52 protein-coding genes and 2 pseudogenes (1 of these 54 only partly in view) are annotated in these 55,536 nt (G+C 70.6%); 22 read left to right on the forward strand and 32 right to left on the reverse strand.

What is annotated here, in order from left to right; translation table 11 throughout:
- Window positions 1-115: 115 nt before the first annotated feature.
- From FHX80_RS00005 to mug, 4 genes are all read left to right on the forward strand, one after another.
- Window positions 116-958, forward strand: coding sequence for an SGNH/GDSL hydrolase family protein (locus FHX80_RS00005; RefSeq protein WP_145762190.1), 843 nt, complete (start codon window positions 116-118; stop codon window positions 956-958).
- Between the two features lie 187 nt (window positions 959-1,145).
- Window positions 1,146-1,946: an SAM-dependent methyltransferase gene (locus tag FHX80_RS00010; protein ID WP_145762191.1), complete on the forward strand. Its 801-nt coding sequence runs from the start codon at window positions 1,146-1,148 to the stop codon at window positions 1,944-1,946.
- Between the two features lie 292 nt (window positions 1,947-2,238).
- Window positions 2,239-3,681, forward strand: coding sequence for an adenylosuccinate lyase (gene purB / locus FHX80_RS00015; RefSeq protein WP_208764549.1), 1,443 nt, complete (start codon window positions 2,239-2,241; stop codon window positions 3,679-3,681).
- 19 nt (window positions 3,682-3,700) lie between these two features.
- Complete coding sequence (mug, locus tag FHX80_RS00020) at window positions 3,701-4,264, forward strand: G/U mismatch-specific DNA glycosylase (RefSeq protein ID WP_145762192.1); 564 nt, start codon at window positions 3,701-3,703, stop codon at window positions 4,262-4,264.
- Window positions 4,265-4,452: 188 nt separating this feature from the next.
- Here the strand turns inward: mug and FHX80_RS00025 are convergent, their stop codons facing one another.
- The 3 genes from FHX80_RS00025 to FHX80_RS00035 all read right to left on the reverse strand — a co-directional run bounded on the left by FHX80_RS00025 (window position 4,453) and on the right by FHX80_RS00035 (window position 6,776).
- Window positions 4,453-4,890 (reverse strand): hypothetical protein, encoded by a 438-nt coding sequence (locus tag FHX80_RS00025; protein WP_145762193.1) that lies wholly within the window; start codon window positions 4,888-4,890, stop codon window positions 4,453-4,455.
- A 207-nt stretch (window positions 4,891-5,097) separates the two neighbouring features.
- Window positions 5,098-5,835, reverse strand: a complete 738-nt coding sequence (locus FHX80_RS00030) for an ABC transporter permease (RefSeq protein WP_145762194.1) — start codon at window positions 5,833-5,835, stop codon at window positions 5,098-5,100.
- Between the two features lie 2 nt (window positions 5,836-5,837).
- Window positions 5,838-6,776 carry an ABC transporter ATP-binding protein gene (locus FHX80_RS00035; protein WP_145762195.1) on the reverse strand — a complete coding sequence of 313 codons (939 nt, stop codon included), beginning with the start codon at window positions 6,774-6,776 and terminating at the stop codon, window positions 5,838-5,840.
- 108 nt (window positions 6,777-6,884) lie between these two features.
- On the opposite strand from FHX80_RS00035, the gene FHX80_RS00040 reads away from it, so the two are divergent.
- The 3 genes from FHX80_RS00040 to FHX80_RS00050 all read left to right on the forward strand — a co-directional run bounded on the left by FHX80_RS00040 (window position 6,885) and on the right by FHX80_RS00050 (window position 9,992).
- A complete protein-coding gene (locus FHX80_RS00040; RefSeq protein WP_145766997.1) occupies window positions 6,885-8,057 on the forward strand; it encodes a sensor histidine kinase in 1,173 nt (390 codons plus the stop codon).
- A gap of 4 nt (window positions 8,058-8,061) precedes the next feature.
- Window positions 8,062-8,712: a response regulator gene (locus FHX80_RS00045; protein ID WP_145762196.1), complete on the forward strand. Its 651-nt coding sequence runs from the start codon at window positions 8,062-8,064 to the stop codon at window positions 8,710-8,712.
- Window positions 8,713-8,834: 122 nt separating this feature from the next.
- Complete coding sequence (locus FHX80_RS00050) at window positions 8,835-9,992, forward strand: ROK family transcriptional regulator (RefSeq protein ID WP_145762197.1); 1,158 nt, start codon at window positions 8,835-8,837, stop codon at window positions 9,990-9,992.
- Between the two features lie 54 nt (window positions 9,993-10,046).
- Here FHX80_RS00050 and FHX80_RS00055 read toward each other — a convergent pair whose 3' ends face one another.
- The 3 genes from FHX80_RS00055 to FHX80_RS00065 all read right to left on the reverse strand — a co-directional run bounded on the left by FHX80_RS00055 (window position 10,047) and on the right by FHX80_RS00065 (window position 13,816).
- Window positions 10,047-10,814 (reverse strand): GntR family transcriptional regulator, encoded by a 768-nt coding sequence (locus FHX80_RS00055; protein ID WP_145762198.1) that lies wholly within the window; start codon window positions 10,812-10,814, stop codon window positions 10,047-10,049.
- A 302-nt stretch (window positions 10,815-11,116) separates the two neighbouring features.
- Window positions 11,117-12,001 carry an RNA polymerase sigma-70 factor gene (locus FHX80_RS00060; protein WP_145766998.1) on the reverse strand — a complete coding sequence of 295 codons (885 nt, stop codon included), beginning with the start codon at window positions 11,999-12,001 and terminating at the stop codon, window positions 11,117-11,119.
- Window positions 12,002-12,685: 684 nt separating this feature from the next.
- Window positions 12,686-13,816 (reverse strand): DMT family transporter, encoded by a 1,131-nt coding sequence (locus tag FHX80_RS00065; RefSeq protein ID WP_145762199.1) that lies wholly within the window; start codon window positions 13,814-13,816, stop codon window positions 12,686-12,688.
- 47 nt (window positions 13,817-13,863) lie between these two features.
- Between FHX80_RS00065 and pdxR the strand changes: the two genes are divergently transcribed.
- Together pdxR and FHX80_RS00075 are read left to right on the forward strand one after the other, a co-directional pair.
- On the forward strand, window positions 13,864-15,321 hold the full coding sequence (gene pdxR, locus FHX80_RS00070; protein WP_145762200.1) for a MocR-like pyridoxine biosynthesis transcription factor PdxR: 1,458 nt from the start codon (window positions 13,864-13,866) through the stop codon (window positions 15,319-15,321).
- Between the two features lie 199 nt (window positions 15,322-15,520).
- Window positions 15,521-16,930: a GNAT family N-acetyltransferase gene (locus FHX80_RS00075; protein ID WP_145762201.1), complete on the forward strand. Its 1,410-nt coding sequence runs from the start codon at window positions 15,521-15,523 to the stop codon at window positions 16,928-16,930.
- Here the strand turns inward: FHX80_RS00075 and FHX80_RS00080 are convergent.
- Entirely contained in the window at window positions 16,866-18,107 is a 1,242-nt protein-coding gene (locus tag FHX80_RS00080; protein WP_145762202.1) for a trans-sulfuration enzyme family protein, read from the reverse strand. The two genes, FHX80_RS00075 and FHX80_RS00080, sit on opposite strands and share 65 nt — an antisense overlap.
- A 59-nt stretch (window positions 18,108-18,166) precedes the next feature.
- On the opposite strand from FHX80_RS00080, the gene FHX80_RS00085 reads away from it, so the two are divergent.
- Together FHX80_RS00085 and FHX80_RS00090 are read left to right on the forward strand one after the other, a co-directional pair.
- The gene (locus FHX80_RS00085) at window positions 18,167-18,685 is read left to right on the forward strand and encodes an Lrp/AsnC family transcriptional regulator (RefSeq protein WP_145762203.1); all 519 of its coding nucleotides are present in this window, start codon (window positions 18,167-18,169) and stop codon (window positions 18,683-18,685) included.
- Between the two features lie 38 nt (window positions 18,686-18,723).
- Window positions 18,724-20,409: a DUF885 domain-containing protein gene (locus FHX80_RS00090; protein ID WP_145762204.1), complete on the forward strand. Its 1,686-nt coding sequence runs from the start codon at window positions 18,724-18,726 to the stop codon at window positions 20,407-20,409.
- 46 nt (window positions 20,410-20,455) lie between these two features.
- Here the strand turns inward: FHX80_RS00090 and FHX80_RS35335 are convergent.
- From FHX80_RS35335 to FHX80_RS00120, 6 genes and pseudogenes are all read right to left on the reverse strand, one after another.
- Window positions 20,456-20,620 (reverse strand): annotated as a pseudogene (locus FHX80_RS35335) (rhodanese-like domain-containing protein); the annotation flags it as partial.
- Window positions 20,621-21,040: 420 nt separating this feature from the next.
- A complete protein-coding gene (gene sbnA / locus FHX80_RS00100; RefSeq protein ID WP_145762205.1) occupies window positions 21,041-22,114 on the reverse strand; it encodes a 2,3-diaminopropionate biosynthesis protein SbnA in 1,074 nt (357 codons plus the stop codon).
- 213 nt (window positions 22,115-22,327) lie between these two features.
- The gene (gene sbnB / locus FHX80_RS00105) at window positions 22,328-23,398 is read right to left on the reverse strand and encodes a 2,3-diaminopropionate biosynthesis protein SbnB (RefSeq protein ID WP_145762206.1); all 1,071 of its coding nucleotides are present in this window, start codon (window positions 23,396-23,398) and stop codon (window positions 22,328-22,330) included.
- Window positions 23,395-24,399 (reverse strand): TauD/TfdA family dioxygenase, encoded by a 1,005-nt coding sequence (locus tag FHX80_RS00110; protein WP_145762207.1) that lies wholly within the window; start codon window positions 24,397-24,399, stop codon window positions 23,395-23,397. The genes sbnB and FHX80_RS00110 overlap by 4 nt, the downstream gene beginning before the upstream one ends.
- Before the next feature lie 23 nt (window positions 24,400-24,422).
- Window positions 24,423-27,677, reverse strand: coding sequence for a non-ribosomal peptide synthetase (locus FHX80_RS00115; protein WP_145762208.1), 3,255 nt, complete (start codon window positions 27,675-27,677; stop codon window positions 24,423-24,425).
- Between the two features lie 62 nt (window positions 27,678-27,739).
- Window positions 27,740-30,268 (reverse strand): Pls/PosA family non-ribosomal peptide synthetase, encoded by a 2,529-nt coding sequence (locus tag FHX80_RS00120; protein WP_145762209.1) that lies wholly within the window; start codon window positions 30,266-30,268, stop codon window positions 27,740-27,742.
- Between the two features lie 518 nt (window positions 30,269-30,786).
- On the opposite strand from FHX80_RS00120, the gene FHX80_RS00130 reads away from it, so the two are divergent.
- On the forward strand, window positions 30,787-31,218 hold the full coding sequence (locus FHX80_RS00130; RefSeq protein ID WP_145762210.1) for an Lrp/AsnC family transcriptional regulator: 432 nt from the start codon (window positions 30,787-30,789) through the stop codon (window positions 31,216-31,218).
- Here the strand turns inward: FHX80_RS00130 and FHX80_RS00135 are convergent.
- From FHX80_RS00135 to FHX80_RS00145, 3 genes are all read right to left on the reverse strand, one after another.
- A complete protein-coding gene (locus FHX80_RS00135) occupies window positions 31,208-34,288 on the reverse strand; it encodes an AAA family ATPase (RefSeq protein WP_145762211.1) in 3,081 nt (1,026 codons plus the stop codon). The two genes, FHX80_RS00130 and FHX80_RS00135, sit on opposite strands and share 11 nt — an antisense overlap.
- Window positions 34,285-35,451, reverse strand: coding sequence for an exonuclease SbcCD subunit D (locus FHX80_RS00140; protein WP_145762212.1), 1,167 nt, complete (start codon window positions 35,449-35,451; stop codon window positions 34,285-34,287). Before FHX80_RS00140 ends, FHX80_RS00135 begins: the two co-directional genes overlap by 4 nt.
- A gap of 139 nt (window positions 35,452-35,590) precedes the next feature.
- Window positions 35,591-36,217 (reverse strand): YigZ family protein, encoded by a 627-nt coding sequence (locus FHX80_RS00145; RefSeq protein ID WP_145762213.1) that lies wholly within the window; start codon window positions 36,215-36,217, stop codon window positions 35,591-35,593.
- A 59-nt stretch (window positions 36,218-36,276) separates the two neighbouring features.
- Here FHX80_RS00145 and FHX80_RS00150 point away from each other — a divergent pair, with 59 nt between their 5' ends.
- Both FHX80_RS00150 and FHX80_RS00155 read left to right on the forward strand, forming a co-directional pair.
- Window positions 36,277-36,687, forward strand: a complete 411-nt coding sequence (locus FHX80_RS00150) for a CoA-binding protein (protein WP_145762214.1) — start codon at window positions 36,277-36,279, stop codon at window positions 36,685-36,687.
- A gap of 117 nt (window positions 36,688-36,804) precedes the next feature.
- Window positions 36,805-37,656, forward strand: a complete 852-nt coding sequence (locus tag FHX80_RS00155; RefSeq protein WP_425281669.1) for an AAC(3) family N-acetyltransferase — start codon at window positions 36,805-36,807, stop codon at window positions 37,654-37,656.
- On the opposite strand, the gene FHX80_RS00160 is transcribed toward FHX80_RS00155, so the two are convergent.
- Complete coding sequence (locus FHX80_RS00160; RefSeq protein ID WP_145762215.1) at window positions 37,646-38,206, reverse strand: YbaK/EbsC family protein; 561 nt, start codon at window positions 38,204-38,206, stop codon at window positions 37,646-37,648. The two genes, FHX80_RS00155 and FHX80_RS00160, sit on opposite strands and share 11 nt — an antisense overlap.
- Before the next feature lie 44 nt (window positions 38,207-38,250).
- Window positions 38,251-38,823, reverse strand: a complete 573-nt coding sequence (locus FHX80_RS00165; protein WP_145762216.1) for a helix-turn-helix domain-containing protein — start codon at window positions 38,821-38,823, stop codon at window positions 38,251-38,253.
- 94 nt (window positions 38,824-38,917) lie between these two features.
- Between FHX80_RS00165 and FHX80_RS00170 the strand changes: the two genes are divergently transcribed.
- Window positions 38,918-39,784, forward strand: coding sequence for a DMT family transporter (locus FHX80_RS00170; RefSeq protein ID WP_145762217.1), 867 nt, complete (start codon window positions 38,918-38,920; stop codon window positions 39,782-39,784).
- 29 nt (window positions 39,785-39,813) lie between these two features.
- Here FHX80_RS00170 and FHX80_RS00175 read toward each other — a convergent pair whose 3' ends face one another.
- Window positions 39,814-40,551 (reverse strand): acyltransferase, encoded by a 738-nt coding sequence (locus tag FHX80_RS00175; RefSeq protein ID WP_145762218.1) that lies wholly within the window; start codon window positions 40,549-40,551, stop codon window positions 39,814-39,816.
- 168 nt (window positions 40,552-40,719) lie between these two features.
- On the opposite strand from FHX80_RS00175, the gene FHX80_RS00180 reads away from it, so the two are divergent.
- Complete coding sequence (locus FHX80_RS00180) at window positions 40,720-41,250, forward strand: gamma carbonic anhydrase family protein (RefSeq protein ID WP_145762219.1); 531 nt, start codon at window positions 40,720-40,722, stop codon at window positions 41,248-41,250.
- 40 nt (window positions 41,251-41,290) lie between these two features.
- Here FHX80_RS00180 and FHX80_RS00185 read toward each other — a convergent pair whose 3' ends face one another.
- The gene (locus FHX80_RS00185; RefSeq protein ID WP_145762220.1) at window positions 41,291-41,950 is read right to left on the reverse strand and encodes a DedA family protein; all 660 of its coding nucleotides are present in this window, start codon (window positions 41,948-41,950) and stop codon (window positions 41,291-41,293) included.
- A gap of 163 nt (window positions 41,951-42,113) precedes the next feature.
- Window positions 42,114-42,551: a DUF4442 domain-containing protein gene (locus FHX80_RS00190; RefSeq protein WP_145767000.1), complete on the reverse strand. Its 438-nt coding sequence runs from the start codon at window positions 42,549-42,551 to the stop codon at window positions 42,114-42,116.
- 154 nt (window positions 42,552-42,705) lie between these two features.
- Between FHX80_RS00190 and FHX80_RS00195 the strand changes: the two genes are divergently transcribed.
- The gene (locus tag FHX80_RS00195) at window positions 42,706-43,803 is read left to right on the forward strand and encodes a DUF8017 domain-containing protein (RefSeq protein WP_145762221.1); all 1,098 of its coding nucleotides are present in this window, start codon (window positions 42,706-42,708) and stop codon (window positions 43,801-43,803) included.
- Between the two features lie 212 nt (window positions 43,804-44,015).
- Here the strand turns inward: FHX80_RS00195 and FHX80_RS00200 are convergent, their stop codons facing one another.
- The 3 genes from FHX80_RS00200 to FHX80_RS00210 form a co-directional block, all read right to left on the reverse strand.
- Window positions 44,016-44,861, reverse strand: a complete 846-nt coding sequence (locus FHX80_RS00200; protein WP_145762222.1) for a spermidine synthase — start codon at window positions 44,859-44,861, stop codon at window positions 44,016-44,018.
- 113 nt (window positions 44,862-44,974) lie between these two features.
- Window positions 44,975-46,144: an elongation factor Tu gene (tuf, locus tag FHX80_RS00205; RefSeq protein ID WP_145762223.1), complete on the reverse strand. Its 1,170-nt coding sequence runs from the start codon at window positions 46,142-46,144 to the stop codon at window positions 44,975-44,977.
- Window positions 46,145-46,470: 326 nt separating this feature from the next.
- Complete coding sequence (locus FHX80_RS00210; protein ID WP_145762224.1) at window positions 46,471-47,208, reverse strand: DNA alkylation repair protein; 738 nt, start codon at window positions 47,206-47,208, stop codon at window positions 46,471-46,473.
- Window positions 47,209-47,256: 48 nt separating this feature from the next.
- Here FHX80_RS00210 and FHX80_RS00215 point away from each other — a divergent pair, with 48 nt between their 5' ends.
- On the forward strand, window positions 47,257-47,970 hold the full coding sequence (locus FHX80_RS00215) for a TVP38/TMEM64 family protein (protein WP_145762225.1): 714 nt from the start codon (window positions 47,257-47,259) through the stop codon (window positions 47,968-47,970).
- Window positions 47,971-48,153: 183 nt separating this feature from the next.
- Complete coding sequence (locus FHX80_RS00220; protein ID WP_145762226.1) at window positions 48,154-49,026, forward strand: undecaprenyl-diphosphate phosphatase; 873 nt, start codon at window positions 48,154-48,156, stop codon at window positions 49,024-49,026.
- Between the two features lie 181 nt (window positions 49,027-49,207).
- Here the strand turns inward: FHX80_RS00220 and FHX80_RS00225 are convergent, their stop codons facing one another.
- The 3 genes from FHX80_RS00225 to FHX80_RS00235 form a co-directional block, all read right to left on the reverse strand.
- Entirely contained in the window at window positions 49,208-49,471 is a 264-nt protein-coding gene (locus tag FHX80_RS00225; protein ID WP_145762227.1) for a DUF7848 domain-containing protein, read from the reverse strand.
- Window positions 49,468-49,647, reverse strand: a complete 180-nt coding sequence (locus FHX80_RS00230) for a hypothetical protein (protein ID WP_244318101.1) — start codon at window positions 49,645-49,647, stop codon at window positions 49,468-49,470. The genes FHX80_RS00225 and FHX80_RS00230 overlap by 4 nt, the downstream gene beginning before the upstream one ends.
- Window positions 49,648-49,768: 121 nt before the next feature.
- Window positions 49,769-50,947 carry a helix-turn-helix domain-containing protein gene (locus tag FHX80_RS00235; protein ID WP_145762229.1) on the reverse strand — a complete coding sequence of 393 codons (1,179 nt, stop codon included), beginning with the start codon at window positions 50,945-50,947 and terminating at the stop codon, window positions 49,769-49,771.
- Between the two features lie 132 nt (window positions 50,948-51,079).
- On the opposite strand from FHX80_RS00235, the gene FHX80_RS00240 reads away from it, so the two are divergent.
- Both FHX80_RS00240 and FHX80_RS34555 read left to right on the forward strand, forming a co-directional pair.
- Window positions 51,080-51,628, forward strand: coding sequence for a flavoprotein (locus FHX80_RS00240; protein ID WP_145767001.1), 549 nt, complete (start codon window positions 51,080-51,082; stop codon window positions 51,626-51,628).
- A 9-nt stretch (window positions 51,629-51,637) separates the two neighbouring features.
- A complete protein-coding gene (locus FHX80_RS34555; RefSeq protein ID WP_167523340.1) occupies window positions 51,638-51,814 on the forward strand; it encodes a hypothetical protein in 177 nt (58 codons plus the stop codon).
- Window positions 51,815-51,896: 82 nt separating this feature from the next.
- Here the strand turns inward: FHX80_RS34555 and FHX80_RS00245 are convergent, their stop codons facing one another.
- The 5 genes and pseudogenes from FHX80_RS00245 to FHX80_RS00260 form a co-directional block, all read right to left on the reverse strand.
- Window positions 51,897-52,043 carry an alpha/beta fold hydrolase gene (locus FHX80_RS00245; protein WP_375884718.1) on the reverse strand — a complete coding sequence of 49 codons (147 nt, stop codon included), beginning with the start codon at window positions 52,041-52,043 and terminating at the stop codon, window positions 51,897-51,899.
- 119 nt (window positions 52,044-52,162) lie between these two features.
- The gene (locus FHX80_RS34560) at window positions 52,163-52,321 is read right to left on the reverse strand and encodes a hypothetical protein (RefSeq protein WP_164494545.1); all 159 of its coding nucleotides are present in this window, start codon (window positions 52,319-52,321) and stop codon (window positions 52,163-52,165) included.
- 206 nt (window positions 52,322-52,527) lie between these two features.
- Window positions 52,528-53,352, reverse strand: a complete 825-nt coding sequence (locus FHX80_RS00250) for a hypothetical protein (protein ID WP_244318102.1) — start codon at window positions 53,350-53,352, stop codon at window positions 52,528-52,530.
- A gap of 102 nt (window positions 53,353-53,454) precedes the next feature.
- Window positions 53,455-54,074: pseudogene (locus FHX80_RS00255) on the reverse strand (flavin reductase family protein).
- A gap of 31 nt (window positions 54,075-54,105) precedes the next feature.
- The gene (locus FHX80_RS00260; RefSeq protein ID WP_145762230.1) at window positions 54,106-54,483 is read right to left on the reverse strand and encodes a hypothetical protein; all 378 of its coding nucleotides are present in this window, start codon (window positions 54,481-54,483) and stop codon (window positions 54,106-54,108) included.
- A gap of 281 nt (window positions 54,484-54,764) precedes the next feature.
- Between FHX80_RS00260 and FHX80_RS00265 the strand changes: the two genes are divergently transcribed.
- On the forward strand, window positions 54,765-55,536 hold the 5' portion of the coding sequence (locus tag FHX80_RS00265; protein ID WP_145762231.1) for a universal stress protein. 92 nt of this gene lie beyond the right edge of the window; 772 of the gene's 864 nt are visible here — the first part of the coding sequence; the start codon lies at window positions 54,765-54,767; the stop codon falls past the right edge of the window.

A 55,536-nucleotide genomic window follows, 5' to 3' on the forward strand; every position in this document is an offset into this window, starting at 1 on the left:
CTCGGCCCCGACCCGGACCCGGGCGGGGCCCGACCCCGGGCGGGCCCCGGGGCCGCCCGCCCCTGCCCGGCCGTCCGGAAGGGGGCGGGCGGCCCCGCGATACGATCGCTTCGCCATGGAAATGAATGCCACCTACACCAGTCTCGTCGCGATCGGCGACTCGTTCACCGAGGGCATGTCGGACCGGCTGCCCGACGGCTCGTACCGGGGCTGGGCCGACGTCCTCGCCACGCGGCTCGCAGCCCGGACCCCAGGATTCCGTTACGCCAACCTCGCCGTGCGCGGGAAGCTCATCGGCCAGATAGTCGACGAGCAGGTGGACGTCGCCGCGGGCATGCGGGCGGATGTCGTGACGCTGGTCGGCGGTCTCAATGACACCCTGCGGCCCAAGTGCGACATGGGCATGGTCCGCGGGCGGCTCGAGGAAGCCGTGGAGCGCCTCGCGCCGTCATGCGGAAAACTGGTACTGATGCGCAGCCCCGGGCGCAACGGACCCGTGATGGAACGGTTCCGGCCGCGGATGGAGGAGTTGTTCTCCCTCGTCGACGACCTGGCCGCCCGGCATGGCGCGGAGGTCGTCAACCTGTACGGGGCGCAGGTGCTGGAAGACCCCCGGATGTGGGACGTCGACAGGTTGCATCTGACCGCCGAGGGACATCGCAGGGTGGCCGAGGCGGTGTGGCAGACGCTGGGCCTTCCGCCGGAGAACGACTGGCAGTCGCTGCTGCCCGCCGCCGTCCCGCCGCGCTGGGCCACCCGGCGCGGCGACGATCTGCGCTTCGCCCGCGAGCACCTGTTCCCCTGGATAGGACGACGCCTGACCGGCCGCTCGTCGGGGGACGGACGTACGGGAGCGCAGTTCGACGCCGAGCTGGGCCGGGCCTTCTGGATCACCCCCGACGAAGCCGGCGCTCTGGGGCCGGTTGCCGCGTGGCGCCGGGTGAACGCGGGCGAGTAGCCGTCCGTTCCCTTCCGAGCCACTGCACCCACCTCCGCTCCTGGCCGCTGCGCCAGGCTCTGCCACCTTGCCCCGTAAGGGAGTTGGCGCCCGGCCGTGCTGGTGTGGACGAAGCGGTTCGGGGAAGCATGGCCGTACGTGGAACGGAAATCGTCCGTGCACAGGCTGAGCAACGTGAAGAGGGGCGATGGCTGACGAGCAGGACATCCGGACGCCGGTGGACGGGATCGACACAGGCACGCCGCATTCGGCTCGGGTGTGGAACTACTGGCTGGGCGGCAAGGACAACTACGAGGCTGACCGCCGGCTCGGGGCAACGATGCGGGAGCTGTACCCGCAGATCATCGAGATAGCACGCGCCTCTCGGGCCTTCCAGGCGCGAGCGGTGCGCTTTCTGGCCGACGAGGCGGGGGTGCGGCAGTTCCTGGACCTCGGTACCGGCCTGCCCACGGCGAACGCGACGCACGAGATCGCCCAGGGTGTCGACCCGACAGCGCGCATCGTGTACGTCGACAACGACCCGATCGTCCTCGCTCATGCCCGTGACCTGCTGTCCAGCCGACCCGAAGGAGCGACGGACTATGTGCACGCGGACCTGACGGACGCCAAGGCGGTGTTGCGTGAGGCCGCCCGGACGCTGGACCTCGACCGTCCGGTGGCAGTGATGTTGCTGTCGACACTCGGGCACGTAGCAGACGCGGTCGAGGCTACGGCGCTGCTCCACAGCTACCTGGGCGCCCTGCCTTCGGGCAGCTATCTGATGCTGTGCGACACCATAGAAACGCCGGAGACCCAGGCCGCGTCCGACGAGTACGCCAGTGGGGGTGCCAGGCCGTACATCTCGCGTCCCAAAGAGATCTTGGGGGCCTTCGCGGACGGACTCGACCTGGTGGAGCCGGGCTTCGGCTCGATCAGCCTCTGGCGCCCCGAAGGGCCTGTGGCCGGTGAACCCGTGGACCAGTGGGGATTCGTGGCCGCCAAACGGTAGCCCCGTCCGGCCGATCGGCGCTCCGGACCGATCGGCCGCACAGACCCCCAAGCCGCCCGGCGCTGCGGCCAGCCGTACTTGAACACTCGCCCCTGGGCACTCACCCGGAGCCGCGCGCCACGGGCACTCGACCCTCACCACTCGGCCAGGAGCGGGTGATCGTGCCCGGCAGAGGCAGCCGACACTCGCGTCCCGGCACCCACGCCCCTGCACGTGCGGCCCGGCACTCGTAGCAAGCCACAAACCGGGCCGCGGCGCCGACCTGCACAAACCGCCAGTAGAATCCGTACACGTGACTGCTGTGTCTGCGAAGCCTCGCATCCCCAATGTCCTGGCCGGCCGCTATGCCTCTACGGAGCTGGCTGTCCTCTGGTCCCCCGAGCAGAAGGTAAAGCTGGAACGTCAGCTGTGGCTGGCGGTGCTGCGCGCCCAGAAGGATCTCGGGATCGAGGTGCCCGACGCCGCTCTCGCCGATTACGAGCGCGTCCTCGACCAGGTCGATCTGGCCTCGATCGCCGAGCGCGAGAAGGTCACCCGGCATGACGTCAAGGCCCGCATCGAGGAGTTCAACGCCCTCGCCGGCCATGAGCAGGTCCACAAGGGCATGACGTCCCGGGACCTCACCGAGAACGTCGAACAGCTCCAGATCCGGCTCTCCCTGGAACTGATGCGTGACCGCACCGTGGCCGTGCTGGCCCGGCTCGGCAGGCTCGCGGGAGAGTACCGCGAGCTGGTCATCGCCGGCCGCTCCCACAATGTCGCCGCACAGGCCACCACGCTCGGCAAGCGCTTCGCGACAGCGGCGGACGAACTGCTGGTGGCCTACAGCCGCCTTGAGGACCTGCTGAGCCGCTATCCGCTTCGCGGTATCAAGGGGCCCGTCGGCACGGCCCAGGACATGCTCGACCTGCTGGGCGGTGACGCCGGGAAGCTGGCCGATCTGGAGCAGCGCATCGCCGGTCACCTCGGCTTCGCACAGGCCTTCACCTCGGTCGGCCAGGTCTACCCGCGCTCGCTCGACTACGACGTGGTGACCGCACTGGTGCAACTGGCCGCTGCGCCCTCCTCGGTCGCGAAGACCATCCGACTGATGGCCGGCCACGAACTGGTGACCGAGGGCTTCAAGCCCGGCCAGGTCGGCTCGTCCGCGATGCCGCACAAGATGAACACCCGCTCCTGCGAGCGTGTCAACGGCCTGATGGTGATCCTGCGCGGTTACGCGTCGATGACCGGCGAGCTGGCGGGCGACCAGTGGAACGAGGGCGATGTGTCCTGCTCCGTGGTCCGCCGGGTGGCGCTGCCGGACGCGTTCTTCGCATTCGACGGTCTGGTGGAGACCTTCCTGACGGTGCTCGACGAATTCGGCGCCTTCCCTGCCGTCGTCGCCCGTGAGCTGGACCGCTACCTGCCGTTCCTCGCCACGACCAAGGTGCTGATGGGTGCGGTGCGCGCGGGTGTCGGGCGTGAGGTCGCCCACGAGGCCATCAAGGAGAACGCCGTCGCTTCCGCCCTGGCCATGCGTGAGCAGGGCACGGAACGCAACGAGCTGCTGGACAAGCTGGCCGCCGACGAGCGCATCCCGCTTGACCGTGCCCAGCTGGACGACCTGATGGCCGACAAGCTCTCGTTCACGGGTGCGGCGGGCGACCAGGTCACGGCGCTCGTCTCCCGCATCGAGGAGATCACCAAGCAGCACCCGGAGGCCGCTGGGTACGCGCCGGGCTCCATCCTCTGACGGCCCGCACCACCGGACGATGACACCCGACGAGCTCCAGGCCGCCCGTGACCGCACTGTTCCCGACGTGGTCGCGGGCGGCCTGCGTGTGTTGTTCTGCGGGATCAATCCGAGCCTGATGACTGCTGCCACGGGCCACCATTTCGCCTTCCCCGGCAATCGCTTCTGGCCGGTACTCCATCTGTCGGGTTTCACATCGCGGCAGTTGATGCCCTCCGAACAGTCCGAGTTGCTCCGGTACGGACTGGGCATCACCAACGTGGTCGCCAGATCCACGGCCCGGGCCGACGAACTGTCAGCCGAGGAGTTCCGCGCGGGCGGAAAGATCCTCACCGCAAAAGTGGAACGGCTGCGGCCACAGTGGCTGGCGGTGGTCGGCATCACGGCCTACCGAACGGCATTCGGCCAACGGCGGGCCCAAATCGGACCGCAGGAACGGACCATCGCCGGAGCACACGTCTGGGTCCTGCCCAACCCCAGCGGCCTCAACGCCCATTGGACCGCTCAATCGATGGCCGAGGAGTACGGACGGCTCCGCATGGCCGTCTCTCCGGACCCCCTCACTGACACCGCCAGGGACTGACTGTCGGGACCGGCTGCCGGCACCGGACTGCCGGAGGCCGGACTGCCGGGGCCGGGGTCGCCTGCCAGGACCAGTGCCCGCCTTCCGGCCCGATCCGGCCCAGCCGCCGAAACAGTCATTGCAACGGGCCGCTGTCAGCGGGGGTGCCACGATCTGTCCCCACACTCACCTGAACCAATACACCCGGATCACGGCGGGCCTATCTCCGTCACCACGACGGTCAGCTCGCACCCGGGCCCGTTCTCCTCCAGACAGAGCCCCAGGGCAATCCACCGTTCTTCGATGCGCCAGAGCCGGAAGTATTCGCAGCCCGCGACGGTCTCGGCCCAGGGGTCGGGTATCACTTCGCCTGACATCATGCGCTCCTGAGCGCTCCACAGGCTGATCATCTGCGGCTCCCCCCATCGCGCACCGAGCAATGTGATCAGCGCGTCATGCTCCGCGAGACACTGCGCCCGGTGATCCAGCCGCGCCGCCTCGTCCTCGTCCCAGCCATCGTCGTCCGCGTGCAGGAAAACGGTGTGATAGCCGGGCCCGCTGACTCCCGTGCCCGTTCGGATGCGCTCCACGGGAAACTCTCGGGTGCGCATCCCGTCGATGAGGCGGAGGTGATGTGCGGTGCTCATACCGTCAGTAAACCGCCCGGCACTGACAACTGAAGCCCCTGACTGCACTTTGAGGCGATTTCAGCCATCTCGTCCCGTCGTTCCACACCGCTCCAGCCCTCCATCCCTCCACCCCTCCCAGGGGGACGGCGCCACTTCGCCGGCGTGCACGCACACCGGCCAGAGCGCGCTCCAAGTCAGGTGAATGCTCAGTCGCGCGGCGCCGCACTAGGCATCGCGGCGGCGCAGCGCCCACCCTGCGGCCAACAGTGTCACCGCGGCCCAGGCCGCGGTGACGGCCAGTCCTGCCCAGGGCCCGAGGCTGCCTTCCGGGTTCTGGTGCAGCACCATCTGTCCGGCCCGGTCGGGCAGATAGTCGGCCGCGGTACCCGCAATGTCCCCGACTACGAACGAGACGATCAGGATGAACGGGATGAGCAGACTGAGAACGGCAACCGCGCTGCGCAGCAAGACCGTCAGCCCAGCCGCGAAGAGTGCCATCAGAGCCAGATATATCCCGCCCCCGAACGCCGCCCTCAGGGCGCCCGGTTCTCCCAGCCCGATGGCGTACTCCCCCATGAACAGCTGCCCCACCAGGAACGAGCTGAAGGCGGTGGTGAGGCCGACCGCCAGAGCCGCTCCCCCGACGAGTGACATCTTGACGGTGTAGAAGTGGGTGCGGCGCGGAACGGCCAAGAGCGACATGCGCAGCGCGCCATTGAGGTATTCGGACGAAATCGCCGTCGCACCGAAGCTGATGGCCGCGATCTGACCGAAGTTCAGCGCGTAGAAGGCGCCGAAGACGAGTTCGGCGTCAGCGTTGTCCGCCTCGGCCTGACCGACGGTGGCGAAAGTGAGCACCGTGACGGCCATGGTGACGAGGTAGACGGCTATCAGGGATCCCGAGATGGCACGCACCGATCTGATCTTGATCCACTCGGAGCGCAGGACTGCGGTCGTCGACATGGTCAGGCCTCCTGACGGATGGGGGGCAGGACAGCGGCGGAAGCGAATTCCGCTGCATCGGTGGTGAGTTCGAGGTAGGCCTGTTCCAACGTGGCCTGCTCGTCAATGAGCTCGAGGACCGCGATGCCCTCTCTGGCTGCCATCGCTCCGATTTCCTCCGCCTTCACTCCCTCGACGGTCCAACGGCCGTCCTCGCCCTGCGCGGCCCGGTATCCCCTGCGTGTCAGGACCTCACCGAGCCGGGAGGATTCGTTCGTGCGCATCCGCACCCTGGGCCGGCTGCGGGAGTCGAGGAATTCCTGCATCGGTAGGTCGACGAGGAGTCGCCCCCGCCCGAGCACGATCAAATGGTCCGCGAACGACGACGTCTCGTTCATGAGGTGGCTGGCGACGAGCACCGTGCGGCCCTCCCTGGCAAGCCGCTTCATCAGTTCCCGGATCCAGACGATGCCCTCCGGATCCAACCCGTTCGACGGCTCGTCCAGCATGAGCACCTCCGGGTCACCGAGCAGCGCCGCCGCTATGCCGAGCCGCTGGCGCATGCCGAGAGAGAACGTCTTGATCCGGCGTCCGCCGACCTGGGCAAGACCTGCCTCCTCCAGTACCTCCTCAACCCGGTCACCGCCCATGCCGTTGCTCGTTGCGAGTGCCAGCAGGTGATTGCGGGCGGTACGCGAACCGTGAGCGGCCTGCGGATCGAGGAGCACTCCGACGCGGCGCAGTGGATCGTCGAGAGCTGCGTACGCCTGTCCGTCAATGGTGGCGGTGCCTCCGGTCGGCCGGTCCAGCCCGAGGACCAGACGCATGGTGGTGGACTTGCCTGCCCCGTTCGGTCCGAGAAATCCGGTGACCCGGCCGGGCCGTACGCTGAAGGTGAGGCGGTCCACGGCGCGGGTCGCGCCGTAGTCCTTGGTGAGTTCGTGGACATCGATGCTGGTCATGTCCTCAGCCTGGCGGCCTCGCCGGTGGCAGTCCTCCCCCGCCGGAGTGGAGCATCTCCCTCGCTCGGGGGAGTCGCCGCCCCCGGGCACGCTGGCACGATGAGCGACATGCTCCGCTTCCTCCACCCGTTGGCCGCGCCGGTCACCTACACCCGCTGGCTGCATCTGCTCATGCCGGTCGCCCCCGTGAGCGTGTGGCTGTTCATCTCGATGGATACGCCGTGGGTGCCCGTCGCCCTCGCGGCTCTGGTCGGCCTGATACCCGGCATGCGGCTCGCCGAGGGGACCCAGGGGCAGTTGCTGCTGACGCCCGCGGAGCGCGGCGACCCCGATGCGACGATCTCGGTGGCACCGTCAACCTCTTGGTCCGAGCGCTGGCGGACCGCGCTCTGGCTGGAGGTGCGGCTGCTGTGCGCGGGCCTGGCCGGCCTGGCCACGGTGTGGCTGCCGGCTACGACGGTCGACCTCGTCCGCTCGGCGTTCGGCAGGAATCCGAGCGACGAATGGCTTGCCGCCGGGCTGGGCGCGCACTGGTGGGCTGCGGTTCTCGCTCCTGTTCCGCTGCTGGTCATGCTCGCCGTGGTCGTCGGCTGTGGAGAGCTGATCACCGCGGCCGCCCGTTGGCTGCTGGGCCCGACGCCGGCCCAGCGGCTGACAATGCTGGAGGAACGCACCGAGCAACTCCTTGAACGCAACCGGATCGCGCGCGAGCTGCACGACTCGATCGGGCACGCCCTGACGGTGGCGGTGGTGCAGGCGGGTGCCGCTCGGGCGGCGCACGACCCGGAGTTCACCGAACGGGCGCTGATGGCGATCGAGGAGACCGGCCGTGACGCGCTGGAGGACCTGGAGCGGGTACTGAGGGTGCTGCGTGAGTCGGGCAAGCCTCCCGGGCAACGGCCTTCACTCAGTGAGGCGGACCGTTTGCTGGACTCCGCGCGGGGTGCCGGGGCCGAGGTCGATGCCGAGGTGTCCGGTCCGCTGACGCAAGTACCGGATTCGGTGTCCCGTGAGGGATACCGCATCCTTCAGGAGTCCCTCACCAATGCCCTGCGACACTCGGGGGCCGTCCCCGTCCGGGTCCGTATCACCGTTGCGGAAGGACGGCTGGAGTTGGAGGTGACCAACCCGTATATAGGTTCGACCGGTACGTCCGGGGGTGGAAGTGGGCTGCGGGGTATCCGGGAGAGAGCCGCCCTGTTGGGCGGAAATGCCAAGACCGGCCTGTACGGAGGGGAATGGATAGTGCACGCGAGCCTTCCGCTGGACCGCATACGCTGACCGCATGCCGGTTACCGTTCTTCTGGTCGACGACGAACCTCTGGTCCGCGCGGGTCTGCGTGCGGTCCTGGAGGCCCAGACCGATATCGAGGTCGTCGGTGAGGCGGGTGACGGTGCCGCGGTGATCCCGCTGGTGCGTCAGCTGCGACCCGACGTCGTGGCGATGGACGTCCGTATGCCGTTGATGGACGGCATCGAGGCAACCCGGGTGGTGCTGCGCACGGTGCCCGATCCGCCGAAGATCCTTGTGGTGACGACGTTCGAGAACGACGAGTACGTCTACGAGGCGCTGCGCGCGGGGGCTGATGGATTCCTCCTCAAGCGGGCCCGGCCCGTCGAGATCGTGAACGCGGTGCGGCTGGTGGCGGAGGGTGAGTCCCTGTTGTTCCCGGCGGCGGTCCGACAGCTCGCCGCCGAATACGGTACGAGCAGGGCGCGGGAGGTTATGGACAGGGCTTCGCTCACCGAGCGCGAGGCCGCGGTGCTGCGGCTGATGGCCCGGGGCCTGTCCAACGCCGAGATCGCCGCCAAGCTCGTGGTGGGCGTCCAGACGGTGAAGACCCATGTCAGCGCCGTACTCGCGAAGTTGGGTGCCCGGGACCGCACCCAGGCGGTCATCGCTGCCTATGAGTCCGGATTCGTCGCGCCCAGCTGAACCCGAGCGGAACCCCAGCTGATCCCGGTCGTTCCCGCAGGGGCGTTGCGTCCCGCAGTCGCTCTGCCCCTGAGCAACGAGTACGATCCGCCTGACATGCGCACGAGCTGGGAGGACACACCGTGAGCCGGCTGACCGGTGGGGACCCGTCGTTGCTGCGTCGGATCAATTCCGCTGTGGTGCTGCACGCCCTCAGGGGCGCCGGTTCCCCGACCCTCACGGACCTGACCCGGATCACCGGTCTGTCCCGGCCGACGGTCGAGGGCGTCGTGGAAGGGCTCTTCGAAGCCGGTCTGGTCGTCGAGTCGGCGCCGGACGGTGCCGAGGCACGACGGCAGGGCCGTCCGGCCCGCCGGTTCCGGTTCCGTGCCGAGGCCGGACATCTGCTGGGCATCGAGATCGGCCCGCACCGGGTCTCGGCGCTGCTGTCGGGCCTGGACGGCCGGATCATAGGCGCCGGCTCCCGTGAGGTGTCGGAGACCGCCTGCGCCGACGACCGCCTCGACAAGGTGCGGACCGTGGTCGCCGACGTCCTGCGGCGGACCGGCGTGGCCCGCAGCAGCCTGCGGGCGGTCGGGGTCGGCAGCCCGGGCATCGTGGAGGCCGACGGCACCGTCCGGCTGGGTACCGCACTGCCGGACTGGACCGGCCTGGCGCTGGGCGAGCGGCTGCGGCGTTCCTTCCGCTGCCCGGTTCTCGTGGAGAACGATGCGAACGCCGCAGCCGTCGCGGAGCACTGGAAGGGCGCGGCCACGGAGTCCGACGACATCGTGTTCGTGCTGGCGGGGCTGAGTCCGGGAGCGGGTTCCCTGATCGGCGGACGGCTGCACCGTGGTTTCGGCGGTGCGGCGGGCGAGATCGGGGCGCTGCACCTCCTGGGCCGTGGCGTCACACCGGAGCGGCTGCTGTCCACGACGGACACGCCTCTGGACCCGCTTGACGAGCATGCGGTGGCCGCTGTCTTCGCGAAGGCGCGGCACGGCGACGAACAGGCGCAGGCGGCGGTCGAGCGGTTCATTCAGCGGCTGGTCCACGATGTCGCGGCGCTGGTGCTGGCACTCGATCCCGAGCTGGTGGTCGTCGGCGGGTGGGCAGCCGGGCTGGACGGGGTGCTCGACCCGCTCCGCGGCGAGCTGGCCCGCTACTGCCTTCGGCCCCCGAGGGTGGCGTTGTCACTGCTCGGCGAGGCCGCTGTGGCCACGGGAGCGCTGCGGCTGGCACTCGACCACGTCGAGGAGCAGCTCTTCGCGGTGGAGGGAACGGTGACGGCCCGCCGCTGAGTGCGACGGGCCGATCGTCGGGGGTTCCTGCCGGGCGCCCCGGGAGGCACCCGGTCAGGATGCCCGGCGCTCCTGGTCGTGGTGGCTGATCTCCACGTCGCCCGAGTCGCCGAAGGTGAGCCGGCAGGTGTCGGCGCGGTAGGTGGCGACGGAAACGGCCGCGGTGCCGCCTGCGGCGAGGTACCGGGTGGTGACGACGAGGACGGGCGCCCCGGGAAGCCGGTCGAGCTCCTTGGCATCGTCCGCGCGGGCCGAACCGAGCTCAACCGAGCGGTCCTGGCCGTCGAGCGCGAGCCGGTGCAGTTCACGCACGACGCTGCGGGCTCTGGCGGAGCCGGACGGATTTTCTATGGCGGAGAGTTCGGGAACCGAGGACGACGGCACGTACAGCAGCTCCGCCGCGACAGCCTGCCCGTTGCTGACCCGGATCCGGCGCACGATGTGGACGGGCTCCTCGCACCCCACGTCGAGCGCGCCGGCCACCGCCACGGGTGCGGCCGCGGTCCGGCAGTCCACCGACTGCCATGCCTCGCCCGCGCCACCGCCGGTCCAGTCGTGCTGAGCCGTGGAGACGGCCACGCCCACGCGCGGCGGCGCGACCGTGGTCCCGACCCCCCGGCGGCGCTGCAGTCTGCCTTCGAGTTCGAGCTGCTCCAGTGCCTGCCGAAGCGTGGCCCGGGCGACGCCGAACCGGGCGGCGAGCTCGCGCTCGTTGGGAAGGATCTCTCCCACCGCAAAGTCCGAGTCGAGTGCCTCACTGAGCACGGTCTTGAGGTGCCAGTACTTCGGCTCCTGTACCGATTCCAGCTGCGTGGTCCCCACCCTTGTCCTCCGCAATCGCCCGTCGGCTTTTCCGCGACGTTATTTATTAAAGGTTCCTGTCTTAACGTTGCGACCATAGGACGACGCACCCCCTTGGTCAAGACCAATCCTTAGCCGGTAACGCTGTGAAACGGGGTTCTGCCGCACAGCGTTCACAGGACGTTCGCGGACCGGTTTGCCGCGCGCAGCACAAAACCCCACGTCCGGGCAGGTCCGTGGGGCTTGAGGGCGATTCGGGCGACTGTCGGGCAGGTCAAGCGGAAGGCAATATGCCAGTTGAAGTGATCAGCGGACCCCAGCGGCTACGTACCGATGAAAGTGGTGAGCTTGTCAGGATTGCGAATGATATATACACACTGGATGGCTTCGTCCCGCACATCCACCTGAATGACACAGTCGGCCTTTCCGCCGACGAGAACCAGCAGCGCCGGCCCACCGTTCACCTCCAGGCTCCTGACCTCCAGGTCCCGAGCCTGCTCTTGAGCGACTGCGTGGAGGAAGCGGCCGACCTTGTCCGCGCTCTGCAGGATCCGCAGCGGCCCCTTCGACTTCCCGCCGCTGTCGCCGACGAGTCGCACGTCCGGCGCGAGGAGTGCGAGCAACTCCTCGATGTCACCGCCCGCGGCCGCCGCGAGAAAGCGTTCCGTGAGGTCACGGCGGTGGACGGGATCGACGTCGTAGCGCGGCTTGCGCTCCTCCACATGACGTCGGGCGCGCCCCGCGAGCTGACGGACGGCGGCCTCGGTCCGGTCGAGCGTCGTGGCGATCTCTCCGTACGGAAAGCCGAAGGCCTCGCGCAGGACGAAGACGGCGCGCTCCAGCGGGGAGAGCGATTCGAGGACGACGAGCACCGCGACGGACACGGAGTCGGCGAGCACGGCCTGCTCCGCCGTGTCGGGAAGGCTGGGACCGAAGTCGGTGACGAGGGGTTCCGGCAGCCAGGGCCCGACGTACGCCTCTCGTCGCGTCCGGAGTTGGCGCAGCCGGTCGATGGCGAGACGGGTGACGATCCTCACGAGGAAGGCGCGCGGTTCGCGCACGTCCTCCCGCGCCACGGACGACCAGCGGAGCCACGCCTCCTGGACCACGTCCTCCGCGTCGGCGATCCGGCCGAGCATGCGGTAGGCGACCCCGGTGAGTACGGGCCGGTGCTCTTCGAAGACGTCGGTCACGGTGTCGGCTGTCACCGCCCCATCCCAGCCGACGTACCGCACGGTGTCCAGTTCGAATCGCCCGGCCATCTTGAACTCCCGTCCACCTGGCGGCAATTGTTGCTGCCGGATTGCCTGAGCCGCCTGCAGGCAAGACCACCACGCGCCGGAACACCGGGGAGCATCTCCCTGCCGGCGACGGTTTCCTTCACCCTCGAGTCGCCCCGTGGACTGCGGACCCGCGGACCGTGGACCACGTCCGTCGCGTACGAGCGGACGGGTGCCGGGGCTCCGCTGCTGCTCCACCGCATCGGCCACCACCGCCAGGCCTGGGACCCGGCGGTCCCCGTCCTCGCCGTGGAACGACCCGGCGACCGTGGCACCGCTGCTCGGGGCCTTCTGCCAAGCCCTGGGCGTGGACCTCCCCCATGTGGGGGGCTACCGCTCGGCAGGCCGCCGGCACAGAAGTCGAGGCGCGAGAAGCTCGTGCGCTCGGTGACGGCACTCTCGCCCGCGGGGTTCTGGACCAAGCGCTACACGTTCGGCGCGTTGCGCGCCATGCGACCAGCCGCCGGGTCGATGTCACTGCCGCTCGTCGAGCGGCGCTCCCGTGCAGCGGCCGGTCGTGTGGTCCTGACCGGCACCATCTGTGCTCGTCCCGGCCGCCGTTCACCGAAGGCCGCGGTCTCGGAGACCGTCGCCCTGCGCGAGCCGACCGGGTTACGCCAGGCGCCGGACGCCGGACGCGATGTCCTGTTCACCGATGATGTGCCGGGATTGCCGGTGACCGTCGCCCGGGGCAGCAGCGACCGGCTGCTCCTGCGTCGCCGGGGGACCCGGGCCAAGCCCACCGTCCCCGGTACCCGGCTGCCCCGCTGTGACCATGGCTCGATGAACGACGACCCGGCTCTCGTGGCGCGGGTGATCCTCGGCGCCAGTCGCCGAGGCCGTACCGGGCACGAGCCGGCGCCGGCGCAGAACGCCCGATCCGAGCGCCACCCCCAGCGCGACCAGACAGCTGCCTGCGGCCTGTGCGACACCGTAGGAACCGGCGCCGACCAGCGGAGCGGTCAGCGCGGCGGAGACCGGGATCAGACCGGAGAAGAGCGTGGCGCGCTCGGCGCCGATGCGCTGCATGCCCATGTACCAGCAGACGAATCCGACGACCGTGACCACGGCGGCCTGCCAGACCAGTGCCGCCGCCTCACCGGGTGAAGGCACTCGCAGGAAGCTGCCGCCGTCCAGCAGCAGCCCCAGCGCGGCCGACTCCGCGGCGGCGATCACGCAGACCGTGGCGGACAGCAGTTTCGGGCCGAGCGGACGCAGAACGGGTACGGCGATGACGGCGAAGCCCACCTCGCCCGCCAGCGCACCGACGGAACAGAGGATGCCCGCCGTGTCCGTACGGCCCCAGCCCTGGACCGTGAAGGCGCCCGCGGCGACCAGCGCGGCGGCGTAGAGCGCGGCGCGGGCCGGCCGGCGCCCGTCCAGCAACGGCACGAGCACCGCCACGACGATCGGGGCGCACCCCACGAAGACTCCGGGAGCGGCAGGTTCCGCGGACCGCTCGGCGGCCAGGACCGCCAGGTTGAAGCCAACCATTCCGACCGCCGCGAGCAGAGCGAGCCGCCCCCACTGGCGGCCGCTGAGCGCGCGCAGTACGGCAGCGGGCGGGGGCGCTCCACCCCGTCGCAGAAGTGGCAGGAGGAGGAGGCCGGCGAGGCCGTAGCGCAGCGCCTGGCCACCCGCGTACGGGTAGTCGCCGAGGACACTGTTGGCGGTGAAGGAAGCACCCACGAGGATGCAGGCGACGGTGGCGAGGAGGGCTCCGCGCAGGGAGGTCACGTTCATGGCACTGACGCTAGGCAGCTCGGCGGTCCGGTTTAAGGTCCACTCCCATGACCTCTTCGGGGACCAATCCAGTACCGGACGGCGGCGGCAGGGGCCGGGAATCGGTCTCCGCCGCCTGGGAGTTGCTACTTCCGGCAGCGTCCGCCCCGGCGCGCGGACGTGGTCGCGCCCTCCAGTCGGCGCTGCGCGAAGCGGTCCGGTCCGGCCGTCTGACGCCGGGGACGCGGCTTCCGTCCAGTCGTGAACTCGCCGCCGATCTCGGCGTCTCACGCGGTCTGATCACCGAGGCGTACGAGCAGCTGACCGCCGAGAGCTACCTGCGCAGCGGCCGCGGGGCGGGGACATGGGTCAGCGGCTCGGTGCGGGCGGCGGCGGGCTGGGCCCGCGATCTCGCCCCGCGCACTCCCGGCACGCTCGTCGATTTCCGGCCCGGCACTCCGGACCTCTCGCTCTTCCCACGCAGCGCCTGGGCCGCCACCCACCGTTCGGTGCTCGGCCGGCTGCCGCACAGCGCCCTGGGCTATCCCGATCCACGTGGGCTGCCCGAGTTGCGGGTGGCGCTCGCGGCCCTGCTGACGAGGCGTCGCGGGGTGGTGGCCGATCCGGAACGTCTGCTGGTCTGTTCGGGCGTGGCGCAGGCGACGACACTGCTCGGGTTCGTGCTGCACGGACGCGGGATGCGCACGGTCGGTGTCGAGGACCCCGGGAGCCCCGAACACTCCTCGCTCTTCGCTTCGACGGGTCTGGCCACGTCCCGGCTGCCGCTCGACGACGAGGGCCTCGCCACCGAGCCGCTCGCGCGCTCCGGGGTCCGCGCCGTGATGACCACTCCGGCCCATCAGTTCCCCACCGGGATCGCGTACTCCGCCGCCCGCCGAAGTCTGCTCCTGGACTGGGCGAGGGACGTCGACGGAGTGGTCATGGAGGACGACTACGACGGTGACTTCCGCTACGACCGGGCTCCGGTCGGCGCCCTGCAGGGCCTGGATCCCGAGCACGTCGCGTACACCGGCTCGGTGAGCAAGTCGCTGGCACCGGGTCTGCGGCTCGGGTGGTTGCTGGCACCGGCGTCGATGACGGATGAGATCGTCGCCCGCAAGCGCACGATGGATCTCGGCAATCCGGCGGTCGACCAGGCGGTACTCGCCGATTTCATTGTCCGGGGAGGCTACGACCGTCAGCTGCGGCGCTGCCAGCGCGCTTACCGGGAACGCCGCGACACCCTGACAGCGGCGCTGGCCGAGTACTTCCCCGGCACCGAGGTCAGCGGTATCGCCGCGGGGCTTCACATCATTGCCCGGCTGCCCGAACGGTACGGCCCCGAGGCCGGTTTCACCGCCAGGGCCGCCGGTGCCGGAATCGCGCTGCGGCTGCTGAGCGAATGCGGCACGGCGCCGCCCGCGGACCGTGCTGTGAACCTGGTACTGGGTTACGCGCAACTGGCGCCGGTGGACATCACCCGGGGGGTGCGGCTGCTGGCCGAGGCTCAGCAGGGCTTGCGCTGAGCGGACGGTGAAGCGGGCTCAGGCGGCACGGCTGGACGCAGGTCCCGGGGCCGGGCGGCCGTCTGAAACCTGACCGGCGCATGGCTCGAATGCCCTGGTCAATCGGCCGAAAATAGACGATAGGCGACTAGATCCACACTTAACCCATCGGTCACAAGGCGTTCGTGATCAGGCAACACCGCTCGGTCACAGTGAGGGCATGACTGATGTGACCTCCGCGAAGAGTGCCCGCCGCCCCCACCACTGGCGACGGGATCTCATCGAACTTGCCGCCCTGTTCACCGCGGTCGCCGTTGCCGACGCGATCGCCAACCTGATCGGACACCAGCCGGACGGACCGTATCTGCTCATCGCATCGGCCCTGGCGCTGACCGCGACTGCCGCGTTCCACACCTGGTGGGCCCGGCGGCACAGCCACGCACCACCGCCGGATACCGACAGGGTGTCCGCCCCGGACGGCTCCGCCGTGCAGCGGGCAGCGGCGGCCGTCTCCCCCGCATCGGATACCGGGTCCGGGGAGACGACGCTGTGGCGCATGCGCACCACGGTCAGGGACGTCCCCGGCAGCCTGGCCGCGCTCTGCATCGTGCTGGCCCAGCACCGGATCGACATCCTGACCCTTCAGACGCACCCACTGGCCCGGGGCACGGTCGACGAGTTCCTGCTGCGCGCCCCCGCCACGCTTCCGGCACCGCAGCTGACCCGGGAGATCTCCGCCGCGGGCGGCAGCTCCACCTGGATCGAGCGCGCCGACGCCCATGACCTGGTGGACGCTCCGACCCGGGTACTCGGTCTCGCCACCCGCACCGCCCTGGACGCCGCCGAACTCCCCCTCGCCCTGCGGCAGCTGCTCGGCCGGTGCACCATCCACTCGCTGCCCGCCGTCTCGATCAACGGACGCGCCACCGGTGAGAGCGCGCCCGTCGAAGGGGTACTGGAGGAGACGGCGATGCGGCTGCGCGACCCGGCGGGCGGCGTCATCACCGTGGAGCGGCCCCATCTCCCGTTCACGCCCACGGAGTTCGCCAGGGCACGCGCGCTGGTCGAGCTCGACGCCCGGCTCGGCCCCCGCGTCCCGCGCAGCGAGCACGTCCTCACCCTGCCCGAGGGCAACGCGATCACCGTACGCCGGGCGGACCGCACGGACCTCGAAGCGGCCCGCGCCATGCACGACCGCTGCTCGGAGCAGACGCTACGGCTGCGCTACCACGGCCCGGTACAGGATGCCGACCGCTATCTCGACCACCTGCTGAGCCCGCGCTTCGGCCGCACGCTCGCCGTGCAGACGGCCTCCGGCCGACTGGTCGCCCTCGGTCATCTGCTCTGGGACGGCGACGAGACCGAGGTCGCCCTGCTCGTCGAGGACGACTGGCAGCGCCGCGGCATCGGCTCCGAGCTCCTCGCCCGCCTGGTGGCCCTCGCCGTCGAGGCCGACTGCGAGAGCGTCTACGCCGTCACCCAGGCGTCCAACACCGGGATGGTCGCCACCATGCGCGCGCTCTCGCTGCCGCTCGACTACCAGATCGAGGACGGCACGCTCGTGATCACCGCCCGGCTGGACGCGACTTCGGTACGGTCTCTGCCGCCGTACGAGCAGGCGAGTCACTGAAGTCCTGACGCAGGGGCTCCTCACTGCTCAGCGCCTGGCAGAGATCGGCCCAGAGATCCTCGACATCCTCCAGGCCGACCGACATCCGCAGCAGCCGGTCGCCGACCCCCGACGCCTGCCGGTCTCCTTCGTCCACAATGCGGTGGCTGATGGAGGCGGGGTGCTGGATCAGGCTGTCCACGCTGCCGAGACTGACGGCGGGCGTGATAAGCCGTACCGCGGCGATCACCCGGTGCGGGTCCCCGAAGATCTCGAAGGAGACCATCGCGCCGCCCAGTTCCGGGTAGTGGACACGGGCGATCCGCGGGTCGGCGGCCAGCCTGCGGGAGAGCTCCGCGGCGGACGCGGACGCGGCCCGCACCCGTACCGGCAGCGTGGCGAGGCCGCGCAGCAGCAGGTAACCGGCCATCGGATGCAGCACTCCGCCGGTGGCGAAACGCACCTGGCGCAGCCGGGCGGCGAACTCCTCGTCACAGGCGACGACTCCGCCCATCACGTCACCGTGGCCTCCGAGGTACTTCGTCGCACTGTGCAGCACAATCCGCGCGCCGTGCTCGACGGGCCGCTGGAGCACCGGCGTCGCGAAGGTGTTGTCGACGAGCAGCGGAACGGAGCCGCAGGAGTGGGCGACCGACCGGATGTCCACCTCGGCGAGCGTCGGATTGGCGGGGGTCTCCACCATCACCAGACCGGTGTCGGGGCGGATCGCGTCGGCGATGCCCGCCGGATCGGTCCAGGTCACCTCGGTGCCCAGCAACCCGGCACCGAGCAGATGGTCGCTGCAGCCGTACAGCGGACGGACCGCCACCACATGGCGCAGCCCCATGCTCGCGCGGACCAGCAGAACGGCAGTGAGCGCCGCCATGCCGCTGGCGAACGCCACAGCGCTCGCGGTCCCTTCGAGCCGGGCCAGGGCCGTCTCGAATCGGGCGGTGGTCGGGTTGTCGAGCCGGGCGTAGACCGGCGGCCCGTCGAGCCGGGCACCGGTGGCGGCGAAGGAGTCGATCCGCTCCGCCTCTCCCCTGGAGTCGTACGAGGGGTAGGTGGTGGACAGGTCAATCGGCGGGGCGTGCAGGCCGAGAGCCGCGAGGTCGTCGCGTCCGGCGTGCACGGCTTCGGTGGCCAGCGCCCTGGACCGGGTTGTCGTCGAGGGCGCCATCGAGGCTTCGGTGTCCATGTCACTACTCTGAACAGCTGCCGGAAGATCTGGGCCAAGGCCCGTGCTACGTTCGGCGAATGACCGATTCCATCGCCCTCGACACGGTGGATCTGCATATTCTGCGCCTGTTGCAGAACGATGCCCGGACCACCTACCGCGATCTCGCAGCAGAGGTCGGGGTCGCCCCGTCCACATGCCTGGACCGGGTCACCCGGCTGCGCCGCACGGGCGTCATCCTCGGACACCAGTTGCGACTGGATCCGGCCAGACTGGGCCGCGGGCTGGAGGCGCTGCTCTCGGTGCAGGTCCGGCCGCACCGCAGAGAACTCATCGGCCCGTTCGTCGAGCGGATCAGGACGCTGCCCGAGTCCCGGGCGCTCTTCCATCTGACCGGTCCCGACGACTATCTGGTCCATGTGGCCGTTGCCGACACCGCCGATCTGCAGCGGCTGGTACTGGACGAGTTCACCTCGCGCCGCGAAGTCGCCCGGGTGGAAACCAGGCTGATCTTCCAGCAATGGGAGTGCGGACCGATGCTGCCGCCCTCCGCCATCGCGGCCGGGCCGGGCACAAGTCAGGCCTCCGAGCCCTTTTGATGGTGACGGGGAGACCCTCCCCGTACGAGGATGTCCACATGTCAGACACTCCGAGCAGCGCGCTGCCCCGCCAGATCGCCGACGCCTACGTCGACGCGTTCATTCAACTCGACCCGATTTCCGGCACCTATCTGGGTGTCGCGGAAAGCTCGCGCCGCCTCCCTGATTTCTCCCCCGCCGGCCAGGAGGAACTGGCCGGACTGGCCCGCACCACGCTGGCCCGGCTCGACCGTGCGGAACAACTGCCCGGTGCGGCCGATGACGCAGAGCGCCGTTGCGGCCGTCTCCTGCGTGAGCGGCTGACGGCCGAACTCGCCGTCCACGAGGCCGATGAGGCGCTGCGCACCGTTTCCAACATGCACTCCCCGGCGCACGCGATCCGTGAGGTGTTCACCGTGACGCCCACCGAGACGGACGAGGACTGGGCGGCGGTCGTCGAACGCCTCCGAGCGGTTCCGGCCGCGCTCGCCGGGTACCGCGAGTCGCTCGCGCTCGGCCTGGAGCGGAAGCTCTACGGCGGTCCGCGCGCCACGGCCACCTTCATCGGCCAGCTCGACGAGTGGATCGGCGACGGTACGACGGGGTTCTTCCAGAACTTCGCCGCCGCGGGCCCGGCCGCTCTGCGCACCGGACTTGACGACGGTGCCCGGCAGGCCACGCAGGCGCTCGAGGAACTGCGCCAGTGGATGCGCGAGGTGTACGCCCCCGCCATCGAAGGTGAGCCCGATGTGGTGGGCCGTGAGCGGTACGCCCGCTGGTCGCGCTACTTCAACGGCACCGACCTCGATCTCGACGAGGCGTACGCGTACGGCTGGTCCGAGTATCACCGGCTGCTCGCGGAGATGCGGAGCGAGGCCGAGAAGGTACTGCCCGGGGCGGGCCCCTGGGAGGCGCTGGCCCACCTCGATGTGCACGGCAAGCACATCGAGGGCGTCGACGAGGTCCAGGCGTGGCTGCAGAGCCTGATGGACGAGGCGATCGAGGCCCTGGACGGTACGCACTTCGAACTCGCCGAGCGGGTCCGCAAGGTGGAGTCCCGGATCGCCCCGCCCGGCGGCGCCGCGGCGCCGTACTACACGGGCCCGTCCGAGGACTTCTCCCGCCCCGGCCGCACCTGGCTGCCGACCATGGGCGAGACCCGGTTCCCGGTGTACGACCTGGTCTCCACCTGGTACCACGAGGGCGTTCCCGGTCATCACCTCCAGCTCGCCCAGTGGGTGCATGTCGCGGAGAGCCTCTCGCGCTACCAGGCGTCCGTCGGCATCGTCAGCGCCAACGCCGAGGGCTGGGCGCTGTACGCGGAGCGGCTGATGGACGAGCTGGGCTTCCTGCCCGACGCCGAGCGCCGCCTGGGCTACCTGGACGCGCAGATGATGCGCGCCTGCCGGGTGATCGTGGACATCGGTATGCACGCGGAGCTGGAGATCCCGGCCGACTCCCTGTTCCACCCCGGTGAACGGTGGACGCCCGAGCTGGCCCAGGAGTTCTTCGGCAACCACAGCGGCCGGCCCGCCGACTTCGTGGAGAGCGAGCTGACCCGCTACCTCTCGATGCCGGGGCAGGCCATCGGCTACAAGCTGGGTGAACGCGCCTGGCTGCTCGGCCGGGAGAACGCCCGCGCGGCGCACGGGGACTCCTTCGACCTCAAGGCCTGGCACATGGCCGCCCTGTCGCAGGGGCCGCTGGGTCTGGACGACCTGGTCGACGAGTTGTCGAAGCTCTGACCGGGCCGGCGGGCCGGGACTCGACCCCGGGCCCGGCCCGCCGCCGTCAGCAACCGCAGTCCCCAGAGCCGGCCGGCGCGGTGAGCGGGTCGGCGCGGCGCCGCTCCGGCCCCTGCCGGCTCTCGAACCGGAAGCCCTCGCGCACCCAGTACTCGAAGCCGCCGAGCATCTCCTTGACCCGGTAGCCGAGTCCGGCGAGGGCGAACGGTGCTGGCCGCCGCCGCCCGGCGCCGCGGCGAGCGCACCGACGGCCTGGAGCTGCTCGCCGCGGCCGACGGGCTCCTTGCCCCCGGGACGCCGCCGCAGGGGGCCGGCACGGGGCATGACCGGCGCCACGGCGGGAGACGGTCCGTGTGTGGCCGGGCCGCCGCGAGCCGGTTCCTCCTGTCGCCGCGTCGAGCAGGTAGGCCAGGAAGGCACGCGGAATGCGTGCTCTGAGATGGCTCCCGTGACGGTCACCGGGCACGCCGACGCTGCGAGCGGCGGCCGGAAGGTAGGCCCGTGCTCACTTCTGCGTTGCCGTTGCGATGAAACCGCCGGCCCTGGCTCTGATGCGGTGAGTTGTCGTACCACTCGACCGTGGTGAGGGCCATGTCGGTGCTGTCGGCTCCTCGGACGGGGCGCCCGGGGCTTACGAACCCGGAGCCGATGCGGATTGCCGTTGCGGCTGCCGGTCCGCAAGGTCCGGCAGCCTGCCGCACGGTGTCGCCGGCGAGGGGGCGGTTGCCCAGGAGTCGGCGGCCTCCTTGACGGAGTCGAGCACGTCCTCGCCGTAGAGATCCTGCAGCCAGTTGGTCTGGTAGATCGTGTCGAGGTAGCGCTCGCCGGGGTCCGGGCCGATGGCCACTGCGGTGAGTTCGCGCGCGTCATGCCGGGCCAACCAGTCCGTTGCGCCGCTGATCACCGTGCCGGTGGAGCCGCCGAACAGGAATCCGCGCCTGGCCAGACGATGGCAGGCACGTATGGTGTCCGCCTCCTCGACACGAATCACCTCGTCGACATAGGACTCGTCGAGCAGTGGCGGGCGCATGCTCATGCCCAGACCAGGAATCATCCGGCGGCCCGGCGAACCACCGAAGGACACCGAGCCGACGCTGTCCACCGCGATGATCCGCACTGGCCGGTGCCATCCCCGGAAGTAGCGCGCACAGCCCATCAGGGTCCCGGTGGTGCCGGCTCCGACGAACAGCACGTCCAGCCGCGGGAACTGACGGGCGATCTCCGGCGCGGTCGTGCGGTAGTGGGCCTTCCAGTTGTTCGGATTGGTGTACTGGCTGAGCCCCACATACCGCTCGTCGGAGGCGCACAGCGCGCGGACGTACTCGAGCCGCGCGCCGAGAAAGCCGCCGTCGGCCCCCTGTTCGGCGATCACGTGCACCTGGCTGCCCAATGCCTCCATCATCATTCTGTTCGATAGATTGCCGCGGGAGTCCGTCACACACAGGAACCGGTAGCCCTTACTCGCCGCGATCACGCTCAGCGCCACGCCGAGGTTTCCGGACGAGGACTCGACCAGGATCGATTCCGGGGTCAGAATTCCATCCCGCTCAGCGGCCTCCACCATCTCGGTCGCGGCCTTCAGCTTGATCGAGCCGGCGAAGTTGAAGCCCTCGCACTTCAGGAAGAGCGAGTGCCCGAGGAACGACCGGAGATCGACATAGAGATCCTCTACGTTGAAGGCGTAGGGAGCGGAAATGACAGGCACGATGTTCTCCTCTGTCTGGAGCAGAGCACTTCCGGAACTTCCATCCGGCCGTGTGCGGGCTCCTCGCTTGTGCGGGCGAGACCCCGTGTCCCACCAGTCGGGTCGGGGCCCTGCGTCAGTGGCCGCTGTCTCGTGCGTCAGGACATGCAGCGACGTGACCGGTGGTCTCTCGTGGGATCAGTCCTGAAGGAGCCTTCTCGGCTCTCGGCGGGCTCATCCGTACCGGCTCAGTTCGTGGAAGAAGTCGTCGACGACGTGCAACTCTCCGCAGCGGGCCACTTCGGTGTACACGTACTTGCCCACCGCGAGGTCGAGCACCCCGAGGCCGAAGGGCGAGAACACCACCGGCCGGTCCGTCGGCACCGTCACCCGCCCGGCCATCACGTCGTCCAACGTGCCGTGCAGGAAGTCCCGGTTGCCCGTGAGCTGCTCGGCCAGATGCGGCGACGTGTCGGCCTTGAGGCAGTGCTCGACGTCATCGACGATGTTGCTCGAGGCGAGCAGGATCTCCGGCGCGAGGTCGCGCAGCGACACATGCAGCACCAGCGGATTGTGTGCGAACCATGACAGGTCACTGACGTGCGGTTGACCGGCGACCGTGGCGAAGACGACCAGGTCGCTGTTTCGGATCAACTGCTCGGCGTTGTCGTGCACGGTGATTCGTCCAGTGGTGTCCGATTGCTCCAGGTAGCACCGGAAGCCTGCCGCGCTGTCGGCGGACAGGTCGTGCACGCCGATCTCGTCGAACGACCAGCCGGTGCCGACCAGGAAGGTGTGGATGTAGCGGGCGATCAAGCCCACCCCGAAGAACCCGACGCGCGTCGGTCGCGGCCGGTCGCGGCTGAGCCAGTCGGCCGCCGACGCCGCCGACGCGGCCGTCCGGGTGGCGCTGATGATGGAACTCTCCAGACAGGCGAACGGGTAGCCGGTGTCATGGTCGTTGAGGATGAGCACGGCCGATGCCCTTGGGATGCCGGCCGTCACGTTCTTCGGGAAGCTGGAGATCCACTTCAGGCCGTCCACCCGTGTCTCCCCGCCGATCGAGGCGGGCAGCGCGATGATCCGGGAGGACGGGCGGTCGGGGAAACGCAGGAAGTACGACGGCGGGTTCACCGAATCACCGGCGCCGTGCGCCCGGTAGGTGGCCTCGACCAACTCCGTGATCCGCTTCTCGCATCCGTGCAGCGTGCGCCGGACCTGGGCACCGGAGATCACCGCGAACGGTGGCACGGTGACCGGTGCGACTCTTGCGGACTCTCTCGCGGTGGAATCGACGACGGTCATGGCGCGGTCACCTCTACGGTCGGCGAGCAGTCGGCCAGACGCACCGGTTCGGCCAGGGCGACGAGCACCTCGCGCGGTCCCTCGAAGGGCTCCCTGCTGTGCGCGGTACGGACGTTGTCGACGAGCATCAGGTCGCTGGCCTGCCACGGTTCGCGTACGGTGTTCGCCTCGTAGACGCTGTTGAGCAGTTGCACGACGTCCTCGCCGATCGGGTCGCCGTTGCCGAAGCGGGTGTTGAACGGCAGCCCGTCGGCGCCGTAGACGTCCACCAGGTACTCGTGCACCTCGGGGGCCATCGTCCACTCGTTGAGGAACGCGATCTGGTTGAACCAACAGCGGCGGCCGGTGACCGGGTGGCGCACCACGGCGCTGCGGCGCTGTCTGGTGCGCAGTCCACCGTCGGGCTGCCACTCGAACGTGATCGCGTTGGCGCGGCAGTAGCGCTCGACCGCGCCCCGGTCCTCGGTGCCGAAGGCCTCGGCGACGGACGCGCCGATCTCGTCGTTGTAGCTGCGGGTGAGCAGCCAGCCCTCGCGCTCGAACCGCTCGGTCAACTCGGTGGGCAGCGCGTCGAGCACGGTCGGTGAGTCGGCCACCGCGGTCGCCCCGCCGTCGGTGGGCGCGCTGAGACAGGCGAACATCATCAGGCCGGGGAACTCAAGCGTGTAGCTCAGTTCGTGGTGCATGCACATCGGCTGGTTCGGCGGCCACTTCGATGAGGAGTACACCCCGTCCGAGTAGGCCTGCCGGGGCGCGAAGGCCTCCTGCTCGGTCATCAGACCGGTGGCCAGCTTTGAGAAGACGGCTCCGGTCTCGGCCGCGTCACGCAGCCCGAGGCCGCGGACCAGGACCGAGCCATGCTCGGCGACGACCGCGCGCAGCGCGTCCCGGTGCTCGGCCGCCCAGGTCGGCGCGGAGCCGGTGGCCTCGGCCCGCAGCCGTGGGGGTCTGCCGGATTCCAGTTCCACGTCGAGCAGCGACGCCGTGGATGTGAACGACATCTCGATCTCCTTTCAGTTGACACTCAGGAAGAAGCGAACAATTCGGTGGCGTGCAGCACGGCCTTTGCCGCCTCGGCCGGACGGGTACGCAGGAAGTAGTGGCCGCCGTCGGCGAGCTCGTGCAGGTCGACCTGTCCGGCCAGAAGCTGCCAGTCGCGGTACCGGTGCGGGTACTCCGCCGTGCTCGGGTCGTCCGCGGCAACGACCACGGTGACCGGCGCGGAGAGCTTCTGCGCAGGCGGGCGCTCCAGGGCGTCGGCGAAGTAGTCGTGTGCGGACACGCAGTCGTGCCGGTAGGCGGCGCCGACGTGCTCGGCGTGCTGGGCACCCAGCTCACCGAGCGCGGTGTAGCCGCCGTCCGTGCTCAGGTTCGCGGCGATCTCGGCGTTGCTTTGCCCGGTCAGCTCGGTGATGGTGGCGCGCCGGGCGTCGGCGTCGCCGAGCAGTTGCGCGCCGAGGAACACCCGTTGGACGTCCACCCCGTGCTCCTGCAGCTTTCTGGCCGTCTCGACGGCCAACGCGGTGCCCGAGGAGTGGCCCCACAGCAGGACCCTGGTCAGGCCACGCCCGGTGATCTCGTCGACGACCTGCTCGACCACCTGTGTCATCGGCGCGAGCGGCTCGCCCTCGGTGCCCACGTCGTGACCGGGCAGCTCGACGGCGTAGACCGCCGGTCCACCTGCCGGCAGCGCCCTGGCCATCGGCTGGAAGTTCACCGCGTTGCCACCGGCGTAGGGGAAGCACACCAGGGCTGCCGTCTGCGCACCGACCGATTCCGACAGCGGTTGAAGCAGCCCGGCATGCGGTTCGGACCTGCCGTCGACCAGCCCGGCCAGATCGGCGAGGACCGGGTGACGGGTGACGTCCTTGAGGGACACCGCACGGTCCAGGACGATGGCCAGCTTCACTGCCGACAGCGACGTGCCGCCCCGGTCGAAGAAGTGGTCCCACCGTCCGATCCGGTTCTGCGGGATGCCGAGCACCTTCGCCCATGCGGCCGCAAGCTGCTGTTCCGTCGGCGTATCCGGCGCGCGGTAGTCGTCCCGGACGACGTCGAGTTCCCCGGCGAGTGCCTGCAGAGTCCTTCTGTCGATCTTGCTGTTGGCCGTCAGTGGCAGAGCCTCCCGCCAGTGGAAGGCCGACGGGACCATGTACGGGGGCAGCGACCCACCGAGCCGGTCCAGCAGGACGTCGGTCTCGAGCGGCCGCCGACCGGAGTAGAAGGCCACCAGGTGCTTGCTGAGGTCGGCTCGCTCGGCGACCACGACCGCACCGTCGCGAACACCGGGCACCTGCAACAGGGTGTTCTCGATCTCGCCGATCTCGATCCGGAAGCCACGGATCTTCACCTGGGTATCGCGGCGGCCCAGGAACTCCAGCTTGCCCTCGGGCGTCCAGCGGCCGTAGTCGCCGCCCCGGTAGAGCCGGGCGCCCGCACGGTGCGGATCGGCCAGGTAGGCCTGCCGGGTGCGCTCGGGGTCGTTGACGTATCCGCGGCCGACGCAGACGCCGGAGAAGACGATCAGACCGGGGGCGCCGAGCGGCACCGGGGTCAGGTGCTCGTCGACGACGTAGACGTGCACGTTGTTGACCGCGGGACCCAGCAGGACCCGGTCTCCGTCGGGCACGCGGTCCATGACCTCGTGGTTGGTGTCGTCCGAGGTCTCGGTCAGCCCGTAGGCGTTGACCAGCTTGATACCGGGCTGGGCGGCGAACCAGCGCTGCACGAGCTCCTTCTTCAGCGCCTCGCCGGTGACCGACACGCACCGCAGGTCCGGCAGTTCGCGGGGGTGCTGCTTCAGCCAGGACACGACCACGTCCAGGTAGGAGGGTACGACCTGGAGGACGGCGACCCGGCCGCCGACGATCTCGTCGACGAACCGCTGGACGTTCAGGATCACCTCCTGCTCCACCAGCAGAGTCCGCCCCCCGACCAGGAGCCCGGACACCAGTTGCCACAGCGAGATGTCGAAGCACTGGGGTGCGGTCTGGGCGACCACCTGTCCCTCGCCGATCTCCAGGTCGTCGATCTTGGCGTAGAGGTGGTTCAGCATGCCCGCGTGCTCGCACATCGCGCCCTTGGGCTCACCTGTGGAGCCGGAGGTGAAGTAGATGTAGGCGAGCTGGTCCGGTGCGACGTGGAGGCCCAGATCATCGTCGGCATGGTCTTCCTCGTAGGCTGCGCCGATGAAGAGCTTCCGGACCCCGGACAGTGAGTCGAGGGCCTGGTCGAGCGTGGCGGTGCTGCCGGGTTCGGTCAGCACGAGCCCGCATGCGGCACGGGAGAGCATGGTCGCGAGGCGGTCGGCCGGGAAATGCGGCTCGATGGGCAGGTACACGCCGCCGGCCTTGAAGACCGCGAGGACGGCGGCCATCCAGTCCAGGTTGCGCTCGGTCACCACCGCGACGACACCCTCGGGGCGCAGCCCCCGCGCCAGCAGGGCTCGTCCCACCCGGTTGGCGCGCGCGTTGAGTTCTCGATACGTCAGTTGCTGCTCCCCATGCACCGCGGCGACGGCGTCCGGGTGCGCCACCACCCGCTGCTCGAACAGTTCGTGGAACCGGTGGTCCGGCAGTTCCCGGCGTGGACCGGCGAGTTCTTCGAGCTGGAAGTGGAGTTCCTCGGCGGCGAGCAGGCTCTGGCGCCCGTGTCCGGCGTCCGGATCGGCGGCGATCAGCGCGAGCGCGGTGAGGTGGTATCCGGCGATCCTGACTGCGCAGTCCTCGTCGAGCGCGTCGGTCCGATACCGCAACCGCAGCACGAGGTGGCCGTCGCGTTGCGAAAATCCCACCCACAGCATGGTGGTACCGGCGACTTCGCCGCCCACGCCGTGCGGATCGAACACGGCCTCGATCGACGGTTCGGGCAGGCCCAGTTCGCACCTGAGCTCATCCACCGGGAAGTCCTTGCGCGACAGCAGATCCGACGCGACCCGATGGGTGTCCAGCAGCAGCGTCCGCCATGAGTCGGGCTCGGTCGTCAGCCGGCAGGGCAGCGGCCGGCCGCCCTCCACGGTGACGTAACCGGTCGCGATCTCGCGCTCGCCGGACAGCACGGCGAGTACCTTGGCGTGCGCTGCCAGCAGCACCGAGTCGAGCGGCACTGCCAGGTCCTTGGCCAGCCGGTCCAACGCCGCCACGACGTCGTCCGGGACCGGCGCCTCGTGTTGACCGATGCCCTTCACCGGATTGAGCGTCCACCGCGGGATTTCGGTGAATCCACCGGCGACAAGCACAGCACGCCAGAACTCCCGGTCGGCCTGCACTTGCATTCCCATCTGGTCGTCCCTCTCCATTCGCCTTCGCCATCGTGCTGTTCAGCGCCGACAAGGCAGCGCTGCTATCCCTTCCGCGTCAGCGCCTCGGGCTGATGAGGGGCGACTCGCATCTCCGTGGCAGGATTTCCTCCCCAGCGTGCGTGCTCGGGGACCTCCTCGCCTTTCATGAGGAAGGAGTCGGGTGCGAGCACCGCGCCGGTGCCCATCGTCACGCCGTAATGGACATGGGCTCCCACACCGAGGGTGCAGCCGGCGTCGAGGGTGCTGCGATCGGATTTGAAGGTGCCGTCCTCCTGCGAGTGGCACTGGATCTTGCTTCCCGCATTGAGCGTGCAGTCGTTCCCGATGGTGGTGAGCGTCCGCTCCGTCATGTAGCAGCCGTCATCGAAGACCCTGCTGCCGATCCGGACACCCAGCATCCGCCAGATCACGTTCTTGAAAGGGGTGCCGTTGAAGATGTCGAGGTAGTGGTCGGGCACCTTCCAGAGACGCTCATGCCACCAGAAGTACGGGTCGTAGATGGAGCACACCTGCGGTCGCAGCGCGCGGAATGCCGCGATGCCGCGTTCCACCAGTACGAAGTAGAGGGCGGTGAACCCGAGGCTGAGCACCAGGAACGCGGCGATCAGCACATGCCCGTAGGAGTCGTACAGCTCGGCGTTCGCCAGGCCGAGCACCGTGAGCACGAAGAAGTGCAGCCACCGCACGAGCAGGAAGAAGACCATCGAGCGGGCGTTGTAGCGGTTCTTCGCAGCGAGGTTGCGGCGCAACTCGTCGCCGGTGCGCAGATGGTCGAACCGGGAATCGCGCTCGACCGACCGGGGAATCTCAAAGCACGGCGAGCCGAGCAGGCCCACCCCCTCGCGCACCTCGCCTTCGAGCGGAACCATTACTTTCGTCGCGAGGAGACAGTTCTTGCCCGTCCTGGCCCCCGAGGGATAGGCGATGTTGTTCCCGAGGAAGTTGTTTGACCCGATCGAGGCCCGGGACACCCGGAAGGACGTGCTCGAATAGTCGGCATTGATGATGGAGAGCCCGTCGGCGACCATCGTCCCGCTCCCGACCGAGCAGAGAAACGGGGTCTCGTGTTGCACTTCCGTGCCGAAGTTCGACCCGGTCTGCTCGACCCGGGACAAGTCGTATCCGATGCCGCGCAAGTAGTGGACGATGTAGGAGCTGTCACCGAACAGCCATGTGAAGAACTTGATGTTGGTCATGCGCCCGATCGCCCGGTGCGCCGAGTAATGAAACCCGTACAGCGGATAGACCTTGTCCGGCTTGACGACCAGGTTCAGCAGGCGCGGAACGGTGAACATCACGGCCAGGCCCACGACGACGAAGCCGAAGAACAGCAGCAGGGAAAGGACCAGCGCGTCGATGTAGAGAGCCGGCGATGTGAGGTCCATCGTGCTCCGGCTCAGCCGGTTGTGCAGCGCCGGAACCAGGGTCACCAGCATGTACGCGCCCCCGACAGCCAGTGGCACGTAGAGGAAGAACAACTGAAGCACGGTGATGAGGCCGAAGCCGGCCCGGCGCAGCGTGCCGCATGGGGCCGGCCCGATCCTCAGGTAGTCGTGCTGCGTGAGCTGTGCCGGGGACCCGTGCCAGCGCTGACCGCCCGGGACCGCCTGGCCGCTGTACAGCGTGGACGTGTGGCCGAGTTGAGCCCCGTCGCCCATCGACGTGTCGATGTCGAGCACGGTCTTCTCGCCGATGAACACGTCCCGGCCGAGGGTGACCCTGCCGGTCTGGATACGGCCGGCGTGCGCCCGGTAGCAGAGGAAGAACGAGTCTTTGCGGATCACCGTGCCGGCCCCGACCGTGAGCAGGTCGGGGCAGACCGGAACGCTGCGGGAGAGGATCGTGACCCCTTTGCCGATCCGCGCGCCCAGCGCTCGCAGGTACAGCACGTACAAGGGATTGCCGACGAAGAAGATCATCGGGTTGGCGTGGATCAGCACCTTGACGGTCCAGAAGCGCAGATAGGTCAGACCCCAGACCGGGAACTCGCGCGATTTCCACCGGCCGATGAGGAGCCATTTGGCCGCGATGGGGAAGGTGCACAGGGCGACGAAGCCGACGCCTCCGAAGACGAACGACCGCAGGTAGACGTCGATCACACCCGACCCGGCGGAGACCCATGCATAGCCCCGGTCGGCAGCAAGTCCGGCGAGGAAGGAGTACCCGAGGAAGAGCACGAACTGCAGGGTTCCGCAGAGGGCGTACCGCGCAGTGCCGACCGGGGTCACCACCTCGGCCGGCGCCGGGACCGACGACTCGACGGGCGCGGCGTTCGCAAGCCCCGTCGCCAGGCTGCGAATCGTGGGGTGCCGGTAGATGTCCTTCATCGACGCCGAGGGAAGGTCCGCCCGCTTCCTGACGCGTGCGCAGAAGTGAGCCATCACCAATGAGTTGGCGCCGAGGTCATCGAAGAAATGGCTGTCGATCGACAGCCGTTCGACGGACATGACGTCAGCCAGCACCTCGGCGAGGTCTTTCTCGATGTCGGTCTCCGGGCTGGTGTACTCGCGTAAATCGATCGCGGATTCATCCGGCCCAGGCGTCAGGACGTCGAGAGATTTCTCCTCCATGGGAGCTCCTTGAGGAACGTTCGGACGCCGCAGCCATTACGGTCGCCGCCCTGTACTCGCGCTTTTCGATGGCCGGAGCGATTGGTCCGGAAATCATGAGGTCGGGATCTGTTGTCCGGATCCAAAACCGCTGCCTCAGTCTTAGCTGTCCACCGTCGGGCTGCCACTCGAGATCGGTCGCATCGGCACGGCAGCAGGTCTCGACGGCGCCGAGGCGGTCCTCGCTGCCGGACGCCTGGCGTCTGGAACGCCGAGCGCTCGCCGCCCGGTTCACTCCTCGTCCACGATCCTGCCCGGCGGGACGGCGATGAGCTGCGCATTCGTCTCGCCGTACGGCATGCGAGTGGTACTGCCTGATCCGGGAGGAGCTGCGCAGGGGCGTGGGGCGGTGACGGAATCCGGGGCGTCGCAGCTGCGAGGAGGCCATAGGCCGTTGGTGGGACGAGTGCGGCTCCGCCGACGGTCCGCAGGTCGATTTCGCCCGGCGGCATGGTCGTGGGCCGGCCCGGTCGAGGAGCGTGCGGACCGAATCCAGCAACGTCCGGGAGAACCGCTCGGGTGACGATCGCGCACCGTTCGCCGAGCTCGCGCGGGCGGTGGCGATGTCGTCAAGCGCCGTGACGGAGCGGGTGCGCAGGCTGGAGGAGGCCGGAATCATCAGCGGGTACGCGGCGGTGGTCGACCCCGAGCGGCTCGGGCTGCCGATTCTCGCCTTCGTCCGGCTGCGCTACCCGAACGGCAACTACAAGCCGTTCCACGACCTGCTCGACACCACGCCGGAGATCCTGGAGGCCCACCACGTCACCGGCGACGACTGCTTCGTGCTCAAGGTGACGGCCCGCTCCATGAGTCATCTGGAGGCGGTGTCCGGAAGGATCGGCGCCCTGGGCTCCGTCACCACGAGCGTCGTCTACTCCTCGCCGCTGCCGCGGCGGGCGGTCAGCCGCTGACTCCGCCGGCGGCCCGGTGCCGTACCGCGGATCCGTGCCGTTCCTTCACCACTTCGAGTTGGGCGGGGATGCGGCGGCGCAGATCGGCGACATGGCTGACGATGCCTACGCTGCGGTCCCGCTCCCGCAATGAGTCCAGCACGTCGAGCACCTCGTCGAGGGTCTGGTCGTCCAGGCTGCCGAACCCCTCGTCGATGAAGAGCGTGTCCAGCCGTACGCCGCCGGCCTCGTCGGTGACCACGTCGGCGAGGCCGAGGGCCAGGGCGAGCGAGGCGAAGAACGTCTCGCCGCCGGAGAGCGTGGCAGTATCGCGTTCACGGCCGGTCCAGGCGTCGATGACATGCAGCCCGAGCCCGGCCCGGCGCCCTCCGGCGCGGGCGTCGGAGTGGACCAGTGTGTAGCGGCCGGACGACATCCGCCGCAGTCTCGCGGTGGCGGCCGCCGCCACCTGTTCGAGGCGGGCCGCGAGAACGTAGGACTCCAGCCGCATCTTGCGTTCGTTGTCCGCCGAGGTGCCGGCGGTAAGACCGGCGAGCCGCGCGATCCGGTCGTACTCCTCGCGCACCGGTCCCAGCCTTCGTACCTCGTCCGCCGCCTGCCGGGACAGCCGGCCCAGTTCGGTGCAGCGCTCCCGGGCCGCGGTGTGGGCGCTCGTCCCCTCCCGCAGCAGGCGCTCGGCCGTGTCGTACGTCGCCTGAGCAGTGCCCGGGGCGGCCGGGGGCCGGGCCCCGGCGGCGCGGGCGTCCGTCTGGGCGAGCCGGTCGGCCACGGCCGCGGCCTCGGCCTGCCAGGCGTCGATCAGATGCTGGAGCTCTCGCTGCCGGGAGTCGGGAAGCATCGTCGCGGCGGCGGCCTGCGGGGTGTCGAAGCCGGCCCGGAACGCCGCGTCGGCGAGCCGGTCGTCGGCCTCCTTGAGCCGCGCCGCCGCGCTCTCCTCCTCGCGCAGCGTCTCGGCCGCCTCGGCGAGCAGGGCGACCCGGCGCTGGAGGAGGACGGCGTGCTCGGTGACCCCGGCCGACTCGCCGCGGGCCTGTGCCAGCACCTCTTCCAGGGTTGCCTGTTCGGCGTCGAGGCCTTCGCGCCGGGAGATGCGGGCGGCGGCCCGGCGTTCGGCCTGCTGCCGGTCGCCGGACCGCTGTCCCTGCTCGCGCTCCGCCGCCGCGAGGGCCTCGCGCGCCGCGTGCGTCCCGGTGGCGGTCCGGTACGCCTCGGTGTGTTCCCTGGTCAGGGAGTCCACGAGCTCGGCGAGCGCCCCGACAGTCGGCTCGGCTGCCCGCTCCGCTCCGTCCGCCTGCTCTGCGCCGCCGGCGGCGTCCGCGACCTGTCCGTCCCCGGTGTCCGCTGCTTCGGCACGAGCCGCCGCGTACCTCTCGCGTACGGCTCCGAGCGCGTGCTCCGCCTCGCTGCGCGCCCGCTCCGCGCGCCGGTGGTCCGCCTCGGCGGCCTGCTCCGTGGCCTGGTCGACGTGTCCGTCCCCGGCGCGGGCGGGCTCCGGGTGATCGGCCGAACCGCAGACCGCGCAGGCCTCACCCTCGACCAGTTCCCGGGCGAGCTCGGCCGCGATGTCGCGCAGCCGCCGTTCGCGCAGGTCGAGCCAGGACTCGCGAGTGGCGAGGGCATGCTCGCGGGCCGTACCGAGGCGGCCCTCGGCGTCTGCCACCTCGGCGGCCAGCGCGTCCCTGCGCCGGGCCGCGTCGAGACGTCGTCGTGCCGGATCCAGCCGGCCGGCCAGCAGTTCCGCGCGGGTCGCCGCTTCCTGGGCCGCCTCGATGCGGGTGTGCAGACCGTGCCGGGTGGCCTCCCAGCCGGACAGCCAGCTCTCGGCGTCCCGGATCAGTTCGTCGTCCGCCCGGGCCTGCCGTTCCAGCGCGGTCCGTTCGCTGTCGATCTCGGCGCTGCGCCGCTCGGCGCGACGCGCGGCGTCCAGGGTGCCGAGCTCCTCGCGGAGTCTGCGTTCCAGCGCCGTCAGCTGTTCGGCACCCGCGTCGGCCAGCTCGGCGGGCAGACCGGCCCGGGTACGGTCGCGGGCCGCGTTCGCCCGCCGGTACGCCCGCCCGGCCTCCTCGCGAAGCTCCAGCGCGGGGGCGACGAGATCCGCCTTGCGGGCGCGCTTCAACTGCTCCTGTGCCTTGTCGTGCTCATGGCGGCCGGATTCCACCGCGGTGGCACGCCGCCGGGTCTCCTCGTACCGCTGCTGGAGCCCGGCCAGTTCGCGCTCGTCGTCCAGGGCCAGGCGGGCGGCCGCCTGCCGGCTCTCGGCCGCGGTCATCGCCGACTCGGCGATGTCGAACCGTTCCCGGGCACTGCTGCGCGCTGTCGCGGCCCATTCCAGTACGGCGTCCGCGAGCCCCGGTTCGCCCGGCTGGGTGCCGGGCAACGGGCACTCGCTCGCGGCGGGGCCGGCCGCCTGGGCGATCCGCTGGGCGACGGCGAGGATTCTTTCGTCCCCGGTCCTGACCTGTGTCCCGGCGGCCCGGCGCAGCTCGGCGAGGTGCTCCTCGACCGCGGCGAAGCGTCGGGTGTCGAAGAGCCGGCCGAGCAGCTTGCCGCGCGCCTCGGCGTCCGAGCGCAGGAAGCGGGCGAAATCGCCCTGCGGCAGGAGGACCACCTGGCAGAACTGGTCCCGGCTCATCCCGATGAGCCGGGTGATCTCCTCGCCGATCTCCTGGTGCGAGCGGCTCAGCGCCCGCCACCCCTCGTCGGGGACGTACTCGCGCAGCCGGCTCTGTGCCTTCTCCGTGGTGTAGCCGTCGCCCTTCTTCTTGGGGCGGGGCTGGGCGGGGCTCCGGGTGATCTCCAGCCGGCGCCCGCCGACGGTGAGTTCGAGCCGGATCTCGGTCGGCAGGTCCGCAGGGGCGTGGTCGCTGCGCAGCGAGGTTCCGGGGCTCTGCCGGGCGCCGGGCACGGCCCCGTACAGCCCGTAGCAGACGGCGTCGAGGACCGAGGTCTTGCCGGCGCCGGTCGGTCCGTGCAGCAGGAAGATGCCGGCTGCGGAGAGGGCGTCGAAGTCGATCTCCTGAGTGGCGCCGAACGGTCCGAAGGCGGTGATGCCGAGCTTGTGGAGTCTCACCGGTCCACCTCGTGCACACCGTCGTCGACCCGTACGTGGTCGAAGGCGCCGCGCAGCACCGTCCGTTCCGGCTCGTCGGTGCCGTATCCGCCACGGACATGGGCCACGAAGTCCTCCGCGATGCTCTGGTCGTCGCGTCCCCGCAGCCGCTGGGCGTAGGAGATCTGCGGGTCGTCGGGGGCCCGGTCCGGTTCGAAGGCGAGGCTGAGCGTGTGCGGGAACCGCTCGGCGAGGCGGGCCATCGGTTCGGCCGGGCGGACCGGGTCGGTGAGCGTGGCCTCCACCCAGGAGTCCACGTGCCGGTCCAGGGCCGGGTCGTCGAGAAGGTCATCGAGCCGGCCGCGGAGTCTGGCGAGCGGGCGGGGCACCGGGCAGTCGATCCGTTCGGCGGTGATCGCGCCCGTGGCGTCCAGGTCGATCAGCCACATCGTCTTGCGGTGGCCGGCCTCGGAGAAGGAGTACGCGAGCGGGGACCCGGAGTACCGGACGCGCTCGGTGACGGCCTGGCAGCCGTGCAGATGCCCCAGTGCCACGTAGTCGACGCCGTCGAAGACCCCGGCGGGGACCGCGGCCACTCCGCCGACAGTGATGTCGCGTTCGCTGTCGCTGGGCTCGCCGCCCGCGACGAAGGCATGGGCCAGGACGACGGACCGGGTGGTGTCCGCCCGTGTCCCGAGGTCGGCGCGGACCCGGTCCATGGCGGCGCCCAGTACGGCCTCGTGCCCGGCCCGCTCTGCTTTGAACACGTCCTTGACGAGGGCGGGTTCCAGATACGGGAGCCCGTAGAACGCCACGTCACCGTGTGCGTCGCCGAGCACGACCGGGGTGGCGCAGTGCGCGGGGTCGGTACGCAGATGGATGCCGGCCCGCCCGATGAGGCCGGCGCCGACGCCGAGCCGGCGGGCCGAGTCGTGGTTCCCGGAGATCATCACGGTGGGTACGCCGGCCGCGGCGAGCCGGTGCAGCGCGTCGTCGAAGAGCTGGACGGCGGAGAGCGACGGCACCGCCCTGTCGTACACATCACCCGCCACGAGCACGACATCGACCTCGTGGTCGTGGACCGTCGCCACCAGGTGGTCGAGGAAGGCAGCCTGGGCATCGAGCAGCGAGACCCGGTGGAACGACCGTCCGAGGTGCCAGTCCGATGTGTGCAAAATCTTCAAGACCCGGCTCCGACCTGCATGTTTCGCTTCCTCCACCCGTGCGGCCGCACCCTCTGTGCTCCGGAGCGGCCCGGACCCGGCGGCCGGTATTCGTCACACCCGCTCGGCCCTGCTCCCGTGCCCCCGCGCACCACAGTACTCAGGCGTCCCCGTAGTCCTCGCCGCCCAGCTCCAGTTCCGCCTCGCCCGCCGTCGCGTCGGCCAGCCAGCGCCGGAACTCCCCGACGTCGGCGTCCGGCAGCCCGATCTCGATGGTCACCGCCTCCGCGTAACGGACCTCACGCACGGTCCGTCCGGTGGCCCGCAGTTCGTTCTCCAGTCTGCCCGCCCGCTGATGGTCCACGGTGACGGTGGCGAGCCGGAACCGCTGCCGGGTGAGCGTGCCGACCGTGTCGAGTGCCTCACCGACCGCTCCCCCGTAGGCCCGGATCAGTCCGCCCGCACCGAGTTTCACTCCCCCGTAGTAGCGGGTGACGACCGCGACGACGTACCGCATCTCCCGGCGCGTCAGCATCTGCAGCATGGGCACCCCGGCGGTGCCCCCCGGCTCGCCGTCGTCACTGGCCTTCTGTACGGAGGCGTCGGCGCCGATCACGTAGGCGAAGCAGTTGTGGCTGGCGGCCGGGTGTTCCCTGCGGACGCGGGCGACGAACTCCTGCGCCTCCTGTTCGGTGGCGGCGGGGGCGAGCGCGCAGATGAAACGCGATCGGTTGATCTCGGTCTCGTGCACGCCCGCTCGGGCGACTGTCCGGTACTGCTCCTGCATCCGGCCAGCCTATGCGCAGGTACGGGAATGGTCCGGGGCGGCCGTCCGTTGTGCGGATCATGTACGCAGACACGGAGACGATCCGCAGGATTCTGACCGGAACCGGTGACACCTGGGCGGTGGTGGGGCTCTCCGGCAATCGCTCGCGCGCGGCCTACGGGGTGGCCGAGGTCCTTCAGCGCTTCGGCAAGCGGGTGGTCCCCGTGCACCCCAAGGCGGAACGGGTGCACGGCGAGGACGGCTACGCCTCACTGGCCGACATCCCGTTCCCGGTGGATGTGGTGGACGTCTTCGTCAACAGCGAACTGGCCGGCGCGGTGGCCGACGAGGCGGTCTCGATCGGCGCCCGCGCGGTCTGGTTCCAGCTCGGGGTGATCGACGAGAAGGCGTACGAGCGCACCCGGGCGGCCGGGCTCGACATGGTCATGGACCGGTGCCCCGCCATCGAGATACCCGCGCTGAACAGCTAGGACGTGTTGCTGAGGTCCCGTCTGCACGCGGGCATCCGGCCCCTACGCCCCGGGATCGGCACTCGGCCGGATGTGCGTGCTGCCACACGCCGCTTCGGGCTGGAAGAATGACCCGCTGTGAGCACTGCCCCCGCCCTTGGTGTGCCGAGCGCCTCCCACAACCGCGCCGGCCTGGCCGGACATCTGGCCCGGCTCGGCGTGGAGCGGGGCGGCGTCCTGATGGTGCACGCCTCGTTGCGTGCGGTGGGGGCGGTGGACGGCGGGGTCCTGGCGGTGGCGGGCGCCCTGCGGGATGTGCTGGGGCCGCAGGGCACGCTGGTCGTCCCGGCTTTCACTCCGGAGAACTCCGACACCTCCCCGCACTACCGGGCCCGGGTGGACGGCCTCGGTGACCGGGACCGGGACGCCGTACGGGCGGCCATGCCCGCCTTCGACCCGGCCACCACGGCCGCCCCGTCGGTGGGCCTCCTGGCCGAAACGGTGCGACGGTCCCCCGGCTCCGTGCGCAGCGCCCATCCGCAGACGTCCTTCGCGGCGGTGGGCCCGCTGGCGGGCCGGGTGGTGGCCGGCCACCACCCCGACTGTCATCTCGGCGAGGACTCCCCGCTGGCCCGGCTGTACGACCTGCGGGCCCAGATCCTGCTGCTGGGGACCGGTTTCGGCTCCTGCACCGCGTTCCATCTCGCCGAGTACCGCGTCCCGTCCCCGCCCCGGCGCACCTACCGCTGCGTGGTGGGGGACGGCGGCACCCGCCGGTGGTGGGAGTACGAGGACGTGGCCCTGGATGACAGTGACTTCGCGGCCCTGGGCGCGGACTTCGAGCGGTCGGCCCGGCCCCCGGCCGTCGCCTCCGCATCGGTCGGCTCGGCCCCGAGCCGGCTGTTCCGCTTTCCCGACGCGGTCGGCTTCGCCACGCGGTGGCTGCCGGAGCGCCGTCGCGGCGGAGCGGACGACGGCGTCAGCCCCTGATACCGAGACCTTCCACCACGACCGCGCCCGGCAGCGCCGCCAGCGCCTTGCCCGGCATGATCAGTTTGCCCCGGCGGGTGCCGCTGCCGATCAGGACCCATTCCTGGTCCACGACGGCGGGGTCGATCAACAGGGGCCAGCCGGCCGGGAGTCCGACGGGTGTGATGCCGCCGTACTCCATGCCCGTCTCGCCGACCGCGGTGTCCATCGGGGCGAATGACGCCTTTCGGGCGCCGAGGTGCTTGCGGACGGCACCGTTCACATCGACGCGGGAGTGGGAGAGCACGAGGCAGGCCGCCAGGGTGGCCTCTCCCCCGCGCTTGCCGGCCACGACGACGCAGTTGGCCGACAGGTTCAGCAGATCGGCCCCGTGGTGCTCGACGAAGGCCGCCGTGTCGGCGATCTCCGGGTCCGTGTCTACGTGGATGATCTGCTCGGCGGGGAAACCGCCCCAGCCCTCGCGGACCGCTGCCGCCACCGGTGCGGTGAGCAGTTCGAGGCGTTCGGCTGCGGGACGGGCATCCTCGAAGGAGCCGATGGGTGCGCGCATGCGCGCCACGCTAACAGCCCCGCGCACCGGCCCGGTCGCGCGTCTCATCTGACGGGCGGGATGGACACGGCCATGGTGAGTTCGACGGGCTCGGAGCCCTCGTTGCGGTAGGCGTGCGGATGGTGCGCCTCGAACGTGGCGCAGGTGCCGGAGGGCACGGTGTACGGGGTGCCGTCGACGATCAGGGTGAGATCGCCCGCGGTGACGTGGAGCAGTTCGACGGTGCCCTCGGGGTGCGGGTCGGACGCGCTTCCCTCGCCGGGCATCAGCCGCCAGGACCAGAGCTCCAGCGGGCCCCGGGCCTCGGTCCCGACCAGCAGGGTGGTGAAACTCCCCGCTTCCGTGGACCACATGCGCACCGTCTGACCGGCGGGCACCAGACGGACCGGGGAGCCCTGTTCGTGGTCGAGCAGCGTGGTGATGCTGACGCCCAGCGCGTCGGCGAGCTTGACCGTGGTGCCGACGCTCGGGTTGGTGCGAGCCTGCTCGATCTGGATGATCATGCCGCGACTGACCCCGGCACGGGCGGCGAGAGCGTCCAGCGTGAAACCCCGCTCCCCGCGCCAGCGCTTGAGATTGCGCGCGAGGGACTGGGTGAGCCGGTCGAGATCAGTCACATTCCGTCCAATATTCTGGATGACAGGGTCGAAGATACTGAACTACGGTGTGGTGTACCCAACCGTCCATCGCACTGTACTGCGAGGCCCGCACATGACCGCACTGTTCGCCCTTGCCACCAGCCTGCTGTGGGGGCTGGCCGACTTCGGCGGCGGGCTGCTGACCCGGCGTACGCCCGCACTCACCGTCGTGGTCGTCTCGCAGACCGGCGCGGCGGCCGTGCTCGCGGTGATCGTGACCGTCACGGGCGCCTGGAGCGAGGCGGGTGGGCAGCTCTGGTTCGCCGTCGCGGCCGGCGTGGTGGGGCCGGTCGCGATGCTGAGCTTCTACAAGGCTCTGGCACTCGGCCCGATGGGGGTGGTGTCCCCGCTGGGTTCGCTGGGGGTCGCCGTACCGGTGAGCGTCGGACTGATCGTCGGCGAGCGTCCGGGGCTGCTGCAGTTCGCCGGGGTGGCCGTCGCGGTGGTGGGCATCGTGCTGGCGGGCGGCCCACAGCTGCGGGGCGCGCCCGTGCAGCGTCGGGCGGTGCTGCTGACCCTGGTGGCGGCTTTCGGCTTCGGGGCCGTGATGTCCCTGATCGCCGAGGCGTCCACCACGGTCACCGGCCTCTTCCTGGCCCTCTTCGTGCAGCGGATCACCAACATCGCGGTGGGCGGGTCGGCGCTGTACGTCTCCGTGCGGCGCGGGGCCCGTGCGCTTCCCGAGGAGGGCGGGGCCGCCGCGGTGCGGGCCGCGCTGCCGGCTCTGCTGTTCGTGGGTCTCGCGGACGTCGCGGCCAACGGGACGTACTCGATCGCCGCCCAGCACGGACCGGTCACCGTCGCCGCCGTACTGGCCTCGCTCTACCCGGTGGTCACGGCCCTGGCCGCGCGCGGCTTCCTGGGGGAACGGCTGCGCGGCGTGCAGGCGGCGGGCGCCGGGCTCGCGCTGGTGGGCACGGTGCTGCTCGCGACCGGGTGACGGGATCCGACGGGCCCGGGCTCGGGCCGTCAGCTCTCGTCGAGTTCCGCCACGGCCAGCAGCTGCTCGGGCGTCACACCCTCCGGGATCGGCACCGGGGCCGGTGTGCGCAGGGGCGGCTGCCAGCCCTTCTCGGGATCCCAGCTGCGTACGACACGCGCGGGGGCGCCGGCCACCACGGCATGGTCGGGTACCTCTCCGCGAACCGCCGCACCCGCCGCCACCACGACGTTGCGCCCGAGCCGGGCGCCCGGAAGGATCACCGCTCCGGTGCCGATCCAGCAGCCGGGCCCGATGGCGACCGGCTCCATCCGCGGCCACTGCCGGCCGACCGGCTGCTGTGGATCGTCGTAGCTGTGGTTGGTCGAGGTGATGTAGACGTACGGCCCGCAGTAGGTGTCCGAGCCGATCGTCACCGTGGTGTCGGCGACGACATGGCTGCCGCGCCCGAGCACCACCCCGTCGCCCAGGGTCAGGATCGGCTCGGGGCCGAGGTCCAGGTCGGGCATGAGTCCTGCCGTGAGGGTGACTTGTTCGCCGATGATGCAGTGGTTGCCGAGCTCGATCCACCGCTCCCCGAAGACCGTGCCCTGCGGGAAGGCGAGCCGGGTGCCCTCGCCGATCCGGCCGAACCGCAGTCCGCCGGGGTGAGCCGCCGTGATCGCGCCCGTCTCCCGCACCCAGCGCCAGCAGCGGTGGAGGGCGCCGGACAGGGCGCGCCGCCGCCAGGCGGTCAGGGAGGAGACCGTGTCTCGGTTCTTCGGCACTCGCACACGGTAGTCGGCGCGTCGGGAGGCGGGATCCGCACCGGCCTGTGATCTTCACCCCACCGGGCCCCGGACCGTTGACCCGTCGCATACCGTTTCCCCGGCGGGACCCGACAGCCGCGACCGGACAACCGCGGCCCACAGCACCGGAGCACGGAGGAACGCGCGATGGCAGAGCAGGCGTTGATCACCGCGATGGGCGGCAAGGAACCGGAGATCGACGCGTCCGCCTTCACCGCGCCGACGTCGGTCGTGATCGGCGAGGTCACCATGGCGGCCGGATCCAGCGTCTGGTACCACGCGGTGCTGCGCGCGGACTGCGGTGCCATCGTCATCGGCGCCGGTTCCAACATCCAGGACAACTGCAGCGTCCATGTCGATCCGGGCTTCCCCGTCACGGTCGGTGAGCGCGTCTCGGTCGGGCACAACGCGGTGCTCCACGGCTGCACCATCGAGGACGACGTCCTGGTCGGCATGGGGGCCACCGTCCTGAACGGCGCGCACATCGGCACCGGCTCGCTGATCGCCGCCCAGGCCTTGGTCCCGCAGGGGATGCGGGTGCCGCCGGGCTCGCTGGTCGCGGGCGTTCCCGCCAAGGTAAAGCGGCAGCTGACCGAGGAGGAGCTCGACGGCGTGAAGTTCAACGCGGTCGGCTACGTGGAACTGGCCAAGGCCCACCGCCAGGCGTACGAGGACTGAGCGCGGGGGATCCCGGCCGCCCGGCCGGGATCCATCCGGATCAGTCGGCCGCCGGTACGATCCCCGGCTCGGGCGCGGACCGCGCCGTGGACTGTGCCGCCGCCTTCTTGGCCCGGTTCTTGAGGACCAGCATCGAGGCGAGTCCGATCAGGACCGCGATCGCCAGTCCCAGGTACGAGAACCGCTTGAGCCAGGCCTCGGCGACGACACCCACCGAGTAGATGACGGCCGTGGTACCGCCGGCCCAGACGATCCCGCCGAGCAGGTTGGCGGTCAGGAACTTCCAGTACGGCATGTGCAGGACGCCGGCGAGCGGTCCGGCGAAGATGCGCAGCAGGGCGACGAAGCGGCCGAAGAAGACCGCCCACATGCCCCACTTGTGGAACGAGCGTTCCGCCAGGGCGATCTGGCCCTCGCCGAAGTGCCGGGGGAATTTCCCGCCGAGCCAGGCGAGCAGCGGACGTCCGCCCTTACGGCCGATGGCATAACCGATCGAGTCACCGATCACCGCCCCCGCCGAGGCGCAGGCACCCAGGATCCACGGGTTGATGCCGTCGTGCCCAGCGGCCAGCAGCGCCGCGCTGATCAGGACGATCTCCCCCGGCAGCGGGATGCCGAGGCTCTCCAGACCGATCACGATGCCCACCAGGAGGTAGACGCTGATCGCGGGGACGGTCTCCAGCCACTCCTGGATATGCAAAGCCGGTTCCTCCGTAGTGATGTCCTGTCGCGCCGGACAGCTCCTCGGCGCACGGCGGGCAGCCTACCGGTCGGGGCGCCGGCCGGGACAGCACGAAGGGCCGCCCCGCACCCCTGCCGGGTGGGCGGCGGCCCTTTCGGTGCCGTCCGGGATCAGGCGTTGGTCAGGCGTTCGGGCGCAGTGTCCAGACCACGGTCATCTCGCCGGTCACGGCGCCGTCCTCGCGCCGGATCAGGATGGTCACAGGGAACTCGGGGCGCTTGCCCTCGTCGAGTTCGGCGACGACGTCCGCCACCGGCCTGCCGAGCGTGGCGGTGGCGGTGACGTCGCCCATGGCCAGCTTCTTGTAACCGATCTCGGCCTTCACCGCGAGCGGGACGGCCCGCGTCAACTGGTCCCCGAACGCGGCCATGACGATGGCGCCGCTCGCCGACTCCGCCAGCGTGAACATCGCGCCGGCGTGCGGTCCGCCGACATGGTTGTGGAAGTCCGTCCGGTCCGGCAGGCGGACCACCGCGCGTTCGGCGGTGGACTCCAGGAATTCGAGGTCGAGGGTCCGGACCATCGGAACCGTCGCGGCGACCATCTCGCCCGCGGTCATCTGCTCAGCGCTCATGAGCCTGATGTTACTCACGGGTAGAGGTGTTTGGCCATGCCCCTGCGACCACCCGCCCCTCGCCTGATCACGTCCTTCACCATCCGCTCACGGGGGCGGCCGTAGCCGACCTCGCGGCGCCCCTCTATCGTTACTCGCCATGTGGCCAGGACAGCAGCCGCCCGGGGGCGAGCAGAACCCGCAGGACCAGAACCCGTATCAGCAGCCGGGTTACCAACAGCCGAATCCCTATCAGCAGCCGGGATTCCAACAGCCGGGCACGTCCGGTCAGCAGCCCGGGTACGGCTACCCGCAACAGGGACAGCCGGGGCAGCAGGGCTACCCGCAGCAGGGTCAGCCGGGCTACCCGCAGCCCAACCCGTACCAGCAGCCGACGATGCCGCAGCACGCGGTTCCCGGCCCGCCCGGACCGCCGCAGCCCGGCAACGACAAGAAGAAGACGACCGTCGTCGCCATCGTCGCGGCGCTCGCGGTCGTCGCGGCCGCGGTGATCACCGGCGTTGTCGTGATGAACAAGGACGACGACAAGGACGGCAAGAACGTCGCCGACGACAAGAAGTCGTCCGCGCCCGCCAAGCCCTCCGGGTCCGCGTCGTCACCGGAGTCGAACCCGCGCGGTTCCGACGAGGACGCCAAGCCGCTCATCGCCGGCTGGAAGGTGGTGACCAACCCGAAGTGGGGCACGCAGTTCGACGTGCCCGGCGACTGGGATGTCTCGTCCCCCAGCACGTCCTCGTACTTCGAGGACGACAAGAAGGGTGACGGCTCGCCGCTCATCGGCTTCTCCGCGCCCGCGGACCTCAAAAGCAAGTGGTGCGTCGACGACTCAGACCAGGACGGCGTCAAGGAGAACACCAGCCTGGCCGGCACCGGCACCCGCGGCGCGGAAGGTGCCACGGACGCCGATCTGAACGCCAGGAACGAGGCGGGCACCTGGGCATGGGCCGCCTACGCGCAGCACATGCCGAAGAGCACCATCAAGATCAGCAAGGCCGAGCAGTACACCACCAAGTCCGGTCTGACCGGCAGTCTGGTCACCGCCAAGGCGCCCAATGTCACCAAGAAGAAGAAGTGCGACACGGACGGCAAGTCCATCGCCTTCACCTTCAAGAACGGCAAGGGAGCCTTCTCCTCCTGGGTCCTGTACGCCGCCGCCTCGGTCAAGGACGAGCTGCCGGACGCGACGATCCAGAAGATTCTGAGCACGGTGCGCCTGGTGAAGACCACCGGGTCCTGACGCTCCGCGGCACACCCTTCGGCACCACGGGGCCACGCCGGCGCCGGTCGCCCCGGCGACCGGCGCCGGCCTCGCACGCCCATCGGCCCGCCCCGGGCGGGCCGCGATACCGGCTGCTGATCGGCGGGGCAGGGCAGCGCTGTTCGTTCCGGGCCCACTCGAACCGACGCCGGACCACCCCCGCCGGGGTGGTGGCCGGGAGTGCGCCCGCGTCAGCCGATGCCGAAGGCACCGTCGGGCGGCTCGGGCGAGTCGACCGCGTCGGCGTCACCGACCGGCCGGGCGCCCTTGACGAGCCCGGTCACGGCGGCGCCGTACGCGACGCGGGCCGGAAACGCGTCGGCGGCGCAACGGCGGGTCAGCGCGGCCGTGTCGAAGGGGACGCGGGACGCGACGAGGATGGCGTTGCCGAAGCGCCGGCCGCGCAGCACCGCCGGCTCGGCGATCAGCGCAAGCTCCTCGAAGACGGCCGCGAAGGTGGCGAGTTGCGGGCGCAGGAAGTCGAACGGCGCCCCGTCCGCGAGGTTGGCGGCGTAGACCCCGTCGGCGCGCAGCGCCCGCGCCGCGGCCTGCGCGTAGGGGACGGAGGTCAGATGGGCGGGCACCCGCGAGCCGCCGAAGACATCCGCGACCAGGACGTCCACGGAGCCGGGCGCGGTCGCCTCCAAGTGCTCGCGGGCGTCCGTGCCGTGCACGGCGATCCCGCTGCCGTCCGGCAGCGGGAGGTGCTCGGCGACGAGGGCGAGCAGCCCCCGGTCGGCCTCGGCGACGTCCTGCCGGGAGCCGGGACGCGTCGCGGCGACATAGCGGGGCAGGGTGAGGGCGCCGCCGCCGAGGTGCAGCACGTCGAGCGGTGCGCCCGCTTCGGCCACGCAGTCCACGACGTGGCCGAGCCGCCTCGCGTACTCGAACTCAAGGTGTTCCGGCGCGTCCAGGTCGACGTACGACTGGGGCGCCCCGTCGACGGTCAGCAGCCAGGCGCGCTCCCGGTCCACGTCGGGGAGCAGTCTGGCGGTGCCCCGGTCCACGTCGCGGACGACCGGTATCGACTCGTTCACTCCCCCATTGTGCGGTGCCTGCCGACTGCTCGTGACCGCGGCGACGGCCGCGCACGGCGCCGGGTCCGCCTCCCGTGGAGTACGGAAGGCGGACCCGGCTGTGCCGTCACGTCTCAGAGCAGCCCGGTGACGGTGCCCGCGCCGATCGTGCGGCCGCCCTCACGGATGGCGAAGCCGAGGCCGGTCTCCAGCGGTACGTCCCGGCCCAGTTCGACGGTCATGGTGACCGTCGTGCCGGGACGCGCCACCGCCGCTTCGCCGAGGTCGACGTCACCGACGACGTCCGCGGTGCGGATGTAGAACTGCGGCCGGTAGCCGGTGGCGACCGGGGTGGTGCGGCCGCCCTCCCGCCCGGACAGGACGTACACCTGCGCGGTGAAGCGCCGGCTCGGTGTCACGCTGCCCGGCGCCGCCACGACGTGCCCGCGGCGTACCCGGTCGCGCTCGACCCCGCGCAGGAGCAGCGCGACGTTGTCCCCGGCCTCGGCGGACTCCATCGGCTTACCGAAGGTCTCCAGACCCGTGACGACCGTCTCGATGCCGGCTCCGAGCACCGCCACCTGGTCACCGACGCGGACGGTCCCGCGCTCCACCGCACCGGTGACGACAGTGCCCCGGCCGGTGATGGTCAGGACGTTCTCCACCGGCAGCAGGAACGGCGCGTCGGTGTAGCGCACCGGCATCGGTACGTAGGTGTCGACGGCGTCGAGCAACGCCTCGACCGCCGCCGTCCAGAGTGGGTCGCCCTCCAGCGCCCGCAGGCCCGAGACCCGCACGACGGGCACGGTGTCGCCACCGTAACCGTGCGCCGACAACAGCTCGCGCACCTCCAGCTCCACCAGGTCGGCCAGCTCGGGGTCGCCCGCGTCGGCCTTGTTGAGGGCGACGACGATGTGGTCGACGCCCACCTGGCGGGCCAGCAGCACGTGCTCGGCGGTCTGCGGCATGATCCCTTCGAGCGCGGACACGACGAGGATCGCCCCGTCGAGCTGGGCGGCGCCGGTCACCATATTCTTGATGTAGTCGGCGTGCCCAGGCATGTCGACGTGCGCGTAGTGCCGGGTGCCGGTCTCGTACTCGACGTGCGCGATGTTGATGGTGATGCCGCGCTGCGCCTCCTCGGGCGCCCGGTCGATGCGGTCGAACGGGACGAAAGTGCCGGTGCCGCGGTCGCTGAGGACCTTGGTGATGGCGGCGGTCAGGGTGGTCTTGCCGTGGTCGACGTGGCCCATGGTGCCGATGTTGAGGTGCGGCTTGGTGCGCACGTATGCCGTCTTGGGCATGGCTCATTCCTTGGAATTCGAAGCTGAGAGAGAAGACCCCAGGGCCCCGCCGACCCTCCCCTTACGGGGTCCGCCGGACTGTCGGGGGAGGGTCAGCTTCGAGCGCCGCCGATGGGCGCTGCGGCAGCCGTGAATGCTGCTGCGACTGCTGCCGCGGTGGTGGCCGCGACGTTCGCGGCAGCCTTCGGCGCGTCCGCGACTGCGGACGGCGCTGCGAGGAAGGCGTACCGGAACATGCTTCGATCATGTCCGACGGCGGCGGGCCCGTCGAGCGATTTTCGGCGGGCAGCCGGGCAGTTGGAGGGGCGGCACTCCCGCGCACCGCCTCAAAGGTGTTTGGTGGCCTCTCGCACCGACAGGGGCGACAGCCTCCCCCGGGCGCCGTCGACGAAGCCCTGTACGGCCTGCGGATCGGTCTTGGCGTACTCGCGCAGGCACCATCCGATCGCCTTGCGGATGAAGAGGTCCGGGTGGTCGGCCCGGCGCAGGCAGTATCCGAAGAGCCGTCCGGTGTCGGTGTCCTCCTTGAAGCGCAGCTGGTGCAGCAGCGCCGTGCGGACGATCCAGACGTCGTCGTCCTCGATCCACGCGTCCATGTCCTGCCGGAGCTCCGGGCCGGCGGCCACCAGCGGACCCGCGACATGGGCGGCCAGGGCGTCGACGGTGTCCCACCACGGCACGGTGGAGACCAGATGGCGCACGACCGGCAGGAAGCCGGAAGAGCAGCGCGCGACGTGGCGGCGGAGGTAGTCGGCGGCGAAGTACTGGTACTCGCGCTCGGGCAGCCCCCAGCAGCGAAGCGCGATGGCGGCGCAGTCCGTCTCGCCGGGGCGCGGGGCGCCTTCCAGGACGGTGCGGGACAGTGCCCGGCGCCGGGGGGTGGGGATGCCGAGGAACGGCGCGATGTTTTTCATGTACACGGCGGCGGACCGGGCCCGCACGGGGTCGGCCGCCGTGGGATACAGCGCGGTGAGGCGCTCCAGCACGGTGTCGGCCAGTGTGCTGCCGGGGATCCCGGGGGCAGGTTCGGCCGCACCGCCGGCGGTGTCGGATCCGTCGCTCATAACGGTCACATTACGGCGATCACGCCCGGTGTCGGATACTCTCCCCGAATGCTCGACCCCGTCCCCGCCACCCGGCCTGCCACCGGCCTCGCCACGCGCTGCACGAGGGTGCTTTTCTCGCCCTGGTCCCGGCTCTCGCTGCTCGTGGCGGTGCTGCTGGCCGCCGCGACGACGATGCTGCTCCTCGAACCGCAGCGGCTGCTCGCCGCCGGCTGGCCGACCCAGCTGAGCGGCGGCGCCGTCGCGGTCGTGCTCTTCGGCCTCGCGTACGGCGTGTGCACGGTGGCCTTCGTGCCGCGGCCGCTGCTCAACCTCGCCGCAGGTGCGCTGTTCGGCGCGCAGGCCGGTCTGGCGGCGGCGCTGGCGGGCACGGTGCTCGGCGCGGGCATCTCGTTCGGGCTCGGCCGGGTGCTGGGGCAGGACGCGCTCCGTACGCTGCTGCGGGGGCGCTGGATGCGGGCGGCGGACGGACAGCTGAGCAGGCACGGGTTCCGCTCGATGCTGGCGCTGCGGCTGTTCCCCGGAGTGCCCTTCGCCGCCGCCAACTACTGCGCCGCGGTGTCGCGCATGGGCTATCCCCCGTTCCTGGCGGCGACCGGGCTGGGCTCGATCCCCAACACGGCCGCGTACGTCGTGGCGGGGAGCGAGGCCTCGTCGCCGACATCGCCCGCGTTCCTGGCCGCGATGGGCTTCATCGTGCTGACCGGTCTCGGCGCGGCCGTGGTCGCCTGGCGCCGACGTCACCGGCTGGGCGCCGAGTGACGCGGCGTTACGGCCGGGGGTTGTCGTAATCCTGTTCACCCGGGGGCGATACGCTTCCCGCGACCGACAGACGATCTCCGGGTCCCATGCGGCCCTGCCCTCACATGACCGCAATCCGCACGCTGCCGACGGCTCCGAAGCCCGTCGGACGATGCATGATCACTTCAGGATGGCCCAAGCCCCATGAGCTGGTTCGAATCCTTCGTCCTCGGCCTCGTTCAGGGACTGACCGAGTTCCTGCCGATCTCCTCCAGCGCGCACCTGCGGCTCACCGCGGCGTTCGCCGGCTGGCACGATCCGGGTGCGGCGTTCACCGCCATCACCCAGATCGGCACGGAAGCCGCAGTTCTCATCTACTTCCGCAAGGACATCGTCCGGATCGTCGGGGCGTGGTTCAAGTCGCTGACGGACCGCTCGATGCGGAGCGACCACGACGCCCAGATGGGCTGGCTGGTCATCGTCGGCTCGATCCCCATCGGTGTGCTCGGTGTGACGTTCAAGGACCAGATCGAGGGCCCGTTCCGTGATCTGCGGCTGATCGCCACGACCCTGATCGTGATGGGCATCGTCCTCGGCATCGCCGACCGCCTGGCCGCCCGTGACGAGACCGGCGGCAAGCACCGGGCGATCAAGGAGCGAAAGACCCTCAAGGAACTGGGCATCAAGGACGGCCTGATCTTCGGCTTCTGCCAGGCCATGGCCCTGGTCCCGGGCGTCTCCCGGTCCGGCGCCACGATCAGCGGTGGTCTGCTGATGGGCTACACCCGCGAGGCGGCGGCACGTTACTCGTTCCTGCTCGCCGTCCCGGCGGTACTCGCGTCGGGCGTCTTCGAGTTGAAGGACGCGGGCGAGGGACACGTGGCCTGGGGTCCGACGATCTTCGCCACGTTCATCGCGTTCGGTGTGGGGTACGTCGTCATCGCCTGGTTCATGAAGTTCATCACGACCAAGAGCTTCATGCCGTTCGTCATCTACCGCGTGCTGCTCGGCATCGTCCTGTTCGCGCTGGTCGCAGCGGGTGTACTGAGCCCGCACGCGGGTGAGTCCGCGGGCTGATCGAGGTTCTTCTCGGCGGATGTGTCCGGCTCGGAACCGAAGATGTCCGCTGGGGAGATCCAGCTGATCCGGGAGGGTTTCAGAGCCTCTTCGAGCCGGTCGTCCTCCCCGTCGTCTCCCGGCGGATCACCGGGCGTACGGGGTGTCGGGCCGGCGGGACCCGTCCGCGGCCGGTCGGCGATCATCCGGCCTCCTCGTGCAGCGGGTTGCCCGGGGCGGGGGTGGCCCTGAGGAACGACGTGATGATCGCCCGGTAGCCGCGGTGGCCAGGGTGACGGCCGGTGTGGCGCAGCGCCCAGCTCCCGGGCCGTGCCGGCCCCTCGGTCGCCTCCGAGGACGCCTGACACGTCGTGCACTCCACCTCGTACAACGGCCGGGAGGTACCGGGTTCGCGGTCGGGGCCGATCGTCCAGTCCGCCAGGCGGATCACGGAGCGGATACTCATGGGCCTGTCCCCGCCGCGCGCCGGGCGCAGGCGGTGGTGTCGGGGCACGCCCGGGGGAACCACCAGTACGGGCTGCCGTCGGCCGGCGTGTGCTGCTGTTCACCGAGGTTCGTGGCAGTGCCGGTCGCGACCTCCGCCGCGCACCAGAGGCACGACCACCCGCGCAGCTGCTGCATGGTCAGCTCCTCGACTGGTGGTAAGGCCCTCACGGTCATGGCGTCCCCGGCTCGTCTCTGATCAGGTACGACGAGCGTGCCAGGACGTGGAGGGCGCAACGCTCACAGTTCTGTGAGTGTCCTAGAGGCCGATCCAGACGGCCATGTGGCCGAGGCCGTCCGGAGTGCGGCGTGCCGTGTTGAGCAGCCCCGTCACGGTCTCACGGGTCCGCGGGTGATAGCGGGTCTGCTCCGGCGCGGCCCGGCGCGCCTCGACGAGGTGGCGCAGTGCGGCGTCCGTGTGCCCGGTCTCCATCTCGACGTTGGCGCGGTCGACGAGGAACCGGGCGCGCCGCGAGGTCAACGTCGCCGCGGGCAGCTTCATCGTGCGCGCCTGCCGCAGCGCGTCGTCGTACTGCCGCATGGTGATGGCGGCGCCCATCTCGTGCAGGGAGACGTTCATCCGGCCGAAGGAAAGCCAGTGCACTTCGCGCGCCTCACCGCCGACACGGTCGGCCAACTCGCGGGCAGCGGTGATGTGCTGCGCCACGGCGCCGCTGTCGCCCGCACGTGCGGCCACCGCGGACGCGCCGAGGTGGAGCTGCCCGGCCACCGCGAGCGCCTCCCTCGATGAATCGTCGGCGACGAGTGCGTGGCCGGCCTCGACCATCCGCCGCCCCAGGTCCTTTCCCGACTCGGCATGCCCGAGCGCGCGCTTGTACTGGCGGATCGCGGCCAGACACGGGTCGGAGGCGCGTTCGGCGGCCCAGCCCATCCGGTCGAGGGCGACGATCGCGAGGTCGGGGAAGCCGACCTTCAACGCGATGTCGTGTGCCGTTCGGTACGTCGAGGCGAGCGCCTGCCACGTCGCGACCGTCGGTGCCGTGCGGGCCGCCTGTGTCAGACCGGCGATCACTGCGGGGAGGGCGCGTGCTGCCGCCCGTAGGTGGGTGGCTCGGACCTGTCGGCAGATCCGGTCGGCCTCGGCCGCAAGCCCTGCGACAGGGATGCCGCCTACTGGTTCGTGATCGAGGTCGTACAGGTCGAGGGCTTGGCGGATGGGGCTCACCAGGACGGCCAGGCGGCACTGTTGCTCATCGTTCGCGTGGAGTGGGCCGTGGAGGACAGCAGCATCAATGCCGAGCGCGGCAGCGACAGCGGCGGCAAAGGCGTCGGTAGCCTGGCGGGCTCCGCACTCGACCTGGTTCAACAGGCTGTAGGAGTACGGAATGCGCGCGGCCAGTTCCCTCTGGGTGAGCCGGGCGAGCTTCCGTTGTTCCTTGATGCGGGCGCCGATGCGGCCGTCGTCCGGTGCGCTCATACGGGCCTCCGTTCCTGGATCGTCATCCGGAACGGTACCTGCGCGTCCGTGCGCCGGATCATGCGTCGTCGCCAAATCCATCCGATCCGGGGGTGGTTGCGTGTCCGGGATCCGGCGGGGTGGGATGGGCCAATGACGTCTCGCGTGCTCTACCTGTTCGGCTCCGCCGCCCCGCCCGTCCTCGAGGCGGCACATGTCGTGGAGGATGCGCAGGCCCGCGGCTGGGATGTGTGCCTCGGGCTGACGCCGACGGCCGCGCGGTGGCTGGAACCGCAGCGGCCGGAACTGGAGCGACTGACCGGCCACCCGGTCCGGTCGGAGTACAAGATGCCGGGCAGCCCGGACATTTGGCCGAAGGCTGACGTGATCCTCGTCGCACCCGCCACGTTCAACACGGTCAACGAGTGGGCCCTCGGCCTGACGTCGAAGTTCGTTGTGGGGGTCGCGGCAGAGGCGATAGGGAAACGGATTCCGGCCTTGGCCATGCCGTGTGTGAACGCCGCCTACGTGCGGCATCCCCAGTTCGACCGGTCGGTGGAAGTGCTGCAGGGTGCGGGGGTGCGGGTGTTGTACGGCCCTGGCGGCTTCGAGCCGAATGAACCGGGTGAGCGGCGGCCGGAGGGGTTCCCGTGGGAGCGCGCTCTCGACGCGGTCGGCGCCATTGCCGGTGGGCGGTCGTAGTCTGTTCGTATGCCCGTTCCCACTCCTGCCCGTCCCGCTGCGCGCTCGCTGGCCGCGGTGAACGCGGACATTCGCGCCCTGTGGCAGCGGGGCGGCCGCCTGTCGCCGGAGGGGCGCCGGGAGTACGAGCGGCTGCTCGCGGAGTGGGCCGCGGTGGTGCGCGGCGATGCCGTCGAGGCCGCGTGACCTGCGGCTGACTGTCGTCGATGCTGTCCCGCGTGGCCTTCAGGCTTCAGGCTTCAGGCTTCAGGTCAAGGGTGTGCGGGTGTCACCTGGGAGCCGTCACGAACTGCCGGATCGCCAGGGCCAGCCGCTCCGGCTGGTCCAGCGGGACGAGCGTGCGGCTGTCCGCGATCGCGACCAGCCGCCCTTGCGGGAGGAGCGCCGCGAGGCGCCGGCCGTGTTCGGGCGGCATCACGCGGTCCCCGGCCGCCCAGACGACGAGTGCGGGCCGCGTGAAGGACGGCAGGAGCCCGCGCCCCCGTGCCCGCCGGAGCGGGAACGGGGGCAGTCCGGACCTCGGCCTCGGTGCCGTCACTCGGTCTCGACGAAAGGCGGAAGATCGGGTTCGACGAACAGCCCCTGGTAGCGCGGTGTCGGTACGGCCTCGACACGGCCGGGGGCCTCGGCCGCCGAGCCCGCGGCGCTCTCGTCCGAGCGCCGCTGAACCTGGCGGGGCGGGGTATCAGCCATCGGGTCTCCTGTACATCGCAGTTGCTGTGATAGCCCCGTGGCCGGCCGGTCCGCGGACAGCGGCGACGACGGGGGTGTGGCATCGTCCCGGTCCCGCGCCCACCAGGGCACCGGTATCCGACGAGGCTTGCAGAGACTATCCGTTGCCGCTGGTCCGGCCGTCGGCACCGTCGCCGGTGCGCCCCGTTTTTGCCTTCACGGGCGCATCAGTAGGCGACGACCGCCCAGACCAGCGCCGCCGCGACCGCCGTCGCGTAGCAGCCGACAGCGGCCCGCACGACGGACACGCGGGTGTGTGCGCTCCACGATGTCATGACCAGGAGGCGGGCCAGTACCGGAAGCACCAGAACGGCGTGGAGACTGACGCCGTGCAGGGGTTTGAGCGACGCCGTGGAGGTGTAACCCGCCAACTGATTTCCGGTGCGGGTGAGATAGACGCCGCGCGCGATCATGGCCGCCCCCGACAGCAGCCCGATGACGAGAATCCCGCAGCCCGCCCGCAGTGCGAGCGCCATGCCGGGCGGTCCCGCGGGCCGCCGGAGGAACGCGGCGGCCGAGAGGACGGAGAGAATGACGACCAGTACTCCCCCGCCGACGGCCAGCGCCATGGACACCCCTGTGTCGAACGGGGTCTCCATGTTGAAGTGGGACGGCACTCGGCGCCATGCCTGGACGGTGATCCCGGCGACCTCCAGCACGCAGTCCGCGGCGAACACCCCCAGCAGCACGGTCCGGGCGCGCACACCGATCCGCAGGTACGAGGAGACCCAGGCGATCGCGATGAGTGTCAGGCCGAAGGAGAGACCGAAGGTGACGGGTTTGCGCCAGGACACCGGGCCGTCCCAGGAGCCGCCGCCTGCGACGAGGACGACGAGATGCACTAGTCCCGACGCGATGAGCACGGCCCCCGTCGCGTAGCAGATCCCCTCGACCGGGCGTATGTCATGACGAGGGTGCAAGGGCGTGGACGGGCGGTGGACGCGGTCGTCCGCCCGTCCGGCCGGGGTTGTTGCTGCGGTCCGGTTCTCCATGGTGCGCAGGATCTCCCGGCCGGGTGCGGGCGTCGTCGTACGCCGGAAGGCGGTGGCCGTACGCCCGGTGGAGTAGCGGCGGGTCCCGGACCACGCACCGCTTCACCGGGCGGAGCGGTCCTCCTGCAACTGGGCGTACGGGACACGGGAGATCTCCCGTACGCCTCCGAAGGTGCCCCACTCGTCCTTGCCGAGCCGGGTCAGTGGGCGCAGCCTGGTGACTTCCGGATGCCCGTCCGTCATGACGTCCTCGTCGACCACGGCATGCACCACACGGCCGAAGACGACCGTGGAGTCGCCGAGCAGGACCGTGCTGCGCAGCTCGCATTCGAGGGCCACCGGTGAACCCGCCACCCGCGGTGGCTTCACCTTCAGGCTGGGTTCCGGCTCGACGCCGACGGCGGGGAACTCGCTGACACCGCGAGGAAAGTCGGTCGCGGTCGCGTTGATCTGCTCGAAGAGGTGCTCCGGGACGGAGTTGACCACGAAGGAGCCGGTCTCCTCGAGGTTGCGCAGCGAGTCCTTGCGCCCGACCGAGGTGAACTGGACGACGGGCGGGCTCACGCAGGCGATCGTGAAGAAGAGTGCGGTGCGAGGTTGGCGGTTTCGCCGTCCGGGGTGACGGTGGAGATCCAGGTGATGGGCCGGGGAACGACCACGGCGGTGAGCAGCCGGTAGAACGTGCCCCGGTCCGTGCACGAGGGATCGAAGTCGATGCGCATGGCACCGAGTGTGCCGCTCTCCTCGCAGGCCCTACGCCTCGGTGTCGCCCGGGTCGTCGGTGCCGAACTGCTCGGCCCGCAGGGCGAGGTCCTGCAGCACGTCCGCGGACGTCACGTCCGTCTGCCCCGAGTCGTGCACCTGCGCCAGCATCGCGAACGCCAGGGTGAACGCTCCGACCAACTGCTCCACCGCGCCCCCGACCTCGCGGCCGACCAGCCCCACCACGTCCTCGATCGTGGCGTCCTCGGGGATGGCGATCCGTGGCATCGTCTCGTTCAGCAGGGCCGTCACCACGGTCGAGTCGTTGCTCGGGTCGCCGCGGTCCGGGTTCTCCTCCAAGAGCCTGCGCATCTCGCCCGCTTCGGTGAGGATGCCGATCACACGCTTCACGACTTCGCTCTGCTCCATCCCGCGAGCATAGGCGCAGGCACGGCGAGCGACGAGGACAACGGCGTTCGGCGGTCCGCTGTGCCGGACCAGGTGGCCGACCGGCTCCGCCGCTCCTTGCTCGGTGTGACGATGATCCGGACTGCCCGTACGCCCGCGGCATACGTGGCCGGCGGCCGGCGGGACCTGCGCGGCCGTCCCCCGCCTCGGCAGCGGGCATCGGCCGGCCGTACCGTACGGGGTACGTCCCGGGCGCACGCGTACCGGCCCGGGACACGCAACACCGGACTCCGGAGGCAGCCATGACCAGCACCCAGCTTCCCGTGATCGCCGCGGTCGACGGGTCGGCACCCAGCCGCGACGCACTGGACTGGGCGGCCCGCGAGGCGGTCGGCCGGGGGTTTCCGCTGGTGGTCGTGCACGCGCTCCAGCGCACCCGGCGGGCCGGCCACGAGGCGCAGCAGCGCGAGGCGGAGGAACTGCTCACGGAGTCCGTGCGCCGGGTGAACGAGATCGCTCCCGGGCTGCACCCGACGACGCTCGCGCCGCTCGACTTCCCGGCGGCCGCTCTGACCTCGCTCAGCCGCGCCGCGTCGATGGTGGTGGTCGGCTCGCGCGGGCTCGGCGGCTTCCGCTCCCTGATGCTGGGTTCCAACAGCCTGGCGACCGCGTCGATGGCCCGGTGCCCCGTGGTCGTCGTCCACGGCGGGCGGCTCGCGGAGGGCCCGGAGGAGACCGCGGAGGTCTCCTCGGACGTCGTCGCGGGCGTGGCCGCCGACGAGAGCAGCGAGTCGGTGCTGGAGTTCGCCTTCGAGGCGGCCGCGTCGCGCCCCGGTGCGCGGTTGCGGATCGTGCACGGCTGGACGATGTTCTCCTCGATGCTGTCGGGCGGACCCGTTTTCGACCGGGACGCGGCGGCCGACGCGGCCGAGCGCACCCTCGCCGAGCTGACCGCGGGCCGGCGGGAGCAATACCCGCAGGTCGAGGTCATGAGGGAGCCCGTGAACGGCTCCGCGTCGCACACGCTCGTCGCGGCGTCGGCGACCGCGGCCCTGACGGTGATCGGTCGGCGCA

Origin of the sequence: Streptomyces brevispora, assembly GCF_007829885.1 — a bacterium.
GTDB classification, from domain to species: Bacteria; Actinomycetota; Actinomycetes; order Streptomycetales; family Streptomycetaceae; genus Streptomyces; species Streptomyces brevispora.

What these genes read in the sequence shown, in the direction of transcription:
- FHX80_RS00005 (WP_145762190.1), top strand. Translation starts at nt 116, where the DNA reads ATGGAAATGAATGCCACCTACACCAGTCTCGTCGCGATCGGCGACTCG.
- FHX80_RS00010 (WP_145762191.1), top strand. Translation starts at nt 1,146, where the DNA reads ATGGCTGACGAGCAGGACATCCGGACGCCGGTGGACGGGATCGACACA.
- mug (WP_145762192.1), top strand. Translation starts at nt 3,701, where the DNA reads ATGACACCCGACGAGCTCCAGGCCGCCCGTGACCGCACTGTTCCCGAC.
- FHX80_RS00025 (WP_145762193.1), bottom strand. Translation starts at nt 4,890, where the DNA reads ATGAGCACCGCACATCACCTCCGCCTCATCGACGGGATGCGCACCCGA.
- FHX80_RS00030 (WP_145762194.1), bottom strand. Translation starts at nt 5,835, where the DNA reads ATGTCGACGACCGCAGTCCTGCGCTCCGAGTGGATCAAGATCAGATCG.
- FHX80_RS00035 (WP_145762195.1), bottom strand. Translation starts at nt 6,776, where the DNA reads ATGACCAGCATCGATGTCCACGAACTCACCAAGGACTACGGCGCGACC.
- FHX80_RS00040 (WP_145766997.1), top strand. Translation starts at nt 6,885, where the DNA reads ATGCTCCGCTTCCTCCACCCGTTGGCCGCGCCGGTCACCTACACCCGC.
- FHX80_RS00045 (WP_145762196.1), top strand. Translation starts at nt 8,062, where the DNA reads ATGCCGGTTACCGTTCTTCTGGTCGACGACGAACCTCTGGTCCGCGCG.
- FHX80_RS00065 (WP_145762199.1), bottom strand. Translation starts at nt 13,816, where the DNA reads ATGAACGTGACCTCCCTGCGCGGAGCCCTCCTCGCCACCGTCGCCTGC.
- pdxR (WP_145762200.1), top strand. Translation starts at nt 13,864, where the DNA reads ATGACCTCTTCGGGGACCAATCCAGTACCGGACGGCGGCGGCAGGGGC.
- FHX80_RS00075 (WP_145762201.1), top strand. Translation starts at nt 15,521, where the DNA reads ATGACTGATGTGACCTCCGCGAAGAGTGCCCGCCGCCCCCACCACTGG.
- FHX80_RS00080 (WP_145762202.1), bottom strand. Translation starts at nt 18,107, where the DNA reads ATGGACACCGAAGCCTCGATGGCGCCCTCGACGACAACCCGGTCCAGG.
- FHX80_RS00085 (WP_145762203.1), top strand. Translation starts at nt 18,167, where the DNA reads ATGACCGATTCCATCGCCCTCGACACGGTGGATCTGCATATTCTGCGC.
- FHX80_RS00090 (WP_145762204.1), top strand. Translation starts at nt 18,724, where the DNA reads ATGTCAGACACTCCGAGCAGCGCGCTGCCCCGCCAGATCGCCGACGCC.
- sbnB (WP_145762206.1), bottom strand. Translation starts at nt 23,398, where the DNA reads ATGACCGTCGTCGATTCCACCGCGAGAGAGTCCGCAAGAGTCGCACCG.
- FHX80_RS00110 (WP_145762207.1), bottom strand. Translation starts at nt 24,399, where the DNA reads ATGTCGTTCACATCCACGGCGTCGCTGCTCGACGTGGAACTGGAATCC.
- FHX80_RS00115 (WP_145762208.1), bottom strand. Translation starts at nt 27,677, where the DNA reads ATGGGAATGCAAGTGCAGGCCGACCGGGAGTTCTGGCGTGCTGTGCTT.
- FHX80_RS00120 (WP_145762209.1), bottom strand. Translation starts at nt 30,268, where the DNA reads ATGGAGGAGAAATCTCTCGACGTCCTGACGCCTGGGCCGGATGAATCC.
- FHX80_RS00145 (WP_145762213.1), bottom strand. Translation starts at nt 36,217, where the DNA reads ATGCAGGAGCAGTACCGGACAGTCGCCCGAGCGGGCGTGCACGAGACC.
- FHX80_RS00150 (WP_145762214.1), top strand. Translation starts at nt 36,277, where the DNA reads ATGTACGCAGACACGGAGACGATCCGCAGGATTCTGACCGGAACCGGT.
- FHX80_RS00160 (WP_145762215.1), bottom strand. Translation starts at nt 38,206, where the DNA reads ATGCGCGCACCCATCGGCTCCTTCGAGGATGCCCGTCCCGCAGCCGAA.
- FHX80_RS00170 (WP_145762217.1), top strand. Translation starts at nt 38,918, where the DNA reads ATGACCGCACTGTTCGCCCTTGCCACCAGCCTGCTGTGGGGGCTGGCC.
- FHX80_RS00180 (WP_145762219.1), top strand. Translation starts at nt 40,720, where the DNA reads ATGGCAGAGCAGGCGTTGATCACCGCGATGGGCGGCAAGGAACCGGAG.
- FHX80_RS00190 (WP_145767000.1), bottom strand. Translation starts at nt 42,551, where the DNA reads ATGACCGCGGGCGAGATGGTCGCCGCGACGGTTCCGATGGTCCGGACC.
- FHX80_RS00195 (WP_145762221.1), top strand. Translation starts at nt 42,706, where the DNA reads ATGTGGCCAGGACAGCAGCCGCCCGGGGGCGAGCAGAACCCGCAGGAC.
- tuf (WP_145762223.1), bottom strand. Translation starts at nt 46,144, where the DNA reads ATGCCCAAGACGGCATACGTGCGCACCAAGCCGCACCTCAACATCGGC.
- FHX80_RS00210 (WP_145762224.1), bottom strand. Translation starts at nt 47,208, where the DNA reads ATGAGCGACGGATCCGACACCGCCGGCGGTGCGGCCGAACCTGCCCCC.
- FHX80_RS00215 (WP_145762225.1), top strand. Translation starts at nt 47,257, where the DNA reads ATGCTCGACCCCGTCCCCGCCACCCGGCCTGCCACCGGCCTCGCCACG.
- FHX80_RS00220 (WP_145762226.1), top strand. Translation starts at nt 48,154, where the DNA reads ATGAGCTGGTTCGAATCCTTCGTCCTCGGCCTCGTTCAGGGACTGACC.
- FHX80_RS00225 (WP_145762227.1), bottom strand. Translation starts at nt 49,471, where the DNA reads ATGAGTATCCGCTCCGTGATCCGCCTGGCGGACTGGACGATCGGCCCC.
- FHX80_RS00230 (WP_244318101.1), bottom strand. Translation starts at nt 49,647, where the DNA reads ATGCAGCAGCTGCGCGGGTGGTCGTGCCTCTGGTGCGCGGCGGAGGTC.
- FHX80_RS00235 (WP_145762229.1), bottom strand. Translation starts at nt 50,947, where the DNA reads ATGAGCGCACCGGACGACGGCCGCATCGGCGCCCGCATCAAGGAACAA.
- FHX80_RS00240 (WP_145767001.1), top strand. Translation starts at nt 51,080, where the DNA reads ATGACGTCTCGCGTGCTCTACCTGTTCGGCTCCGCCGCCCCGCCCGTC.
- FHX80_RS34555 (WP_167523340.1), top strand. Translation starts at nt 51,638, where the DNA reads ATGCCCGTTCCCACTCCTGCCCGTCCCGCTGCGCGCTCGCTGGCCGCG.
- FHX80_RS00245 (WP_375884718.1), bottom strand. Translation starts at nt 52,043, where the DNA reads ATGCCGCCCGAACACGGCCGGCGCCTCGCGGCGCTCCTCCCGCAAGGG.
- FHX80_RS34560 (WP_164494545.1), bottom strand. Translation starts at nt 52,321, where the DNA reads ATGGCTGATACCCCGCCCCGCCAGGTTCAGCGGCGCTCGGACGAGAGC.
- FHX80_RS00250 (WP_244318102.1), bottom strand. Translation starts at nt 53,352, where the DNA reads ATGGAGAACCGGACCGCAGCAACAACCCCGGCCGGACGGGCGGACGAC.
- FHX80_RS00260 (WP_145762230.1), bottom strand. Translation starts at nt 54,483, where the DNA reads ATGGAGCAGAGCGAAGTCGTGAAGCGTGTGATCGGCATCCTCACCGAA.